Source organism: Bdellovibrio sp. (assembly GCF_036384735.1).
Taxonomy (GTDB): domain Bacteria; phylum Bdellovibrionota; class Bdellovibrionia; order Bdellovibrionales; family Bdellovibrionaceae; genus Bdellovibrio.
In genome coordinates this window covers 1-56,410 of sequence record NZ_DASVLT010000035.1, presented here as the reverse complement: position 1 = coordinate 56,410, position 56,410 = coordinate 1, and the positions used below count along the sequence as shown (strand labels likewise).

The following is a 56,410-nucleotide window of genomic DNA, read 5'->3' as shown; positions in this document are numbered from 1 at the left end:
GGAGCACCTCCTGAGGAAGTAAAACACTAAAATGATCAGAGCACTTCTGATTGTTTTAGTGCTAGCTCTCGGCGCCTGTTCTTCTCAGGAAGAGGGCGATTATAAGCAAGCACAGAAAAACATTTCACAGGGTCACTTCAAAGTGGCCCTGTCTTTTTTGGATCGAGTGGTAAAACGTGATGCCCCAACAGAGTATCCATTAGAGGCCGCTCGTGAAGCTGCTCGCATATCTTTTTTTGAATTGAAGGACTATCCGAAGGCAATTGAATACCAACACTTCATCGTTCTGCATTCGCCAATTGAAAAGGAACGTGTTGAGGCGCAACAACAAATTGCCTCTATCTTTTTTAACAACCTACAAAATTATCATGCGGCCATTCGTGAATACAGTAAGCTTCAGCAAATGCCTCATACAGATGCCGAAGATGCTCAGTACAAAATCAACGTGGCGCGCGCGCATTATTACCTAAACAACTTCTTCCAAGCAGAATCAGAGATCGATAATCTTCTGCGCTTGAAGGCTGACGACAATATTCGTTTCAGTGCTTTGATGTTGAAGGGCAATATCTTGGTTGGAAAAAAAGAGTTCACCAAGGCCATTGATATTTTTAAAATGCTGATTCAGAGCTACCCACAAAAATCGATTCAAGAAAATGTGGGCCTCACCCTCGCCGTTTGTTATGAGGAAAATAATAATTTCAAAGAAGCCATCAAGGTTCTTGAAGATTATCGCGGCAAATACAATCCTCCTGAGTATATTGAACTTCGTATCAAGCGTTTACAAGAGCGTCTTCGCAATGCCCCTGGCGCCCGCGGATTGAGGAAGTGATGAGAAAGTATATAATTTTTGCATCGATCGGCTTTGAACTTGTCGGTTTGATTCTTGGATGTTTTTTTCTGGACGAATTCTTGGATGCGAAATACCAAACCAAGGGCCTCTTTTTTGTGGGCTTGAGTGTTTTGAGTTTAATCGGCTGGCTGGTTCGTGTGATCTGGCTTCTGAAACGCTTCCAAGATGAAGACGAAAAGAACCCTCCTAACGACGACAAGGTATAGTGAAAGTAACTCTGCTATCCCAACTGGCACTGACGCTGCTGGGATTCTCTCTCTTCTGGTTAAATAATGCGCCCCATCAAGCCCTTTCTTTTGCGGCTGGAAGCTTAACTATCTTAGTTAGCCTCGCCCTTTTGGGTTGGGGTTGGAGCCTTATCTTTGAGAAGAAATTGATTGCCTTAGCAGTTGCGATCATTGTATTTAAGTACGCGATATTAGGCATCATTATCTTCACAATCGTAAAACTACCTTGGTTTAATCCTTTGTGGTTCGCGATGGGTGTTGCGAGTTTCGTAATATCCGCGATCACTTACGCGATTTTTGAAGCTCTAAAAGAAGGAAAGCAAAATGGCGGCAGAACATCATCCGTTTAACTGGACACAACTTATTCCAGCAGTGGGCACTGAGTATTATCATGTGGCTACTTTGGCTATCGTGACAGTTGCAACTGTATTCATCGGCTTGGCTGCTCGTGCAGCTTTGGGTAAAGGTGAAGTTGCAGTTTTGCCAGCGGATAAATTCTCTCTTCGCGGTATCATGGAAATGTTAACAGAGATGATGTCGGGTTTGGCTGAGATGGTTATCGGCGAACATGGCAAACACTATGTTCCTTTCTTCACTTCAGTATTCTTCTTCATCGTGTTCAATAACTTGGTTGGTATGATTCCGGGAATGACTCCTGCGACTGAAAACATCAACACGACATTCGGTTTCGGTATCTTGATGTTCTTGTTCTATAACTTCCAAGGTGTGAAAGAAAACGGTATCGTTGCTTACCTTAAACACTTCATGGGCCCAGTGATCTTCTTGGCTCCGTTGATGTTCGTGATCGAAATCGTATCTCACTTGGTTCGTCCATTCTCATTAGGTCTTCGTCTTGCGAACGTCATGATGGGTGACCACACGGTACTGTCTGTGTTTTTGGATCTAGTACCAATCGGCGTACCAATTCCATTCTATATGATGGGATTGTTCGTTTGTTTTGTTCAGGCTTTTGTATTTACTTTGCTTTCAATGGTCTACGTGGCATTCGCGATTGCACACGATCACTAAGAAGCAAAAATTCATCATCATGTTAAGGAGAAATCACATGAAAAAAATGTTCGTAGTATTGGCTGCTATGTTGGTATCTGTATCTGCATTCGCTCAAGAAGCTGCTGCTCCAGTTGCTGCTGCTGGTTCTGATAAAGGTTTGATCGCTATCGCTGCTGCGTTGGCAATCGCTTTGTCTGTATTCGGTGGCGCTTTGGCACAAGGTAAAACTGCTGCTACAGCTCTTGATGGTATCGCTCGTAACCCAGCGGCTTCTGGTAAACTTTTGATCCCAATGATCTTGGGTCTAGCTCTTATCGAGTCATTGGTTATCTACGCGTTGATCATCGCTTTGAAACTTTCGTAGGTCTACACTTCGACTCCGTCGAAGTAGATTGCTTCGCGGCCTAGGCAGCGAACGAAAATCAAAATATGATTTTGAAAAAGGCTGGGTTCATCCCGGCCTTTTTTATTTAAAGGTACGCCGTACCTTTTTGCGATGCTGGTTGTTAAATCCGCGGGCTTGTTTTTAGAATGAGTTGCGGAGGTATTATTATGAGCAGGCATCCTCATATCGTTAATGCTAAAGATCTTGAGACCATTCACAATCAACATAACCAGAAGGTTGAAAGTAAGCGCAAGCGTCTATCCGCAGCCGCTGGCGGAAAAGAAATTGGTTGCAGCCTTTATGAAATTCCTCCAGACAAACAAGCATTCCCACATCATGCGCACTTCGGAAATGAAGAAGCATTTTATATTATTTCAGGTCGTGGCGAGTGTCGTATTGGTGATTCAAAATACGAAGTAGGAGCTGGTGATTACGTGGCATGCCCAGCCGGTGAAGAGAACGCTCACTCCTTAAAGAATATTGGTGCGGAGCCCTTGGTCTATTTGGGCATTTCAACTTCCAACTCTACTGACATCATGATTTATCCAGATTCGAAGAAGATTGCTATCGCTGCGGGTGCCAATATGCAACAGGGTTTGAAAACGGCAAAATATTATAAAGTTATGAAGGATCAACCCAGCGTTGAATATTACTTAGACGAAGAGTGAATATATAGATTTATCTATTGAGCTTGTCCCAAGGGTAAGTTCGAGCATGCTCCTTGCCGGATCTTTTACTTCTTCTGATAGTGGATCTGTGTGAATGGGATTTGATTGATAGATTCAATCTTTGTCGAAACGTCATGTCCTTTTAAGATATCGCCCATTATGTCTGCGAATTGATTCTTCTGCTGTTGACTGACCTCATCTTCTGTCATTAGTTCATAGGCGGGGTTGTGACCGGATTTTCCAAATAATAAGAACTGGGCAAAACCAACAGATGAATTATTATAATGTTCGATCGCGTCTTTATAATAAACCCGAGGATCGAATCTTCCTTGTAGGTAAGTAGTTGGAACTTTCACAGGATACTTCGAAGCAATGTAGATGTCCGAATCCTTAGCTGGACGATCACACTTGTTCGAGTCTTTAGCTGTGACTAGTCCGTTATTGGTGACGTAAATCAAAGTATCTGAAATAGGGTCTTTACCTGTTAGTTCTTTGCAAAAGAGAATATCGTGCATGTGCGTGTCAACCATTCCCATCTTTAGGATTAGCAGATCATCAATTTCGTTGTATGAGTTTGAATCAGAGTCGTCGGAGTATTGTCTCTGCATTTGTCCAAATGACCTATTCAAATCGTAAAGTTCGAAATTCTCAGAAGCCCCGACCTTCTTTAAAAAATTTTCCAAGGCATAGAATCCATAGTTCGATAAGTTTTCGATTAGAGCTGAATTTAAAGGAGAGGGATCATTCTTGGTTGCCTTGGATATTTCGAAAAGACGTTTTCTTTGCATTTCATTGAGATGAGACCATAAATAGGCGGCGGCGTCTTTCGTTATACTCGAAGGATAATGAACCCCGTCATAGACTACTCCTTCAAGGATTAGAGCCGTGGTTGTTTTGGGGAAGAGGCTTGCGTAAATTGTGGAAGGAACAGTTCCATAGGAAACACCGTAGACAGACACAGAATTAAGAGCGTAGTGCTTTCTCAACTCGTCCATATCTTTCGCCGTATTGGCAGAACTATAAAAATCAGGCGAATTATATAGAGCTTCTGTCAATGGTTGAGAACAACCAAGACCTCGTTGATCAAATTGAAGAAGATTAAATTTCCCGTTGGTTATTTTCTCCAAGAAATATTCTAGAGGATACCCTTCGAAGTGGCTTGCCTGGCCTGGGCCGCCTGCTACAAAAATTACTGTAGGCAATGCTGGATTGAATGGCCTAGAAAAGTAAGAATAGATAGGTGTTGTCCCGAGTTCTAAATGATTGTAGTCGACAGGCACATTAACAAATTCACCACTCTCGCGTTTGACGAGGTTCGACTCGCGACAAGATTTGCCGCCATCGTAAGCAATAACTAAAGAGTAAGCCGACGGATAATTTTCGGCATGAGCAAAAATCGGCAGCATTCCTAGTGTAAAAGAATTAGTCACAATGCCTGAAATGGTCATCATTGCGATCAAAATTTTGTTTAACGAAACCCTAATTTTCACTCACCACCACCAGGAAGATTAAATCCCCTGATTGCAATAGGTAAGCCGAGTAAAAAAAGGCCGAAGATTCTTCCTCGGCCTTCTACTGAATATAAATAGCGAAGCGCATCGCAAAAAGGTACGGCGTACCTTATAGGTATTTGTTTACTACGGCTTCTACGCGGTCTTGGATCGCCTTCATGCCTGCGGCCGTTGTTGCTTCATAACGAACAACCAATACTGGCTGTGTGTTTGAAGAGCGGCACAAGGCCCAACCGTCTGCGAAGCTTAAGCGGATACCGTCAGTCAAATCAACTTTGTAGTCTGCGCCTGGGCCGCCTTTGAAGGCCTCTTTCATTTTTTCTACGATCAACACTTTTTTCTCTTCAGTTGTGTCGATGCGGATTTCTGGAGTGTTGAATGCTGGTGGCAAACCTTCCAGTAATTGCTGGATATTCTTACCAGATTTTTTCAAAATTTCTACCAAACGAAGACCTGCGTATGGAGCGTCGTCGTAACCATAATTGCGGTCTGCGAAGAAGATGTGACCGGACATTTCCCCGCCGAATGGTGCCTTTTCAACTTTGATTTTTTCTTTCACCAAAGAGTGACCTGTTTTCCACATGATCGGTTGGCCACCGTGTTTGGCAATATCATGGTACATGCGATCAGAGCATTTCACATCGCCGATGATCTTCGCACCTTTTTGTTCCGTTAAAATTGCACGAGAGATGATTGTCATCAACTCGTCTCCGTAAATCATCTTACCAGTATGATCCACAACGCCGATACGGTCCGCATCGCCATCGAAACCGATACCGCAAATCGCGCCCTCTTTTTTAACTTGAGCAGCAAGATCCACCAAATTTTCTTCGACTGTTGGATCTGGATGATGATTTGGGAATCTGCCATCTGGTTCTTCGAACATGATAGTTGGTTTTTGGTTACAAGCTTCGTAAAGGCCACGAACAACCGAACCACCAGCACCGTTACCGCAATCCAAAACGATTTTTACACCGCTCAAATCACCGAACTCTTTTTTGTAGCGTTCGTAGTACATTGGTTTGATGTCGATGTGTTCTTCAGAACCGTGACCGTTGATGTATTCGTTCTTCTCGATGATCTCGCGAAGCTTTTGAATTTCTGCACCGAAGATTGTTGATTTACCGACAGAGATTTTGAAACCGTTGAATTCTGGTGGATTGTGGGAACCCGTTACTTGAATCGCGCCATCAACGCCCTTCAATTCAAATGTAGAGAAATAACAGACAGGAGTTGTCACAAGACCCAAGTGAATTACTTTAGCACCAGACTCCATGAAGCCTTTTGCCAAGTTTTTTACGATCGCTGGACTGCTCACGCGAGCATCGTGACCGATAGTGACCGTTGGATTTGAGATGTTTTTATTTTGCTTCATGTAGACAACATAAGCGCGCGCCAAAAGATATGCGAAGTGGTCGTCGAACTGACCATTGTAAACGCCGCGGATGTCGTATTCTCTGAAAATCACCGGTTGATACATAAGTTACCTTCTTCCTGAATTAGATCTAGGTATTCGGAATGATTAGAATTAATATTAACTCTTAGTGCTGTCGAGCTAATTTTATAGCCCAGCGAATGGCATCGGTCATTGAGTTGGCGTTTGCTGTATTTTTTCCAAAAATATCCTTCGCAGTGCCGTGATCGACGCTTGTGCGTACGAACGGTATCCCCAAGGAAATATGCACTCCACTATCCTGTCCGTGGATCATTTTAAACGGGATTAAACCTTGGTCATGATAGAGCGCCACATACACTGAATATTTCTTCCAGTTCACCGGAAAAAATGCGGCGTCAGGAACAAGAGGTCCCTCGATGGGAATTCCGTGCTCTTTGGCGAAAGATCTCAAGTTTGGAAAGATCAGCAACTCTTCTTGGCCGATCAAACCGTCTTCACCCGCATGAGGGTTGAGTCCCAAAACGGCGATTGGTTTTTTCCTATCGGCTATTGCCAAATTTTCACGAAGTTGATTGGCGTGCAATACAGCCTCAGCAACGGCCGAAAAACTTAAATGTTTAGAAACTTTCGAAACCGGCAAATGTCCCGTTGCCAAAACGACATTGAATTTGTCGCCGGCAAAGCCCATGTGCACATGTTTTGTTTTAGAAATGCGTTTTAAAATATCTGTGTGACCTAGATCTTTGAAACCGGCTTCTTTAATAGAGGTTTTTGATAGCGGAGCCGTAGCCATAGCGTGGACTTGTTTTTTGAAGCAAGCCTTAGCGGTGACTTCAACCCACTCTGCCGGAGAATTTTCCGAAGCGATGTCGACAAGATAAGGACCTTCAACTTTAAGCCCCTCTTCCAAAGAATCCACAACAATGCGTGTGAATTTTTGATCGAGCATTTTTAAATATTTCGCTGATGCATTTTCTGAGCGCCACAAAAAGAATTGGACTCCTTTTTGTGGGCCGAGTTTATGAAGGGCTTTAGCCGTGACCTCAAAGCCAATGCCGTCGATGTCACCTGTAGTGAGAACGACTTTAAGATTACTCATTGATTCTTACGAAGGACTCTTCTCGTTTATTTTGTAACCACAATTTTAACTGACGCTTGAAGCTTGCTTCAAGAAGCTGACCTTTGATGCGCTCTTTTGCTTTTTCAAATTTAGGATCAGTCGTAAGTTTCTTGCCAGTCAGTTTAACAATATGAAATCCTAAACGAGACTTCACGATTCCTGTCGTTTCGCCGACCTTCAATCCAGAAATGGCTTCTTCAATTTCTGGTAAGAATTCGCCAGATTTGAAAGTGCCGAGAGCTCCGCCCGATGTGAAGTTGGGATCTTCGCTGTATTGTTCAGCTAATGTTTCAAAACTTTCGCCATTACGAAGCTTTGCCAAAACTGCTTCAGCACGTTTGTAGGCGGCTTCCGGAGATCCTTTTTTTGGATTGAAGAAAATGTGCGCGACACTGAATTCATCAATTGAAGGACGGCTGTTTGGATTTGCTTTTAAGTATTCATTCAAAGCGTCGTCATCAGAAATGCGTAGTTTTGAAATGATCTCTTGGTCCATCAAAGATTGTTTTTCAATTTTGCTCTTCAAGAACACTTTGTATTCTTGAGATGAGATGCCTTGATTTTTCAAAATACTTTCTAGCTCTGCCTCGCTGACATTATTTCTTTTTGCCATATCCTTGAATTCAGATTCAACGCGGTCGTTTGTTACACTTAGGTTCAAACGCTTGATCTCGGATTCGATCAATTTTTCGTTAATAAGATATTCAAGTTGAGCTTTGCGATCACCCTTCAAACTGTCTACAGATTTGCCGTCAAGCAAAGCATCGTCGACCATGCCGGGCTTGGTCATGCGCTTTTGAAGTGTTTTAAGATCTGACTCCAGAACGATTTCTGAATTCACAATAGCCAAAGTCTTTTCGACGACTTCGGCTTTTACAGGGGCAGACATCATAAGGGCAAAGAATAAACTAATCATTCGTTCCTCGAGTATCGACAGAGATAGAATTCATCAAATCATAGTCCTTTAGGACTTTACTACTTCTGAGCTGCGCATCAAGCCATGCGACATATTCTGCCTGCTCGCGTTGCGCCTTTAAAGTGCGAACGATTTGCGGCTTTACCTCATCCAAAGTGGCTGTTGAGGCTGGAGCTTTCTTCTCAACGCGGATCAAATGGACGCCGAAAGGGCTTTTAACTGTCTGCACGCCATTGCTTGCTGTGAAAAGGCGATCGAAGTAGTCCACGGTCCCCTTTTCAATCCAACCAACCACTCCGCCATTCTTAGCTTCTGGAGTGATCGAGAATTTTTTCGCCATATCGGCAAAGTCTTTGGTCTTTAAATCGTTTCTAATAGCATCTGCTTTCGCTTCATTATCAACGACGATTTGGCGGATGTAGATGCGTTCTTTGCGTTTGTACTGATCTTTATGGTCTTCATAATAGCGTTTCACTTCTTCATCAGAAGGATTTTTAACTTTCTCGTTAATCTTCTTAAACACTTCGCGCTCGATCAATACGTAACGAAGTTCTTCGCGCCATTCTGAAAATGACAAATTTTCTTGCGCCAGGGATCTGCGAAAAGAAAGATCATCGGGATAGTTGGCTCGCAACTTATCCACTTCTTTATCCAGAGTGCTTTCGCTAACAACGATGCTTTGGGCGCGAGCCCAATCAAGAGTTAAACTTTTCACTAGGAAATCACGCAGAATTTCCTCTTTCACACGATGAATATTGCTTGGATCTTTTGCTGCCAAAGCGTCGAAGTTGCGAAGCTTGCGGGCCAAGAGATTCGCAAATTCTTTCGTAGTCAAAACGTGGTCATTCACCTGCTCGACAGGCTTTTTGGAAAGACGCTGGTAGCTGGAAGGACAACCCGCTAAAGAAAGGCTTAATAAAATAAAAAGCCCCGTTGTAGCGGGGCTCTTAAGAAATTTCATTTTAAATAATTCCTTTTCGCCAAGGCGAAACAAAATGACTGCTATTTTAATGCACTTTTATTTTCTTTGATCGTGTAAGTCTTTTTCAACTTTTCGAAGTACTCATTGAAAAGTTGCTTTCTCTTTTCATCGAATACAGCGGCTCTGATCTGGCGCTTATTCGCGTTTTCAAAGCTTCTACGACCTGTCAATTTTACGATGTGAAAGCCAAACTGAGTTTCGATGAGCCCCTTGATTTCACCGACTTTCATGCTTTGGATCGCTTCGTAATAGTTAGGAACAAGAGTTACACGAGATTGCCAGCCGATGTCACCACCAACTTGCTTAGAAAGAGCATCGTCAGAGTATAGTTTAACAAGCTCTTCGAAGGGTCTTTTTGATTTCTTAACTTCTTCAAAGATCTCTGTTGCTCGCTTTTTTGCTTCAGCGATTTGAGCAGGAGTTGCGCCCGGCTTATATTCGATCAGGATATGGCTAGAACGAAGCTCTGGATTTTTTTTGTACCACGCTTGCATTTCAGCGTCGGAAACTTGGATTTTTTGAACCTTTTGGCCGATATCTTTTTCAAGCAATGCTTTGTACATAACTTGATTGAATTGATCCTGAACGATTGGATCTTTTTCTAGACCGCGCTTTCTAGCTTCTTGAACACCCACTTCATAACGAATCAAATCTTCGAGGAAAATATCTTTTGGTGGAGGATTGATCGTTTGAGATTTAACTTCGTTGTACTTTTTATTGAAGTCTTCAAGTGTGATTGCCTTGCTGCCCACTTGAGCCACCACTTCAGTGGATTTTTGTGCAAATGCTGTCGCCGAGATGAGCATCAAGATGCTGATAACAAATTTCATCTTTAAAAGTCCCTTTAAAAAGTTGAATCGAACTATGAAAAAAGGCTAGCACTAGGCATCATTTCCCGCAATGAAATTAAGAGCTTGCTGTCTTGCATGGTGCAAAAGCGTCTCTAACTCTAGAGCAAGGTCTGGGTTTCTTGGATCGACGTCTTTCTTAATTTCTTCCATCGGTCCGACCCAATAAATGATCACTCGTGCGAAAGGCTTTGGAAGAAAAGTTTTGTTCCAAGATTTCGGAAAGTAAAGAGCACGATCACAGTACACACCGACAGCGTAAATCGGGCCGTGAATCATGCGTGAAAGTTCGAAGACTCCGGGCTTCACTTTGTGTAACGGACCTTTGGGACCATCTACCGCAAAGCTGCAATTTCCCCCGTCTTTTAGTAAACGCAAAAGTCCTTTGAGCGCCTGAACACCACCGCGAGTAGATGATCCACGGCTTGTTTTTGCGCCCATCCATTTTAAAACTTTGGCCATAAGCTCACCGTCTTTGGATTGCGATGCAATCGTAGCGATGCTGTATCGTTTGACGATCGAAACAAGCGCTAATTCATCGCCATGCCAATGCGCGAGCACGACAGGCTTTTTATTTTTTAAATTGAGCTTCATGGACTCAGGTTCAATGATCCGAACCCTCCACGTCCATGAGAGGATTCGGTAAAATACGAAAACGATGATAGGAAGAAAATATCTTCTGAACACGATTAGTGGTGAAGAGCTTTCTTGAACTCTTCAGTCAACTTAGGGACGATTTCCAAAGCATCACCTACGATACCGTAAGTTGCTTTTTGGAATATCGGAGCGTTCGCATCGTTGTTAATTGCAACGATAACTTTAGAACCGCTCATACCCGCCAAGTGTTGAATCGCGCCAGAGATACCAACAGCGATGTACAAAGAAGGAGCTACTGTTTTACCAGTTTGACCGACTTGCATACCATGTCCAACCCAGCCAGCATCAACAACCGCACGAGAGGCGCCTACAGTTGCACCAAGAACGTCAGCCAAATCATTCAAGATCTTGAAGTTCGCAGCTTCTTTCAAGCCACGACCGCCAGAAACGATGATATTTGCTTCAGTCAAATCCAACTTTTCAGAAGTGCCTTTTACGATCTCTTTGATCAAAGTTTTAAGATCAACAGTCGCAGCCGCGTGTTCTGTCACAGTCGCTGTTTTCGATGTGTCAGCAGCTTCAACCGGAAGTTGATTCGCACGCATCAAAACGATCTTAATTGGACTGTTTTCAAAATTTACGGTCGCAAATGCTTTGCCAGAGTACATTGGTTTCACAGCAGTTACGTTGTCCCCAGAGATCGTCAATTGAGTGCAATCAGAAGCAACACCTGTATTCAAGCGAGCTGCAACACGCGGGAACAAATCTTTCCCAGTTGAAGAAGCCGAAGCAAGAATGATCGATGGTTGAACTTTGTTAACGATAGCAACCAAGTTTGCTGCATAAGATTCAGGGTTGTAAGCATCCAAAGAGGAGTCCTTAACAACATGAACTTCGCTCGCACCATTGTTGCCGATAGCAGCAGTCACATCACCCGCGTGAGAACCGAAAGACACAGCAACAACAGTGTTGCCAGACTTCGCAGCTGCCTGCAGAAGCTCGATAGAGCTGCGCTTAAGTTTTCCGTTTGCTTGTTCAGTAAAAACTAAAACTTTTCCCATGTTCGCTTGCTCCTTACAGAACCTTCGCTTCGTCGCGAAGAAGTTTAACCAACTCAGAAGCCTGAGCAGAAGAATCGCCAGAGATCATTTTCACCGCTGGTTTTTCTGCAGGAAGAGTCATGCCAGAATATTTAACTTTGATGTCAGTTGCAGGAATGTTTAAAGAAGCAAATTCGATCTCTTTGATCGTTTTCTTTTTTGCTTTCATGATGCCTGGCAAGCTTGCGTAACGAGGCATATTCAAACCTTTGTTCGCTGCCACCACAGCCGGAGCCATCATTTGAACAACTTCTTTCGCGCCACCTTCGATGTCGCGTTCAACATTTACATTTTCGCCTGCTAGAGCGAATTTAGAAACGACAGTCGTGTGAGGAACGTTTAAGAATTCTGCAAGCATTTGGCTTACTGAAGATGAATTATCATCGATTGCCAATTTGCCAGAGAAAACTACTTTCGCGCCACCTTCTGCTTTGATCACCTCAGCAAGAGCTTTTGCTGTTGAGAAGTTATCCAGGTTTTCGGCATTTACTACGATGGCTTCATCAGCACCCATCGCCAAGGATGTGCGAAGAGATTCAACAACACGAGCCTTTGGTCCAACACTAACAACCCAAACTTGAGAACCTGCATTTGCATCGCGAGTTTTGATAGCCTCTTCGACTGCATATTCGTCATACGGGTTCATAACCCACTTAATACCCGCCGTGTCGATACCAGATTGGTCGGGAGAGATCTTAATCTTTGTTTCGGTGTCAGGCACCTGCTTGATGCACACAAAAATCTTCATATTTTTACCCCGTTTTTTAGAGGTTTTGTTCTATCGCAAGTCTAGGAAACGCAAAACTAAATTCCATATTTAACGTATCGCGAAACATGATGAGCGTCATAGACACTTTCCACCCCGAGGAGTACTTTGATAAAAACTTATTGAGAATATAAAAGATCTTAAACAAGGGGTTCTACACCATGTCTGGATTTCTCGGTTCAACCGTCGGGAAAAAATACTTAATGGGAATCACCGGTTTGATTTGGGCGGGCTTCGTGCTTGTTCACATGGCCGGTAATCTTCTAATCTTCGTTAGCAATGATGCATACAATGCTTACGGACACGCTATCACTAGCGGCAACATCGTTTACGTTGCAGAGGTGATTCTGGTGCTTGCGCTTATTGCGCATGTCTCACTAGCAATCAATTTGACTGTAAACAACCGTGAAGCCAAAGCACAGAAATATGCAGTGGCTGCAAAAGGCAAAAAGCGTGTGACTCTTGCCTCTCGCACGATGGCGATTCAAGGCTCTTTGATTCTTGTTTTCATTATACTTCACTTGATCACTTTCAAATATGGAACTGTGTACACAACAAATGTTCACGGAACTGAAATGCGTGATCTAGCAAAACTGATGGTCGAAGTCTTCGCTCAACCTGGTTACGTTGTGTGGTACGTAATCTGCTTAATCCTTCTTGGCTTCCACCTGAAACACGGCGTGGGTTCTTCATTCCAATCACTTGGCTTGATGGAAGGCACATATCGTGAAACTTGGAGAAAGCTAAGCATTGCCTACGGAATTATCGTAGCGCTTGGTTTCATCGCTCAACCTCTTTACATTTTCTTCGGACGCTAAGGAGACGACGATTATGGCTAACAAACTCGATAGTAAACTTCCAAGTGGCCCTATTGAATCCGCTTGGACAAAAACAAAATTTGAATACAAACTTGTCAATCCTGCGAACAAAAGAAAACACTCAATCATCGTCGTAGGTACTGGTCTTGCTGGTGCATCTGCTGCTGCTTCTTTGGGTGAGCTTGGCTATAAAGTAAAAGCATTCTGCGTGCATGAATCTCCTCGCCGCGCTCACTCTGTGGCGGCTCAGGGTGGTATCAATGCTGCAAAAAATTATCAAAATGATGGTGACTCTACTTACCGTCTTTTCTATGACACAGTTAAGGGCGGCGACTTCCGCGCTCGTGAAGCGAACGTTTATCGTTTAGCTGAAGTGTCTGCAAACATCATCGACCAAATGGTTGCTCAAGGTGTTCCATTCGCTCGTGAATACGGCGGTACATTGGCAAACCGTTCATTCGGTGGCGCGCAAGTGTCTCGTACTTTCTATGCTCGCGGCCAAACAGGTCAGCAGCTTCTTCTAGGTGCTTACTCTGAAATGATGAGACAGGTCGATGCTGGTAACGTGGAACTTCGTTCACGTCGTGAGATGCTTGACCTAGTTATTGTTGACGGTAAAGCCCGCGGTATCATCGTTCGCAACTTGCTGACTGGCGAGATCGAATCACACGAAGCAGATGCAGTTGTTATCGCTTCCGGTGGTTACTCGAATGTGTTCTTCCTTTCTACAAACGCGATGAACTGCGCGGTCACAGCGGCTTGGAAGGCTCACAAACGTGGCGCTTACTTCGCAAATCCTTGCTACACGCAAATCCATCCAACGTGCATCCCTGTTCACGGCGAGAACCAATCAAAATTAACTTTGATGTCTGAGTCTCTTCGCAACGATGGTCGCGTCTGGGTTCCAAAAGCAGTTGGTGATAAACGTCACCCTAATGACATTCCAGAAAACGAACGCGATTACTATCTTGAACGCGTGTACCCTTCATTTGGTAACCTGGCTCCTCGTGACGTGGCTTCACGTCAAGCGAAGTACCGTTGTGATGAAGGCCGTGGTGTCAACGAGACTGGAAAAGCCGTTTACTTGGATTTTGCCGATGCTATTAAACGCTTGGGTGAAGATAAAATTTCTGAACGTTACGGCAACTTGTTTGAAATGTACGATAAGATCACAGGTCAAAATCCTTACAAACAACCGATGATGATCTACCCTGCTCCTCACTACACAATGGGTGGCTTGTGGGTTGACTACAACTTGGAGTCTACAATTCCTGGTTTGTTCGTCGCGGGTGAAGCAAACTTCTCGGATCACGGTGCGAATCGTCTTGGCGCTTCGGCACTGATGCAAGGCCTGGCTGATGGTTACTTCGTACTTCCATACACATTGGGTAACTACCTGGGCGGAACGAAGCTTGAGAAAGTTTCTACAACTCACGACGCTTTCAAATCTGCTGAAGACGGCGTGAAAAAAGAAATCTCTCACTTGATGGGTATCAAAGGAAATCGCACAGTTGATAGTATCCACAAAGAGTTGGGTCATATCATGTGGGAATACTGTGGTATGGGACGCAATGAAGCTGGCTTGAAAAAAGCTCTTCAAGAAATTCCTAAGCTTAAAGAAGAATTCTGGCACAACGTGCGCATTCCTGGCGATGCGAATTACTTGAATGTAGAACTTGAAAAAGCCGGACGTGTTGCCGACTTCCTAGAGCTGGGCGAGTTGATGTGCCGTGATGCTCTAGAGCGTAATGAGTCTTGTGGTGGTCACTTCCGTGAGGAATACCAAGTGGATGGAGAAGCAAAGCGTGATGATACTAACTTCTGTCACGTAGCTGCTTGGGAATACACTGGCGATAACAAACCAGAAGTTCGTCATAAAGAAGAATTGCATTTCGACAACGTACACTTGGCAACTCGTAGCTATAAATAAGAGGCATAAAATGGCTGATAAACATATCAATTTGACTTTGAAAGTTTGGAGACAAAAAGGACCTAAGGACTCTGGTTCTTTGGTTGAGTACCAAGCAAAGAATGTTTCAACTGATGCTTCTTTCTTGGAAATGCTAGATGCTGTTAACGAAGAGCTTGTTTCTAAAGGTGACGAACCGATCGCATTCGATCACGACTGCCGTGAAGGTATTTGTGGCGCGTGCGGATTTGTGATCGACGGCGAAGCTCATGGCCCAATGAAATCAACGACAGTTTGCCAACTTCACATGAGAAACTTCAATGATGGTGCGACTCTAACGATCGAGCCATTCCGTGCGCAAGCTTTCCCAGTGATTAAAGATTTAATGGTGAACAGATCTGCATTCGATCGCATTATTTCGGCAGGTGGTTATATCTCTGCAAACGTAGGTAACGCTGTTGATGCCAATGCGAACTTGGTTCCTAAGGCTGACGCCGATGAAGCAATGTCCTCTGCGACTTGCATCGGCTGCGGAGCTTGCGTGGCTGCCTGTAAGAATGCTTCGGCGGCCTTGTTCACTTCCGCAAAAATCTCTCACATGGCTTTGCTTCCTCAAGGTCAGGTTGAAAGAAAAGACCGTGCCCTTCGCATGGTAGCTCAGATGGATGCGGAAGGTTTCGGATCTTGCACGACAACAGGTGCCTGCGAAGCCGCTTGTCCGAAAGAAATCCAACTGACAAACATCTCGCGCATGAACCGCGAATTCTTCACAGCTTCAGCAACAAAACGTCCAAAGCACAAAGACGGCGGCGCCGGCTAAAAAGGTACGGCGTACCTTTTTGCGATGCCGTGCATTTAAAACAAAAAAGGGAGTCATTTGACTCCCTATTTTTATTTCTGATCTACGAATGAAAAGTTGATTCCCTTTTGTTGCATTAAGTAGCGGAAGTAATTAATCGACTCGATATAAACGTCAGCCATATCTTGAGTGGCGCGATCTTCACTCATAAACAGCTTCTTTTCTAGCTGAATTCCACGAAGTCCGCTGCACATGCTAGCTGCGCCATACATTGCATTGACCCAACCACCGACAAGGAAATCTGATTCTATTTTTGTGAGCTGAGCTTGGCGACCTCGCTTTAGCAAGTTAGTAAGATTCGTCGAGATATCTTGCATCTGAGACTGACAAGTATCTGAAAGCTTTGTTAGGTCAGGATCATGTACTGGTGTGTGATCAAGATTATAGTCGCTACAAAGACCGGCTTGTCCTTCTTGAACAGTCATTTGCTTCGCAGAGGCTCTGTTCTTCTCAGAGGCATCCTTCATTTCTAATAAGCGCGCCGGAACAACTGAAGAATTCGAATTTAAAAACCCATTATTCCAAACGTCTTGAAATTGAGAAGAAATATCAGTCATAGGGTTTTGGCAAAAAGCTGCTGTCGCGTTTTTAATTCTTGCAGGCAACGAACCAGCAACTTTGAAGTTGCTTGCACTGAATGCTTCATCGCCGAAAACTTTATTCAAAGTCTGTGGCAATTCGTTTTCGTCAGCATGCGGAGTAAAGACTGCGCGATTTAAATCGCGAACCTTTTCTTCAAGCAAGGGCTTTTCCAAATTACCGTGATGATCGCGAGCCCACGCAAGAATAAATTCGTGAGCAATAAGACCCGCGCGATTATTTCCATTTGTACCAGCCATCCAGTTTACATCGATACGCAGTTCGGTATCAGATTGGCAAGCCGCGATGACTTGTTGATCAGTGGAAACCATACTTTGATTGCGACAAGCCTCGGATGAAATGGGTTTGCTTTCCAAATAAATTTTCTTACCCTTGATCGCACCTTTAATCATTTCGCCGAATGCACCTGAGTCGATACTACCTACTGCAGGAATTTGTTGGTTTAAAAGAGCGATCACTTGTTTTGCCTTTGGTTCTAGCGTCAGAAGTTCATCAACAGTTACTGGCAAAGAACCTTGGTTTTCATAGAAATCAAAAAGAGTTGCGCCAACCGCATTTCCACCACCATCACTTACGCCACCCATTTTCAGAGCGTTAATTTTGGATGGCGTTTTAATTGGCGCCTTTGCGGAATAAATTGAAAGTTCTGGTGTCAAACTATCGGGATTAGAACGTTTTTTGTCAGCCAAAAGCTGGTTAACTCGGGCTTTGAAATCGTTGTCACCTTGACTCAAATTGAGACGACCTGATGTCTGAGCAAAACCATTTAGGGATAAAACAGTTACTGCGGCGGCAGCCAAAATTTTTGTTCCAAATTGAGACAGCTTCATAAAGCCTCCGTTAACTAGTAAAGCAAAGTTAGGACCATCTGTTTCTAATTTTATAAATCCGAGATCAGCGAGTTTACGTAAGCAGCTGTTTCGCGAATCGCAGCGTTTGCTTTTTGGACCTCAACCAAGCTTTGCGCTGGAGATTTGCAAGAATCGATCGCAGCCGTAGCGGCTTTTGTATAGACTTGCAATTTGTCGAATTTCGCCTGAGCTTCAGCAGAATTAAATTCCGGCGCACCTTCAAGAGCTGCTTGTGAAACTTGAATTGAAGTTCCCAGCATCAATAAATTCGCCGCCAAAGATGACCTCACTGAAAGGCAATTCGAAGAAGCGATTTCATTTTTCTGACGAAGTTGAAAGAAGCGCAGTGAACGGTAAGATTCCGCATTCTCGGTTACAATCCCAACTAGCTGAGCTGTCGATTCAGCTGTTTGATTTAAAACAACTTTGAAAGAGTAAAGATAACCTCTGGTCGTCGCAGAAGGTGTTTGTGCGTTTGAAATTGAAGCGAAAGATAAAACACCTATTAGAGTGGAAAAGATCAATTTTTTCATTTGAATGCTCCTTTAAAAATTTGCGATAAATTACTTAGTCAAAGATTCGAACAAGGTCTCTGCCTCTTCAGCTACAGCGGTTGTGCGTCTTTCAATTTCAGCATTTGAAATAAGACCGATTTTTCCTCGGAAAGATCTTTGAATGCGAATTTCTTCAAGACCAACGCATGTATTGATTGTGGATTGAACCATGGCTTTGGTTTGAGTTTTGAAAAACTCAACCTCTTCGCTTGTGAAGCTTTCAGGATTTTTCAGTAGCGCATTGACGTTAGCGCTAGCCTCAGCTGCAGAGTGAATCAGGTTCACACATTGAGAAGAAAGTTGAGCGTGAGCAAAAGAGCTTGCGAACAATACTACAGAAACCAAAAGTGCTTTTTTCATTTGAAACCTCCAAGGTTTGTTAATTTCAGCGTGAATCGCTATGGATGAGGTTTTAACGCAGTCACTAACGCGCTGCCATATGAATTAACTTTATTTTTCACAATAAACTAAAGAAAAACTTAATAAATGACGATAAGATATCGATATCTATGGATAAGTCAGTTTTTGAATTTTCCCATTATAGGCCCTATTTTCGCCATCGTTTAGAGGCGGCAGGGGCCCGTGGTAGCAAGGCGCAGATCGCTGAATCCATGGGTGTGCAGGCCACATATGTATCGCAAGTTCTGCAGGAAAAAGCACACCTCAGCCTTGAGCAAGCAGAGGCCGCGAATATTTTCTTAAAACACACCACGCAAGAGTCGCACTTCTTTTTAATGCTTGTGCAGAAAGATCGCGCGGGAACAAAATCACTGCGTGAGTATTTTCAAAAACAACTGGATGATGTTTTAAATGCGCGCATGGTGCTAACAGAACGCTTGGGAAAATCTCAACAGCTGGAAGAAAAAGATCGCAGCTGGTATTACGCTAGTTGGACTCCCTCGGCGATTCATATTGCAACGACCATCCCTACCTTACGCACAGTCGAAAAAATTTCTGCGGCACTGAATCTTACGAATGAAAAAGTAATCGAAACGCTCGAGCATCTAGAATCGGTCGGCCTTGTTAGAAAAGAAGGTTTGGAATTTCATCCGGGCCTGCAACAAATTCGTTTAGGAAAAGATTCACATCATATATTGAAACATCACACGAACTGGCGCTTGCAAGCGATGCAAAGTTTAGATCGGGAAAAGATCAACGAGCTTCATTACTCTGGCGTGGTTAGTTTATCTGCATCTGATGTGGTGAAGATTAAAGATCAGCTGCTTGAATCGATTAAAAATAATATCTCTATTATTAAAGACTCTAAGGAAGAAGAGCTGTTCTGTATGACCATCGACTTCTTCGATCTCAAAAGATAATTATTATCCGCGAAATATTAAAACGACCATGGACCCTGTATGAAAAGCGTCTGTCGTTTTTTATAATCAACCGGGTTAATAACGCAGCGTAGACCCAAAAAAACGACAGGCACCCTTTAACCGTTAAGCTGTGCGGCTTGGGTCTGTCTTAATGAGAGACATCTGGGTAATTCACTTCTTTTGATTTTCTTCTAAAGCTCGACCATCAAACTTCCGAAACTAGACCAAGGATTGGCTATGAAGAAGATTGATCAATTAATGCAAGATTTGGGATTTAACAAAGATGCTCCTGACAGCGTGAAGGAAGCATTTATCAAACATCTTATTAAAGCTTCGACGGGAGTGAACGTTACGACTCCTTCCGAAAAAAGAGAGATCGAAGCAAACCCCCAGCGAATTGTGCAGTTTAAAACGCCTCAGCAGTTGAGTTTTGCTTTCGAGGAAGATGAGACTCCTAGACCTAAGACGGGCAAAAAAGCAGTCTCGTAACCTATTGTTATCATTTGTTAATACTTATTTTACCCGACCAAGGTCTAGTTTTGCCTAGACCTTAAGCTAGATAACAAGTTTTTTTCCCACTCAATTAAAAAATAGTTAGCTCTTCACCTCGCCATTGGTACCATTTTGGAACTAGACAAGAGAACGAGGAAAAAATTTCCCCGTAGTCTGAGACCGAATGAATCACCCAATGAAGGAGGGGATTTTATGAGAGGGCTTATCGGAAGAGCCTCTAAAGTAGCGGCGCTTTGCCTTACTTTGGTAGCATTCAACGCATTCGCAGGACAGCCGGAAGCAGTTCCAGGCGAGTACATCGTAAAACTTAAAGATAACTACGCAGTTTCTTCTGTAAACGTTATGCGCCAAGAACTTGGTTCATTCGTTAAATCAACAATCCCTGGTCAAAACATTGTTGTTATTAAAAGACCAGTGTTCGAATTGACTGATTCAGTTGTAAAAACTTTGTCGCAAAATCCAATGGTCGATATCGTTGAACCAAACTTCATCTATCGTATCAATAAAGTTCCAAACGATCCAATGTTCGGTCAGCTGTGGGGCATGCAAAACACAGGACAAAAAGATTCAGAGGCTAAAGTTGGTGTTGCTGGTGTAGACATCGGCGCGACTCAAGCATGGGACATCGAAACTGGTTCTAAAGATGTGATCGTGGCTGTTGTCGATACTGGTATCAACTACAACCATCCAGATCTTAAAGACAACGTTTGGACAAACACTGCAGAGCTTAACGGTAAAGCAGGCGTGGACGACGACAACAACGGTATCATTGATGATATCTACGGCGCGAGCTTCGTTGATGCGGCGAAACCAACTGGTAACAACTTGGACGATCATGGTCACGGTTCTCACTGCTCTGGCACTATCGGTGCTCGTGGTGATGATGGCAAAGGTATCGTTGGTGTGAACTGGAATGTTCGTATCATGGGCGTTAAGTTCTTGGGCGCTGATGGTTCTGGTTCTTTGGAAGGAGCTTTGGCAGCGATCGACTACGCGACTAAAATGGGCGCGAAAGTTATTTCAAACTCTTGGGGTGGCGGCGGTTACTCTGAAACTTTGAAACAAGCGATTCAACGTTCTAACGATGCTGGCGCGATCTTCGTAGCAGCAGCGGGTAACGAATCAAACAACAACGACACAAACCCAACTTATCCTGCAAGCTATGATGTGCCAAACGTACTTTCAGTAGCGGCCATCGATAACAGAGGTCAAATCGCTTCTTTCTCGAACTACGGTGCGAAGACAGTTCACGTAGCAGCTCCTGGTGTGAACATCTACTCTTCAATCACGGGCTCTAACTATGATTCTTGGTCCGGTACTTCAATGGCGACTCCACACGTATCTGGTATGGCAGCGTTGTTGTTGGCTCACGAGCCAAACATCACTGGTTTGCAAATCAAAGAACGCATCATCGCGACTTCACGTCCTCTAGCGGGTATCCGTGGAAAAGTAAGAGCGGGTTTTGTAAACGCATACGCAATGTTGACGAATACTCAACCGCAACCAGATCCAGCTGATCCAGCTAACTGGGCAACTGTTGATATCAATGTTCAATCAGCTCACCCTTATGCTCCGAAGGCGAATGAAACATACGAAGTTCGCGTTCCAGGTGCGAAGCAAGTGTCTGTATACTTCCAAACATTCGATACTGAAAGAGACTACGATAAAATCTCTTTCTACGATTCAACTGGCAAACTTGTTGGCACAATGAGCGGCAAAAATGACGATTCATTCAGCCCCGTAGTTGACGGCGAATACGTTAAGATGGTTTTCACGTCTGATGATTCAGTTCAACGCAATGGTTTCACTGCGGTGAAAGCGGCTTATAGATAGATTTAAAAATTAAGTGATAGAAAAATCATCGTGGATACTTTTGATGATTCTCTAAAGCGGAAAAGCCACCGACAAGGTGGCTTTTCTTTTTATGATTTAACTAGAAAGTTACTTTTTTATATTTCAAAGAAAGCACTTTTGCTTCTGTCTTCCCGTCTTTGATAGAAAGTTGAACATAAGCACTGACAGCAACACCTGGATCGTCAGATTTCGGTATAGCAGAATCCAAACGAACAACGTTGACGTATCCGTACTTCTCCAGGAAAGAAGTCTCTAGGCTAATGTTAATGGCGCCCTCAGAAAGCTTCTTCCATTGCTCTTTCGTCAATTTTTCACGAATTGCATTCATGATTTTTTCCTGTGCATCCGGAAGCTCTGCAGAGACTGTTGTTTCTTTACCCTCACGGTTAAGAATAACGATTTTAGTAAGTTGATTGCTCCATTTATTATTTTCGATCACGGCAATCGCTTCACGGTCAAACCCACCCTTGTTGTCGATCTCTATGTTCGACAAAGCGATGTTAAAATGATTTCCGATGTGATAGTCGCCCAAGCGATAATCCACTTCCGAATCGGGATTGTTTCCAGTCAGATCTAAAAGAATCCTGTCTTGCTCGATATCCACAAGATAATTATGCACGACAGCCGTATTGATGAATTCATCAACTTTCTTATCGTCCTTTTCAATCGCTTCAAAATCGGTTTTCTGACCGGGAACTCCCCAGGCCACAGCGTAGCCATTTTCTACAGCATTGCGATTGATGCGGAAATCACGAGTGCCAGCGAAAGCGCCGATTGAAAATAGGAATACGAGATTGGCTAGCATGAAGCGTTTCATGAGATCTCCTTTTTTAAACTCAATAGTCAATTAGCAACCGTAGTGCCAGTGACACTCGGGATCTTGTGTGGATCAGCATAAAATAAAGAGGGAAGCAGAATTACGAAAGATTTAGGAATCTAAAATCGCCACTTTTGGTCGGACGATGTTCAAAAACTCGGCGTCTCATTTTGAGATTTGTTTTTTCCCAGGTCCCGCTGTCACTGCCTGCGCGAGATAGCATAATAAATTCTATGCAAAGGAGTGCTTTATGGAACCCGAATTACAGCGGCAGCGTCCTGAACGAAATCAGCAACGTCCATCTTCACCTCCTTCAAAAGCGGAAATCCGCCAAAAGGAATTTCGCAAGATCTCAGAGAAAGGAATTCGAACTCAAACAGCGCGGAAAAATTATGCGCAAGAAGTGTGTGTGGTTCTTGGCTTTACATTCTTTGTGGTGGGTCTTCTTGGATTTGTGATGCCGTATTTTCTAAACATGCATCTTAGCTACATGCTGAATGTAATCCATTTCGTCACAGGCCTTGCGGCTTTGTGGTTTGGCTTTCAGGGATTGCAAACGGCGAAAAGATTTAACTATATTGCGGGAGCGATCTATCTGGTTCTTGGACTTCTGGGATACGTAGCCGGCGTCCATGGAGCGGCCTCTGTTGCAAACCCGGTTGAAGACGATTTTCTGTGGGTCGCAATTCCTCGTGTGCTTGAGTTAGGCAGCGTGGATCACGTTGTAAATATTGTAGCGGGCCTGATCTTTATTATGGCAGCGTGGTTAAGTGTGCCGCGAAAAGTGAGAGTCGAGGAATTTTAAATTTTGAAGTTCTTCACGTCGTTGAAGAACTTCTCCATTTTCAGATTTGTATAGTCTGGAAAATCCAACTGTGTGCAGTGAGATCCATAAGGTACGACGACGAATTCCGAGTGCTTAATTTTCTCTTTGAAGTGATGTTGGAATTTTGCCGGTGTTACGAAATCTTTTTCACCAGAAATAATCAATACGGGTGCTTCGACGTTTTCCAGAACATCCTCACCGTCATATTTCATCAACTCCTCAAACAAAGTCAGAAACACCTCAAGGTTCATGCGTGCAACACCCCGACAGTAAACCTCGATGTCCTTGAAATTTGTGACCCGCAAATTGAAACCACCAGCCAAAGCCGCAAGATACATCGACATCGGGTTGTCGACAGCCAATTTCCACAACGTTTTCCACAGCTCAGGCTGGCTCTCGTATTGTGATTTTACGAAATAGAAAAATGGTTCGATGACATCAAGACCAAACATGCCCTTGATGGGATTCTTCGCAAAACCATTGATGAAGACCATCGACATGATGACCTCAGGCTTTGTTTCGTAAAGATGCAACAAGATCGGAGCACCAAAGCTGTGACCAGCAAAATGTGCTTTTTTAATTTTCAAATGCGCAAGCAGGCCCGTGATGTCCTTACATAAAGAATCCATATTCAGATTTTTCATGTTGGCTACGGGATTACTTTTTTGATGACCTCGAAGATCGAAGGCAATGACTTTGTAATTCTTCGAAAAATATTCGATCTGAAAATGCCAATGATTGATGGGGCAAGCAATGCCGTAAATCAGCACGAGCGGCTCGCCTTCGCCATGCACTTCGTAATAGATCGGAGTGCCATCGAAGCTTTCAAAGCTGCCTGTTGAGATCGGTGTTGTTTCCATCAATGCCTTTGCTACAAGTATGAGACTTTAATGAGGCTTGAACCGAAAGAAATCAAGTCTCCATCTTTAAGCATTTCGGAATCTACGGATTTATTATTAAGCGCAACACGGCCGGGGGCTTTAATTTTTATCTGCACCATGCCTGGGCCCGGAAGCAGCTCGAAGGCTTCTTTGGGTGCGTCCTCATCTAAAAGCTCGATGTCCAAGCTGTCGGAACCCGCTTTCCTAGGACCGTAACCTAAAATAATTTCCTGATCGGTTTGTATTCCCTGAACGAAACTTAAACGCAGTGCTGGCGAAAAGGACTCGGGTTTATAAGTGGCCCTGCCGTCATCGATGATCACATTTGGAAGCTTATCCCCCAAAATGCTGCGCCAGGTTACAAATATTTCGAAGTTAACGGCTTGCTCTTCCTCGACATCGATCACTTTAAACTGAGTGCGACCAACCTCGAAGATAACCCCTGGTAATAACGTCACTTTCTTTACACGGCGACCGCTAATATGGATGCCATTCGAAGACTCTAAATCCACTAAAACCAACTGTCCCTTTGAATTTAAAGCAATTTCAGCATGAGTTCCTGAAACTTTAGGGTCTTTGATGATGATGTCAGCCTTAGAGCGACCCAGAGTCATCCCTGAGTTCACTTGGATACGTGATCCTGCGTTAGCGCCTTCAACAATCTCAATAAATGTAGCCATTTAGAAATGATAGGACCGGATTCTGGGGTATTCAATTGCCTATTACTTGTGCTTGGGCTTTGGCCGTGCTAAACCCTACTTTCCTCTGCGAAAGCGGGGAAAATTTAAGCAAATTTATAAAAAGTCATCCTTGCTCCCGCTCCTGTATGGTGGGGGCTTTAACCGAAAGGATAATACAATGACAAAACAACCGTACGAAGTTGTTGTGCTTATGCACCCAGATGCAACTCTCGAAGATCAAAAAGAGCTTTTCAAAAAGAACAAAGCCACTATCGAAGGCTACAAAGGTTCTGTGAATTCTCTTGAGACTTGGGGAAAAAGAAACTTGGCGACTCCAATCGGCAAGTTGAAAAAAGCTATCTACTTCCACTCTACGTTTGAAGCAGATACTCAAGCTATCGCTGAGATCGAAAGAACTATGCGTATCAACGATAAAGTTCTTCGTTTCATGCACACTCGCTTAGATGAGCGCGTTTCATTGGCTAAATTCATGGAAGGCTTCAAAAAAGGTCTTGCTGAATCTGCAGCTCGTGAAAAAGAGCGTGAAGCTAAGATCCAAGCCCGTAAAGCTGCGTTCGCTGCCGCTAAAGCAGACCGCGCTGAGCGTGGTGAGTAGTTTTTAAAGGCGTAAGCCCATGATGAAGAAGACAGCCTCTCCACAAAAATTCATCACAATTTCATCTCTCTCGATTTTGTTGTCGATGTTGACTGTGATCTTTGGTGCCCCTCTTCTTCGTGTGCTGCGCAAGGCTTACGGTCCATGGGCCTTTTGGGTTCTTGGACTATTGGTGACAGGGGCCGCGTGGCTCCTCAACGCTCAACCTCTTGCTCTATTCATTGGCTCCGTTTGGATGACTTTAGGCGCATACAATGAACTAGAACAAAAAGGTCTTGGGTGGTGGCTCTCAGGACTCGTGAGTGTGTTTTTAGGAACCGGTGCTGCAAGCATCAGTATCTTTGGCGCATTAAGAGTGAACGGGATTAACACGCAAGCTGAAGTTCAGAAGCTAGTAGAAGATTTCGCGGATAAGGTTCAACAAATGAATCCGGCTGTGAAACTCGATGCCTCGATTCTGTTGCAGCAATTCCCATCAGCCATCGTCATTATGTTAGTAATGGCTTTAGGTGTGGGACTTATTTTTGAGAGAAGGGTTTTTTCGTGGCTCAATTTGCCCCGCGAGAAAATTGCCTCTCAGCTCAAGTTGTTGGAATATCGTGTTCCTGATTATTTTATTTGGATTGCGATGACTGCCTTCCTTCTAACAATGGTGAGTTTTGGCGGAAAGGCCACAACTATCCTCGCAGTAAATGTATTGAACGTTTCACTCGTTCTTTATTTCTTCCAGGGGCTAGCGGTGTTGGAGGTATTTCTGAGTTCGATGCGTGCGGGAACGTTCACACGAATTCTGACGTACATAATCTTGATCGGTCAGCTACTGCTTATTTTGAGCATTGTTGGCTTGATTGATTACTGGGTTGATTTCAGGGGACGCATTCGCAGAATGAAGATCCCGGGAAACAGCCAAGGTTAACTTACTTCAGGCAACTGAGGTAGATATGGAGATCACATGAAAGTTATTCTTCAAAAAGACGTAAAAGATGTAGGTCGCGTAGGCGAACTAGTTAACGTATCAGAAGGTTTCGCGAGAAACTTCTTGTTCCCACGTAAGCTTGCAGCTGAAGCTACTGAAAAACGCGTAAAAGAATACGAGCACTTGAAACGTGTTGCTGAAACTAAGAAGAAAAAAGCTTTGGCAGAACGCCAAGAACTTCTTAACAAAATCAACAACACAACTGTTCACTTCAAATTGGCGGCTGGTACTGATTCTGACAAATTGTTCGGAACGGTTACAACTTCTGATATCTCTAAAGAGCTTCAGAAGATGGGTCATTCTGTTGACCGTCGCGACATCCACTTGGAAGAGCCAATCAAAGTATTGGGTCAACACAAAGCGGTTGTTCGTTACAGCGAAGGTTTGGAAGCTAAAATCCAAATCTCTGTTGAGCGCGCGTAGTTCATAGCAGTTTGTTGAATGAATTTTCAGCAAGCTGAAGAAGCAAAACTTCGAGAGGTCCTCATGAATAATGAGGACCTTTTTAATTTTGTTAGGAAACCTTTTTTCGATTGCCCCTGCTCTTTTTTAAGTGTTTAAGTTTTGATCCCGGGGGATCGAATGAAAATTAACAGCGCATCTATTTTGTTGGCAGGAATGACCTGCATCTTGGCGCTTACCGCGTGCACCCCTTCTCGCACGAATCAATTTGAGTCTCAAAAACAAGAAACGAACATTTTAGGCGGAACTATTGTTGATCCTCAGGATACGATTGCGCGCTCGACTGTGGCGATCTTGATTACTGTAGCGGATGGAGATCAGAATTATCAGTTTCTTTGCACAGGAACTTTAATCCGCAACAACATGGTCCTTACGGCGGCTCACTGTGCGGTTCCTTCTACAGCCACTCGTTCGGTTCATTCGTACATCATTTTTGGTAGCGACGTTTCCAATGTTAATAATCGCGAGATTCGCTCGGTGACGAATCAAGTGCCTCATCCACGTTTTGCAGATAGTGCTCCTCAAGGCGCCGATGCAAATGATTTGGCGGTGATGAAATTCGCGGGAACTTTGCCGGATAATTATCGCATGGCTCGTGTTCTTCCGAATGAATCGCTCATGAAGAAAGACATGATGTTAACCATTGCAGGATACGGCGTGAATGATCTTTCGAAGGGCACGACAGATAGCAAACTTCACAAGGTGGATTTGCCTTACGGTCAAGATTACGGATCCACAGAGATTATTCTAGATCAAACGGGCGGGCGCGGTGCGTGTCACGGTGATTCGGGTGGACCTGTATTTGTGAACTATCGTGGCGCCACCTTCTTGTGGGCTGTGACGAGCCGCGGGCTTGGAGCACAAGACGATTGCAGCACTCGCGGCGTGTATACGAAAGTAAATGCGCAGATCGATTTCATTAGCTGCGCGATCAATCAGCTTTCGGATAACTCTAATTAAGCTGACGCAGAATCTTTATCTGCCTCGATCATTTCCAGGAAAACTTGATTTAGATAAGCAGCCATAACTTCGCGAAGCTCATCGATAGTTAGCTCTTCGGGATTGAAACCGTTTTCTGTAACCAAAGTTTGTAGCTCTTTGCTTACAGGGGTTTCTGGTAGTCCTGTCGCTTCAACAACAGTCTTAAAAAGTCCTGAGTTCATAGGCCCGCCTCCATGCGTGTCTATTTCTACCAAGTCACGTCGGGGACAAATCCATCGCCCCCTATTATCTGACCCCTTCACTCAATCAAGAGGTTAAACTGAACTCAACTTTAAAGAACCGAATTGGGCCAAGGTCCAGGAGATATAATTAAAACGGGTTTCAGCGCTTATGGCTGAATCCTCGACCCCAGTTGCGGGCCTTGGGTAAGCACCAATACAGGAATGGAAGCAGCAATCTGCGCGGCAAGGCTCGGCGGATATAATAGAAAAGTTTTGCGTCGAAGGTGGCCGGAATCCACAACGGAACATTTTCTTTTTCGATCACGTCGACGATGATCTTTGCGATTTTCTCTGGCGTCGTCATTGACATGTTCATCATCCTGGAAATGAATGGAGTCATGTTCTGATAAAAATCTTTGTAAGGCCCACTCCAGTTGCGAGTCGGATCGGACTGATCTGTATGATAGACGTTCATAAATGAATTCGAATGCACAAATCCCGGTTGCACCATACATACTTGCACACCGAAAGGTCGCATCTCGTACCACAAAGATTCACAAGCCCCTTCAAGAGCAAACTTTGAAGCCGAATATGAAGACATTGTCGGCATTGCAAGCATTCCTGCAACTGAAGAGACGTTGATGATTTTTCCTCTTCCTGTCATGCGCATATGGGGTAGCACCAAGCGGATTAAGCCGATGGGGCCTAGATAATTGGTTTCGATTTGCAGAAGCTCGTCTTTCGAGGTCATGTGTTCGACGACGGCGCGATAGGAAATACCAGCATTATTGACTAGAACGTCGATTCCGCCCCACAGCTTTCCAATTTCCAAAATCAAACGCTTGCGATCTTCGTCAGAGGTCACATCGAGTTCACGCACTACGAAGCGATCGTTTTCTTGGAATTGTGCACGCACTTTATCGAGACTCTTCTTTCTGGCAGTCGCGACGACACGATATTCGGTATGTTTATACAGCAGATCTGCAAGGGCTAAGCCAATTCCGGAAGAACAACCTGTCACAAGAACCACAGGTTTAAAGTGCTGATTTGCTTTTGAATGATGACGACGCGAAAAAGGCCACATAAGTGGCCTTTATTATTCTAGGATGTTGCACCTGGAGCAAAGTTTTTCATTTTGCCACCCGGCATTGGAGGTGGAGCTTGCGGCGGAGGCATTACATTCACTGGGCCACCACCTTGTTCAGCCTCGGCGTCGCGGAACCTATTGTATTTCGCGTCGAATCTAAGCTTCACAGTACCGGTCGCACCGTTACGTTGTTTACCTACGATAACTTCCGCGTGGCCCGCTTTTTCTGGATCGTCCTTGTCGTAGTAGTCGTCACGATAAAGCATCATGATAACGTCGGCATCTTGCTCGATTGATCCAGACTCACGCAGGTCAGAAAGCATTGGACGACGGTCCGCACGGCCCTCCACGCCACGATTCAACTGTGCGAGTGCGATGATTGGGATCTGCAACTCCTTGGCAATGGCCTTAAGGTTTTTGGAGATTTCCGCAACCTCTTGCTCACGCGAAGAGAATTTTTGTTTCATACTCATCAACTGCAAGTAGTCGATCATGATGCAATCAAGACCATGCTCTGCCTTCAAACGACGTGCACGAGAGCGAATCTCGAAAGGTGACATACCAGGAGTATCATCGATAAAAATAGAAGCTTCAGACAACGCGGAAGCTGCATTGATCAACTTCGGCCATGCAGAGTCTTGGATTTTACCATTTCTGATTTCACCCATGCTGACTTTGGATTCCGCAGACAACATACGCATCATCATCGACTCTTTACCCATCTCGAGAGAGAAGTACGCGATGGTTTTCTTTTCGCGCAAAGCAATATGCTGAGCCACGTTCAGAGAGAATGCTGTCTTACCCATGGAAGGACGAGCGGCAATGATCGTCATCTCGCCGGGATGTAGACCCGAAGTCATTTTATCAAGTTCAGTGAAGCCCGTCGCAAGGCCTGTAACGTCAGCTTTGCGTTTATAAAGCTCTTCGATTTTTTGAATCGACGCTTTAACGATTTCCATAGAGCCTACAAGACCCGTTTGGGCCTTGTTTTCGCCAAGCTTAAAGATTTCACTTTCGGCCTGGTCGATGAATGATTCAACATCTGGAAAATCCTGATCGTAGGCACGTTCGATCAACTTGCTGTTCGTCAAAATCATCTTGCGAAGAAGAGCTTTTTCACGAACGATTTTTGCGTGCGACGCGATGTTTGCAGAAGAAATAGTCTTATCAAGAAGGCTGATCAAGTACTCGGGGCCGCCCACCATTTCCATAGTGCCTTCGGCCTGAAGAACGTTTGTCACAGTGATGATATCAATGGGTTGAGTCTTACTGTGTAGTTCCTTAATGGCAGCATAGATCTTTTGATGACCGGGCTTATAGAAATCCTCGGCGAACAATAGGTCACCGATTTGATCTAAAGCTTCACGATCAAGCATCAGGCCGCCCAGAATGGACTGCTCTGCTTCTAGATTTTGTGGCGGAATTCGCGTGCTCATCAGAACCCCTCTCGAGACACGAAATTAACAAAAACAAATATTGTGGGCCTCAAGCGTGATGGTGGTTCGAGGATGGCCCACTGATGTCGGTTTAAAGCGAACTTATTAAACTTAACTACTTCGCTGCTCGTCGGAGCCGTATCGAGATACGGCTTCTTCTCGCGCCTCGCATTTAAGCTTACTAAGTCCGCTTCTGCGCAGATGATGTACTAGTTTAGTTTTTTGACACGAATCTTGTAGTTGTCAATTTTCTTCTTAAGAGTGTTGCGATTGATGCCAAGCATTTGCGCAGTTTTAACCTGGTTGCCGTTGTAGGCGCGCAAAGCTAGCTCTAGAAGAGGCTTTTCGACTTGTTCAATAACGACGTTATAAAGTCCGTTCAATTCCACTTGTGCTTCTTTTTGTTGAGCAAATAGAACTTCGAGTTTGCTCTTTACGAGCTTCTCAAGGCTCACAGACTGAAGGTTGGCGACAAAAAGATTATCAGAACTGTTTAGGTTCGGCGTCATGGAACTCCCAAAATGTCAGCTTAGGTAAGTAGGAGGAAAGCTTCATCAGCGTTAATGAACTGAGAACTATACTCCGCGTGTTTCTGCAGACCAAATATACTTATGCAGCTGCAATTGCAACCGTGCAGATGATTTTTTCTGCAAAATTTTTTCTGCCAACCAGCGTTCAGATACTTGGCCATATGATGGGCTGTATAAAACCACAAATTTTTCGAACAAATTGTGTTGACGACAGAAATTTTCAGACCAGTCGAAGTCTTCCTCAGAACAAATCACAAACTTGTATTCCGTGCTGGCAGTGGAAAAGCCGATGTTCTCCATTAAAAAAGAATTTGCGGCTCCGCTGTCTGGAGTTTTCACATCCAAAATAATTTTTACGCGTGGATCTACCTGTTTCACACTTTTTGATCCGCTGGTTTCCAAAGAAACTTTGTAGCCGCGATCGCAAAGTGTCGTCATTAATGTGTGAACTTCTTTTTGCAATAACGGTTCACCACCTGTAACGCAAACATACGGAGCTTGATAGGAATCAACTTCTTTTAAGATATTTTCCAGCGATTGATTTTCACCTTCATAATAAGAATATTTTGTATCGCAATAAGTGCAGCGCAAATTACATGCGGTTGTGCGCACGAAAACCGTAGGGTTTCCTACATAGCTCGTTTCACCTTGGATACTATAAAAAATCTCATTTATCTTTAACATGACTGGCTCTTTGTCGTAATGGACGACAGCATTTTCTCTCGAAAGAACTGGCGTCGGAGGGCTTTTTTCATCCACTGCCAGTCCTAAGTCAAGGATGCGCTTCAACTCCATGACTAACTCTTCGGAATCTCGTAAATTTTTTAAATGAACCAATTCCTTAAAAAGTTTCGTCAGGACGTCATTGCAATCGGCTTTTTGGGCCTAGGACTTTTCCTCGCCTTAGCCCTTATCAGCTATAGCCCCCGCGACCCCTCTCTCAATTCAATTGGACAGGGATTAAAGGCTACAAATTACTGCGGAATCGTGGGTAGCTTCCTTGCTGACATGCTTTATCAGTTCCTTGGTTTGGCGGCCTGGGTTTTGGTGGGAAGCCTGGTTAAAATGGCTTACGCGAGCTTTAAGGGCGATTCATTGAATCTTAAGAACATTCGTTTTGTGTGGGCCCTTTTGCTAATCATCAATGTCGCAGCCCTGCTTTCGATTTATTTGCCCAATACGAAGCTTTTTCAGAACCAAATTTATTTAGGCGGCCTTTTAGGCTTAGGGGTTTCCCAAGCCCTGATGCGCGCCTTTGCTTCGGTCGGCGTGCAAGTGATCTTGTGGTCGTTCATGGCGGTTCTGGTGGTTTTCTATTCAGAAAAAACTTTGCAGGAATTGGTAGAGTACCCACAAGACATGCTCGCATCTTGGAAGAAAAACAAGACGTCTAACAAGATCGGCGCATTCTTTTCGGGCATGTTCGTGACAGAAAAAGTCAAAAAAGCTCCGAAGAGAAAAGAAGAAAAAGAAAAGAAAGCAGCGGCATCCGAGAAAGCTCCTGCTCACGTATTCCCTCTTTCCGATAAAAAATTCGTAGGTAAGGATGAAGAGGGAGACGAAGACGAAGAAGATGATTTGGATGAAGCATTAGCGGCAGACGCTGATGATGATGAAGAAGCTGAAGAACAGGATGACGAAGTTCCTGCTGTGAAGCTTGCGCAAAAGCGCAAAGTTGTAATGAAAGCGAAGCCCCCACGTCGTATTGAAAACTGGGAAATGCCGAAGCTCTCGTTGCTTGAAGACCCCCCAGTTTCTCGCATCAAAATCGACAAGGCCGAGATTCAAAGAAAAGCCGATGCGTTGGTTGAGAAACTTAAAAACTTTTCGATTGAAGGAACGATTCAAGACGCGAAACCAGGTCCACTGGTTACGATGTATGAATTTAAACCAAACGCGGACGTTAAGATTTCCAAAATTTCCGAACTTGAAGACGACTTGTCACTCGCATTGTCTTCAGAATCTGTGCGTGTTGTCGGTCACATTCCTGGTACAGATGTTGTGGGTATCGAGACTGCCAACTTGAAGCGTGAAACTGTTTACTACAAGGACTTGATTGCCGAAGACACTTTCTGGAGTGATGAACTTGCCCTTCCAATGGCTGTAGGACGCACCGTAGATGGTGAACCAAAGGTCGTGGATCTTCGCAAGATGCCTCACTTGTTGATCGCAGGTACGACGGGTTCTGGTAAATCCGTATTCGTGGGTTCGATTATTTCCGGCTTGCTGTTCAGACACTCGCCGAAGTCTTTGCGATTGGTTTTGATCGATCCGAAAATGGTCGACTTAGCTCCGTTTGCAACGGTTCCTCACTTAGCCTTACCGCATATCACAGAGCCTAAGAAAGCTGCGACAGCTTTGAAGTGGGCCGTGCGAGAGATGGAAAAACGATATAAATCTTTGTCGAAATTTGGCGTCGGCAAAATTGAGATGTTCAACGAAAAAACCGGTGCAATGTCTAAAGCCGACATCGAAGAACACGAAAAAATTAATCAAGAGTTGGAAGAGGGAAAAGCCAAGCTTGATCAGTACTACTATCAACCGCTTCCATATATCGTCATCGTGGTGGACGAGCTTGCCGATTTAATGATTGTGGAAAAACAAAACATTGAAGAGCCCATTCAACGTTTGACGCAAAAAGCTCGCGCCTGCGGAATCCATTTGATTCTTGCCACACAGTCTCCGCGTAAAGATGTTGTGACTGGTTTGATTAAGACAAATATTCCGGGTCGTGTTGCTTTAAAAGTGGCGTCGAAAATGGACTCTCGTATCATTATCGATGATTCGGGTGCAGAACGTCTTCTTCCAAATGGTGACATGCTTTTCCAAGCTCCGGGTATCGGCAAACCCACGCGACATCATGGTCCTTACATGAAAGACACAGAGATCGCGAATGTTGTTAAGCATTGGGCGGATCAGGCAGAACCAGAGTACGATCCACTTGCAATGAAAGCCCTCGAAGGCTTTGCTGGTGGAGACGCTGAAGGCGGTGCTGGTGGTGACGGGGACTCCTATGGCGAGGAGGAATACGATGAACGCTATGATGAAATTTTAGCGTGGGCATCGGCGCAGAAAGAAGTTTCGGCCTCTTTGATTCAACGAAAATTCCGTTTAGGTTATCCACGCGCCGCGCGCATGATTGAAGTCTTTGAAAAAGAAGGCGTTGTTGGCCCAGCGAACGGAAGTAAACCAAGACAAGTGTTAATCTCGAGCTACCGAGAAACTTGAAGTACTCCGGTGCGGGATGGGAATATGACATATTGACCCTCCTTGAGGCTGTGTTCTGATTTAAGAACACAAAAAACCATTCAAGGAGGATTTATGTTTAAAGGTCTATTAGCAGTTCTCGGGTTGGCGTTCGCAGTTCATGCTCAAGCGGCACCTTCAATCCCCGATGCCCTTATTCACGCGCAAGCTCAGATGATTCAGGATGTTCATGCGACAGCATTGGACTGGAAAGTCGGCGATTCTGCTTCTTACAATCTGAATATCGGTGGTTTCATTAAAGGAACAATGGTGATGTCGGTGTCTTCAATCGGTGCTGACGGTATTTGGATGGAACAAGACGCGGATCTTGGTTTCGCGGGCAAACAACAAATCCAAACTTTGATCGACCCCAACACAGGTGCGATCAAAAAGGTTATCGCGAATGGTCAGGAACAACAGGTTCCTAAACAGGACCTCGAGGTCATCGATACAAAGGAAGAAAAGATTACTGTTCCAGCAGGAACATTTGATAGCATTCACGTAACTGCTCATGATAAAGCATCCAGTCAGAGCGGTAACATTGAAGTATGGTTGAACCCACAACAAGTTCCAGTGGGTGGAACTTTGAAACAACAAGCTCCGACTCAATATGGAACTATGGAAATTGACTTAACGTCATTTAAGAAGAACTAAATGAAAATATTGTCTCTTGGAGCCGCCGTTTTAGCGGTGGCTCTTTCCCTGCCGCAAACTTCCTTCTCTCAAAACAAGTCTGAAACTTATAAAGACATCATTGAAAAAGCTTACAACCTCAGTCTGCAAAAAGATCGACAACAAGCTTTGAATATTCTGATCACAGCTTTACAAAAAGAGAATCGACCGCAGGCGGTTGCAGAACTTCGTAAAGCCGTAAATGATGTTGCGACTGTTTTCATTAGTGATAAGGCTCAACAAACCTATGAAGCAGGAATCTCTTTGAGAAAAACAGATCCAGTGCAGGCTATGGGAAAACTAAACGAAGCCGTGCGCATTGAAGCCGATAACTTATCAATTATCGTAGAGCTTGCCCGCGTTATGATTGCGAAGGGAGATTGTTCCGGAGCACTTGATCTTTTGAGCAAACAGGCAAAGCTTTTGCCCTATAATGAAGAGCTAAAACTCAGTTCAGCTCAAGCTCTTCTCTGCCAGTCTTCTTGGGTCGAGTATGGGAAACTTTATGACTCTACTGAGGTGAAAAAGTCACCTTTGCAGAAATTCTGGCTTGCTCTGGAAGTAGAGCGCTATTTCAAAATTAAGAATTTTACGAAATCGCAAGAAATCCTGAGCATAGTAAAGAAAACAGATGGAAAATATCCGGAAGTTTCATATTGGGGCTGGAAACTGGCCAATACCGCTAAAAAGACGGACCCCGAGGACGCACAGAAATACGTGATGACCTGCAAAAACATTTCAGCCAATCAGTACAGACAGTATATGATAGACCCCATGCTTTGCCGTCATTTGACAGAAGTAGAAGCAGATCTTAAGGGGTTAAATGGAACTGCCGAATAAAATCACTCTTGTTCTACTCGCGAGTTTATTGCCATTAGGTTGTGGGGTGAAGGGTTTGCCTTTGCCTCCACTTACTCCGCCTCCAATTGGTCGCGGCGAACCGACGTATTCAGAAGCGACTCAAAAATCTTCTAAAAAGAAATCTGTAAAGCCCGACATTGATGACGACACAAATGCTCCGTCTGAAGAAATTGAGGAGGGCTTGTGAGTTCATTTCCAACTGTGAAAATCACAAAAATGTCTGGTGCGGGGAATACCTTCGCTCTGCTAGACGCGCGTGATTCTTCGGTATGGAAAAATCTTGAAAAGAATGTGCATAAGTCCCGATCTGAGTTCGCGCAAATCATCTGCGACAAAGTTTTGGGCGTGTGCACCGATGGATTTCTTTTAATTGAAAAAGGTTCTGAAGGTTTTGATTTTAATTGGGACTTTTACAATAACGATGGGTCCTCAGCCGAGATGTGCGGAAACGCCGCCCGCTGTGCTGCCCGCTTCTGCCACGAAAACTTCGCCAAAGATTTAAAAACGATTCGTTTTAAAACCGGCGCGGGTCTTGTGACGGCAGAGATAAAAGCTGATGGTCGCATTTGTGTGCGTATGCCTGCGGCGAAAATCATCAAAGAAAAGATCGAATTAAAAACAAATGCCAGCTCGGAAGAGTTCACCTTGGTGAACACAGGTGTTCCGCACCTAGTTCAAAAAATTCACAACTTCAAAGACGCGGGCGATCTGAAAGAAATGGCCCGCGAATGTCGTCATCATGCAGATTTAAAGCCTGCCGGCGCCAATGTGACCTTCTATTCTTTGACTGAAGAAAATAAAATTCTTGCCGTGACATTCGAGCGCGGCGTTGAAGACTACACGCTTGCATGCGGTACGGGTGCTGTTGCGGCAGCGATGGTTTTTGCAAAAGAAAGTGGAAATAAAACTGTGGATGTTCACATGCCTGGTGGATCCATGGAAATTCAATTTATCCCAGGCGATTTTCATCCCCTTATGACTGGGGAGGCTTTGGTTGTTGGCGAGATTCAATACAACCTCGAGGTGATTCGATGAAAAATTTTAAAGGAACATTCACTGCGCTTTTGACCCCATTTAAAAAGGGCAAGATTGATTTTGATTCTGTAGACCGCATGGTGAAGCACCAATTGCAAAACGGTGTGGACGGTTTTGTCATCAACGGAACAACAGCTGAAAGTCCAACACTAACGGAATCTGAAAGAGTCGAACTTTTCAAACATGTTCGTAAAGTTGTTGGCAATGATGTGATGCTGATCATGGGTACGGGTTCTAACGATACTGCAAAAACGATTGAAGAATCAAAAAAAGCTGAAAGTCTTGGTGCTGATGGAATTCTTGTTGTGGTTCCTTACTATAACAAGCCTCCGCAGCGCGGATTGTTTGCGCACTTTAAAGCGGTAGCGACTTCAGTGAAAATCCCAACACTTCTTTACAATGTACCGGGGCGTACGATCACTTCTTTGACGACAGAGACGATTCGTGATCTAGCAAAAGTTCCAGGCGTTGTGGGAATCAAAGAAGCCACTGGCAAAACTGATTTTGCGGAAGAGATCATCAAAGCCTGTGGTAGAGACTTCGTGATGCTTTCGGGTGATGATGGAACTTATGTGGAATTTTTGGGTGTTGGCGGACATGGTGTGATCTCTGTGGCAAGTCATGTGATTCCAAAGCAAATGGCGCAGTGGAAGAAATGGGTCGAAGAAGGTCAACTTGAAAAGGCTCGTCAAGATATCGCAAAATATAATGACCTTATTAATTTGCTTTTCGTTGAAGCGAATCCAATTCCGGTGAAAAAAGCTGTGCAGTTGATGGGGTTGATTGATTCTGCGGAAATGCGTCTGCCACTGGTTGAGCTTGGCGAAATTGATTCAGAGAAACTGAAAAATGAAATGCGCAAAGTTGGAGTGATCGCGTGAAAAAATTGAAAGTAGGCGTTGTAGGCGCTGGAGGCCGCATGGGTAAAGAAATCATCGCGGTCATAGAGCAAAATCCTGCCTGCGACGCTTTCTACCCACTCTTGCGCAACGATAAGATCGATGCGAAGCGCGCTGCACAAGTGGACGTTTGGATTGATTTTACGTCTCCAGATGCTTTGTCTGACGTTTTAAAAATGGCTGCAAAAAATAAAACCGCTGTTGTTTGTGGAACGACGGGATTTTCATCAAAGGAAAAGGCGTTGCTACAAAAATACAGTAAGCAAATTCCTTTGTTGTGGTCTTCGAACATGAGTTTGGGTGTTGCTGTTTTGAATGAAGCACTTAAAGCGTTGTCTGCGATTTCTCATTTTGACTTCCAAGTTGAAGAAATTCACCACAACAGAAAGAAAGATAAACCATCTGGAACGGCGATCACGATTCAGGAAAATTTGGAAAAGGCGGTCGGTAAGAAACTACCAGAAGCTTTAGCTATTCGCGGTGGCGGAGTGTTTGGCGTCCACAAAATTTTCGCTATGAGCGACGAAGAGGTTCTGACTTTTGAACACAGCGCTTTGAATAGAACTGTTTTCGCTAAAGGAGCCGTGCAAGCTGCACAATGGCTTTCTAAGCAAAAGCCAGGGCTTTACAATATCCGTGACGTTTTGTTCGGAAAAAATGCATGACTCAACCACACAATGCCTTGATCTATGTCGCGTTGGATTTAGTCGGTGGCGAAGCGAAAGCAAAGATGCTATTGGGAAAAATCCATGAATGTGGCGAGGTCATAGCGATTTCTTCAGTTTACAAGCGCTATATGACGGAAGCCCGTGTGGATTTGAATGCACGCATGGAATTCGTTATTCGTTTTGAAACCGTCATGAGCGTGGATCAGTGTTTGCACATGGTTCTTTCTTTGTGCGAGCAGGGTTCACAAGGTTTAGCGAAGAAAGATCACGCAGAGCTGACTTTGCTTGCATATGACAACGTGATTTTAATGTCTCCTCGTCTGACACTTCCTTATCCTGAGCTTCACACGGATCCGCTCATCATTCGCTGTGCCGCAGAAGCATGGGGCCAATACGAACATCCTATCTTCCAAAAGACGTTGAGTGAAATTTCGCGCACGGCGCAGCCCGCCCGCATGGCAGAGTTTTATATTCAGGGTAAAAGCCTGGTTGATTTTTAGTAATAGGCCCAATAATGTTACATTCGTAATAGCAAATCACTTTTGATCGGGAGTCCCCATGAAGTTTTTCATTGATACCGCTAACCTTGAAGAAATTAGACAAGCTAACCTCCGTGGTTGGGTTGACGGTGTAACGACGAATCCTTCTTTGATCGCAAAGGAAGGCGGCAATTTCCACGACATCATTCGTACAATCTGCAAAGAGATCCCAGGACCTGTTTCCGCTGAAGTTATCAGCCTTCAACACGAAGAAATGGTTCGTGAAGGTCTAGAGCTTGCGAAGATCGCTAACAACGTCGTCGTGAAAATCCCAATGTGCGAAGACGGCATGATCGCTGTAAAAAAATTAACTGCTGAAGGCATCAAGACGAACGTCACATTGGTATTCTCTCCACTCCAAGCTTTGTTGGCAGCTAAGGCTGGCGCAACAATGGTATCCCCTTTCGTAGGTCGCTTGGATGACATCGGGGTCAATGGTATGGACATGGTTAATCAGGTTATTCAAATCTATGACCAGTACGGTTTCGAGACTGAAGTCTTGGTGGCCAGTGTAAGAAGCCCTATGCACCTGGTTGCTGCGGCTGAAATGGGGGCAGACATTGCGACTATCCCGTTCAAAGTTATGCAACAAATGACTCATCATCCGTTAACTGACAAAGGCATTAAGCAGTTCATGGATGACTGGAACAAAGGTCAAAAGAAATAATGAAATCTCTTATAGCCTTTCTTATCGTAGGATTTGCAGTACTAACGTCGGGTTGTACAACAACTGGAGTCGTCCTTCATGAGACTCCGTTGAATATTAGCGAGACGCGCAAATCAATTGTGTCAGTTATCGGTGAACCACGCTCTGTGAGCGAAAATGGTCGCGAGATGCTGTCTTTCTATTACGATAAAAAAGGCAACGAGATTGCCAAAGGAAACATGGATATGGCCAAGGAACGTTATTATACACATATAACGATCCTGGGGGACCGTCGTCCTTATGACATTCAAGTCGAGGTGCTTATCCAAGATCGCGATTCAGAGGGCGGTTTTGACACCACCGACCGCGACGATGACAAAGCCGCTGTGCTAGCGGAAAAGATCAGAAAAGCACTTAACCAAAGTCGTGACAGCCGTAACATCATTGACGACTTCAGATCCTTCTAAGACGATTAAAGAGTAGTCAGGATGGCTATTCTCTAAAGAGGTGAACGTTGCAAGGAGCGCAACTCAAACGGTTGATACCGTTAGCAGTCGCAGTGGGGATGATTGCGTGGTCAAGCAAGCTTGACGGCGTGAAGTTCATTCCTATTTACGAAGCTCTTACAATTAAAGCCCAAAAAAATTCTCCGGCGTATGTCGCCTTCGAAGAACTAATTGAAGCAAGAAAACCCGCCTCTGAATTCGAGGCGATCGCGAAAAAGAAATCCATTCAATTAGGTGAAGATAAAAGCTCTGCCCCACTTTTTTCGCAAAAAGTGGTCTTGGCTGAAATGGTTTTGAAGAAAACACCGGAACCGATTCCCGCCACAAACGCCGAAGCGGCAGCCGGGCGTTTGATGGCAAGCGAAAGCTCCACTGATACCCAGTGGATTGAACAGCTTCCAAAAAAAGAGCAGGCACGTTTAAGAGAAGCGCAAGAAAGATCTGAAGTCTTGGATCAATCTTGGAGTGAACCTTCGTTCTCTGAAAAGGCCAAAGAGGTTTTAGAAAAATCTGGTGTTCTTGTGGGAACGACAATCAGAACCCCGGCTTCTTCCACGACAGGATCTAAAGTGTATGTGGCTGCAACAGATAGTTCTGGTCACACCCGTACAGAACCTTCTCGTCCTCAAGTTGTAATTCCAGGTCAGTCCCCTATTTCAGGCGATGGTGTTTCGCGAATTTTAAGTGAGAAAACTCTTTTAGATGAGACGTCTTCCGTTCAAGGTCTTCGCCGCATTGTGGGGCCGATCGAAATTACTGGTGGTCTTGCAATTACAAACGAACATCATATTGAAATTCGCCGCAATGATGAAGGAATCCTCAAAGAATTAGGCAGAGTAGATCTGGTGCAAGGCACTTATAATATTGATGTGGAAGAAACCTCTGGATCTGTTGTAGCCCGCCTTGTTGATAAAGATGGCAAAATTTTAGGTGAGGGAAGCTTCCGTTTAAACCGCGTGGCTTCTAATAATAGTAATTATTTACAAGGCCCTAAACTTCGTGTCGAGCCACATCCAGATTTTTCAGGAACGGTGGCAAGCATTTATGATTCAAAAGCGAATACGTCTGCGCCGAAAGACACGCGTGTTACTTTCGTCAAAGGCGTAAGTGACGTAGCCGTAAAAAAAGACGGCCTCGTGTCGATGGATAATGTGACAAAGGGTTCATCGACGGTCATGAGAGCTGCTGCGCCGAAGTATTTGCAAACGTCGCAAATTATCGTTTCTGGTCAAGAATTCAAAGCGTCTTTGTATCCGACGTCGATGATTGCGGCCCTCCAAGATATTGTGGCACAACAACGTGCTCAATCCTTTGACGGAGCGCCTTCTATTATTTGGGGTCGCGTGGCTTTGGATGGAAAACCGCTTTCAGGCATTGATGTCTCTGATGAAACAGATCCAAGCTTGCAGCCAATCTACTTTAATTCGTTCATGATCCCAGATCCAAATTTAAAGACCACGGGAGAAAACGGATTGTTTGCGTTTGTGAGCGTGGCCGAAGGTTTCCACTCGTTGTTGGCGACTCGTTCTGACGCAATTCTTGGATATAGCAATGTGGTCGTAGAAGAAAATGCTGTTGCTCAAGGTGATATCGACGGCACAATCAAAATTGAATCTGTTCCTTTGAAGGTTTTTGATGCTTTCACCGGCGAACCGCAGACGGCTGCAATCACAATGCAAAGCCTGCCTGATGAAGTGAACGTCGAAAATGGAATGAAGACTTTGTCACTTCCTCATTTGAATCGTGTCGGCTTGATGCGCGTTCATCCAGAGGGATCTGATTATGTGGCTGCTCGCTATGTCTATAACGATAGCGAAGAATTTATTCACGTTCCGCTAATCAAATTCACTTGGTTGAGTGCTATTAAAAATTACCTAAGACTTGATGACTCGCCTTCTGGAGCAATAGTCGTTGGCTTTGTTCCTGACGAGGACTTCGAGGTTTACATTGCTGGTTACGATAACTTTAATCCTCGCAATATCGTTTACGTAGATATGCAGGGTCGTATTTTACAAAACCGCAAAGGCATGGGCGGCGGCGGCTTCATTTTATACAATGTGCCTGAAGATACTCATGAAATTGTTGTTATTGGAAGCAAATCACAAAAAATTTATTCTCGCGTGATTCCAGTAGATGCGAATTCATTATCGGTTCTTACATTCCGCGAATAGCTCAAGCTTCAGCGAAGTCACTCACTTTTTTCTTAAAGAAATTTCCGCGATCTTCGAAAGATTTAAACTCGTCTAGGCTTGTTCCACCAGGACTTAACAAAACGGTATCCAATGGCTTTGCATTTTCGAAAATATAAGCAAGGGCCTCGCCTAACTTTGCGTAAGATTTCCCGGCAAGCTGTGACTTTTTTTGTGCGATCTCTCGGCATTCACCGAAAAAAATAAATTCTGTGGATCGCAGCGAGCCTAAAGCGTTTAGCTGCTCCCAGGGAAGATTTTTATCTCGACCGCCAAGTAAAAGAAAAAGTTTTCCACCTTCTGATAACGTATCAAAAGCCGCCGTTGCGGCAATCAAAACACTATCCATCGCAGTTGCTTTGCTATCATTGATGAAGCGAATGCCCTTTGTGGCACCAAGATTTTCCAGGCGGTGCGCGAGGCCTTGGAAGTTCTTCATGCCTTCGATCGCAGACATAGGCCAGCCGGCATCAATTGCTAATGCCGAAGCTAGCGCTAAGTTGTCTTGATTGTGTTGGCCTATCAAAAGTGCTTTTTCTAAATGAAGCGACGAAAGCTCGGAATCATTTTTTGAAATTACGCGAACTCGCTCTGAGGATTTTGTTTTAGCATATTCAACAAGATCGCCTCCTTCAGAGTTCAAAAGCATTCTCTTTTTAGTAATCGACAAAATTTTCCACTTTGTATCATAGTAGTGTTGGAGATTGTCATAACGCTCAAGATGATTCGAAGTCAAATAGGTGATCGCGGAATAAGCTAAGGAAAGACCCTCACAGTTTTCCAGTTGATAACTAGAAAGCTCTAACACAACCCATTCAGCGGCCTTGCGCTTTCCTTCCGCGATATCTGCGGCGTATTCCGCAAAAGGAGTTCCTAGATTTCCCCCGACAAATGAGTTTGGCGAAAATGCGGCTAGACCCGCACCTAATAAAGAGACCGTTGTACTTTTTCCTACTGATCCCGTAACACCGATTAGCTTTTCCGTAGTCAAAAAGGCACAAGATAAAGAGATCTCGCTGGTGATCTTAACGCCACTTGCTTTAGCGGTTTGAATCCAAGTAGAAGCCAAAGGAACCCCTGGAGACACCACTAATGTTCCAGGATGAATCTCAGACATGAGTTTATTCGGATCGCCAAAATCCGCATTTGTCAATTTGCCATCGAAAGTTCTGATTTCCGAAGCAGGAACCCCGCCTGCGATGAGCAGACGTCTAGCGGCCTCGCCACTTTTTCCCATTCCGATGATTGCGATTGGTGTCTTGAGGTTCTTGATAAATTCTTTCATCTCGAGGATCATATTAGTCGGAGGAAGATTTGCCCACTTCTTTTTTTACTCATCCACAGACAGATTTTAGATCGGCGCAGTATACTGCTATCATTAGTGATTTGCATTTATCTGAAGCAGAGCCGGTCAATAAACGCTTCCCGTTGTGGAAGAAGTTTAAAACTCGGCAATTTTTCTTTGATGATGTTTTTGAAACCTTTCTTAAACACATCGAAGAAAAAGCACAAGGTGCAACGGTAGAGTTGGTTTTAAATGGAGACATTTTTGATTTCGACTCTGTCATGGCTTTGCCTGATGAGCCCACATTTCATGTAAATTGGTTGGAACGCCATCGCGGACTATTTCCTCGCCCTGAGCGCTCACGCTTCAAAATCGAAAAGATTCTGAAAGATCATGAAGAATTCATGCGCGCCCTGCGTGGGTTTATCATGCGAGGAAATCGCGCGGTGTTTGTCATTGGTAATCACGATTTGGAACTTCATTTTCCCAGTGTACAGCAAGAAATCATTCGCAGCATGCAATTGCCTGACGATAAAAAAGAACTAGTTCGCTTTGTCGAATGGTTTTATATCAGCAATCAAGACACTCTTATAGAGCACGGCAATCAATACGATCCGTATTGCATGTGTGAAGATCCAATCAATCCGTATGTACGCGGTTATAATTATATTTCTTTGAAGTTACCTTTTGGAAATCTGGCATGTCGCTATATTTCTAACGGCATGGGATTTTTCAATCCACACGTTGATACGAACTACATCATGACTTTGTCTGAGTATGTGAAGTTCTTCCTTAAATACATGTGGAAGGCGCAACCGGGTTTGATCCTTACCTGGTTCTGGGGGTCGATGGCAACTCTGGTGCATGCTTTCGTAGATCGTTTGGCTGCGCCGATTCGTAATCCCTTGCGCATTGAAGATCGTGTTTCGATCATTGCTGATAAAGCCAACGCGGAAGAGCGGATGGTGCGCGAAATGAAAGAACTTTTCGTTGCGCCCGCAGCCAGCCAGCCGATGTTGTTAACTCGAGAGCTGTGGTTAGACCGCGCCTTTATTGTCTTCATCGCCTTCTTTCTAATTTTTGAACTCATGACTTTCGTGCGTTCAGTATATGAATTGTCGTTTTATTGGGCTTTCATCCCATTGTTTTTGCTTTTGCCGTTCTTTTTGTTCTATAGCAAGTCAGTCACCTCGTTGGTTTCAAGTTATAAAGAGCCCGACGATAGGATTTTGGCGATGGCTAGTGCCATAACAAAGGTCAAACGCATTGTATATGGACACACCCACCACACTCGCCATGAAATCATCGGTTCAGTTGAACATTTGAACAGCGGATGTTGGTCGCCCGCGTTTCTTGATGTGGAGTGTACAAAGCCCATTGATCAAAAAACTTTTGTGTGGATTTCGCCTAGCGATACGCCGACTCGTCAGGCAGAACTGATGCGGTTTCTCGACGGAAAATCAGAGGTAATCAACCCCATGGCGCGTGGATAATTAGTGCGCCGCAAAAATGATTTTTCTTTGTCAATTCCAGGACCCTATGCAAACCTTTTACTGTTTCAATTTTAACAAGGATGGAGAGGTTCAATCATGGCAGAAGTACTTGTAGTAACAAGCAAAGTAAAAAAACTCATCAAAGAAAAAGGTGGCATGAACACTTCAGCTGAAACTATTGACGTTCTCAGCAAAGCTATCGAGCAACTTTGCCTTAAAGGTATCGACAGCGCTAAAGCTGATGGCCGTAAAACAGTTATGGCTCGTGATATCGTTATCGATCATCTATAAGATTCTCGATACATTTTGTATTGCACTTGAAGCCCACAGAAGGATCTGTGGGTTTTTTATTTTCGATATTAGATCTCTTCGAAATATTTCCTGAAAAACCATTCCCTAAATTTTACCGACCTTCGACTTGGATTTCTGCTTGTGGCAGGAGGTTCTTTTTTAAGTCGTCATCCTTTCGCAGGACAGAGAATGTCCTTAAACATGTTTCAATAATCAGCACGTGATTGGGTATGCGAATAATCAGTGAAATCAGGAGGAGTTCATTCGGTATGGGTAAGCATTTTATAGGATTGGTCATTTCGACCGTTATGTTTTTATTTTCGAGCGCGGCATTTTCGGCGGGTGCTCCAAGCACAACACATCGTTGGTTTTTTTCTGCAGGGCTGGGAGCTTCTTCAGGAACATTAGCGGGCAGCGATCTTGGTTTGTCTTCACGTAGCATGATTGTTTACGGTGCGAACACAGATCTTGGTTTGCAATTTGGCGGCTTCAGATTTGGCGCTGGTGCCGATTACAATTTGTGGAAGCAGCTTAAAAGCCCTTCTGACTTAGATGGTACAAATGCACAGGGAACTGAATTTTCTTGGGGACCAATGCTAGGGTATAACTTTGGCAAATTCCTTCTTCTTGGTCGTTACTATACGTCCTCAACATACAGTCTTGAGAAGGCAGACTCTTCCGGTAACAAAGTTTCATTTTCAAAACCAAAATCGTCTTTCTCGATTGAATGCCGCATTCCTTTCGGAAGCGGAACTCCTTATGTCGGACTTGAATACAAAAGCATGCAGTACAGCAGCGTTGATTCAGGTGGAACGGTCACAAGCATTCCGTCAGGTTCCGAGTTGAAAACATCCTCTTTCGGCGCATCCATCGGGATGGGTTTTTAAAATTAAGATCTGGAGAATTACGTCATGAATAAAAAATTGATGATTAAGGCATTCTTTATTTTTAGTGGTTTAGTCTTAGCAAGTTGTGGGCAAAGTTCGGGAAATGCTCCAAGCATTTCAAGCCAGACCGGCGGCGGAGGTAGTGGCGGAAGCGGAGGCGGCGGATCCACGGCCTGCAACCCGTGCAAGATATTCGGAACGGCAGTTCAATATTCGGGTGATATTCTTGCTGTAGGAAGCGCCGATAATTACTGCGCTAGTGACGCGAACAAACCAAGTGGCACTTCTACTTACAAAGTATTGTACATCGATCCTGGATATCGTGATTTATCGACGAATTGGATTCTTCATACGAATACGGCTTATGTGCGCCCGGATGGAACAGCAATTGGTACGACGGATTCTTCTGGCAAGCTTCCGAACCCTTTGACAAATTCAATCACAGGACAGACGAGCACTTATTATTGGACGGGAATTAGTGCTTCTTGGACAGGGTCCACTTCGAACTGCGCCGATTTCACAGATGGCTCAAACGGATCGGTTGGAATCGTGGGACGTGGGGATTTTCTGACAATTGCGGCGGTCTCTGCGACTGGCAAAACTTGCGATAATAGCTACTCTCTCTATTGCGTAGAGCAATAACCTTGATGTGACCAGCGCGAGTGGTTGATGGCAAGGTCCTCCTGCTATTGGCCATTCGCGTATTTTATTTGAAAGGTCAAAAATTCCTGCCTATCTATATATTCAGTAAGTATTGAATTATGGAGTCCTGTGAGTATCGCTATTGCTCTGATCTTTTGTAATGTTGCCACCGTTGTCTTGACCATCCTAACGATGATTTATTCAATCCGTTTATGGCAACTGCGATCGGTACGATGGTTGTTGGTTCTGTCGGTCACTTTTCTTATAGGCTCGCTTTGCACCGTTAGCGTTTACATCGTCCCAAACTTCGAAACAAAAATCACCTTCTTCGAGCTCAGAATTTTGGGCATGGCCTTCTTTACACCGAGCTGGCTGTATTTTATTAGCTCTGTTTGTGATCGCTGGAAGTGGCTGCATAATAGATGGGTCATCACATTATTCCTGCTTCCCAGTGCTCTAAACTTCTTGTTAATGCTATTTCCGTTTACTCGAGAATTGCTATTCTTTGATTATCAGCCGTACATATTTCACGACATTTCAGTTTTGAGATATAAGTTCGGACCTTTCTATAAACCTCTTTATAACTGGTCGATGCTTCTCATGTTGAGTTCTTATATCATCAGCGCCATAACAATCGCGCGTGAGGGTGGCTATCGTCGTCGTCAGGTTTTAGTTCTGAATATTGGTCTCGCAGCGGCCTTGCTATCATTTTTTTTCGCAACGACTGAAGAGCTCGGCTGGTTGATGGGTAGCAGCGTATCCATTCTTTTTACACAAATTGGAATCATGTATGCAGTGGTCCGCTATCGCCTTCTGAGTCTCGTGCCACTTGCGATGGTGCGAATTTTTCGAGAGCTTCCAGACCCGGTATTTGTTATTGATGACCGAAATCGTGTTCTGGGCGCCAGCGACAAAGCCATTCAGGTTTTCGATATCCCAAAAAATTATCTAGGATATTCTATTAAAGACCTGCTGCCCGATTTGCAATTAGCTGCGGGAGAAGTGGTCTTTACCGGCAAAAATAGCAGAAAACACTATTTCCATTTGGCTATAGAAAGTTTGGATAAAGAAAATGAAAGCTCTCCGGGAAAAGTGATCTTTTTCCGCGATATAGCCGAACAAAAAAATATAGAGCTTCGCCTTAATGAAGGCCTTGAGTTTCGAGCGCGACTGTTGGCTTTGCTGGCTCACGATTTAACAGGGTTCGTTGAAAACCAGTCAGTGATGTCTTTAGCATTACAAAAAAATGCTTCCGCAGAGAACCGTCAGCAATTAGAGCTTTTGGCAAAGTCAGCAATGGCCTCTCAAGAGTTGGTCAACAACATGATGGCGTGGGTAAAAAGTCAGACCGTCCATTTCCAGCCGATGAAAAGATCTTTCGAATGGAATATGCTAATTAAGGAAATCCTTGAGCAGATGCAAAGTCGCTTAGCGGTAAAGGAATTGGATGTGGTTTATACGTCAAACGCAAATCCACTTTTTGCCGATGGCGATTCTGAAATGTTGGCTGCGGTATTTAGGAATATTCTTTCAAATGCCATTCGCGCGACTCCTCCGGGAAAAAAGATTTATGTCAGTCTTGAATCAAATGCGACGGGTGTTGAAATCCGAATTAAAGACGAAGGTTGCGGCATTGAGTCCGAAGAGTTAGCAAGAATCTGTGAGGCCTCGCAAAATTTTTTATTGTCTGGGGTACAGAAGACTCACGGATCCGGAATAGGCCTTATGGTGGCAAGACATTTTATTTCTCTGCATTTGGGACGTTTTGACATGAGCTCAGGACTAGGTGTAGGAACCGAGGTTTTTGTTTCCATTCCCTTTTAGATACCAAGCCATCATTTCGGAAGAGTTTCTTGCACCGCTTTTATTCATAATGCGTGCCCGATATGTTTTGATTGTAGTGATCGAGCAGTTCAATTTTTTTGCGATTTCATCACTTGTAAGGCCTTGGGCCATAAGCTCTAGAACTTCATATTCTCTGCGGGTTGGAGCTTGGTCCGCAGATATTTGTAAGAGGCCGCTCACTGAGGGATCAAGATAAGTTTTATCCTGGTGGATCATTAGAAAATGTAAAGCCTCACCCAGATTTTGTCCTGTACTGGTTTTTCTTAAGATACCATTTACTTTTAACTGATAAACCTGACGTAAGATATGCGATTCGTTAGTTCCAGTTAGAACGATAATGTATGGCTGACTCGGGCCAGTGCGAATCTGCTTGATAACTTCCAGGCCTGAAATATCGGGAAGACCTAGATCGACAATAATCAGATCGGCGGCCTCCTGATGAATATAATCTAAAGCTTTTTTTCCAGTAGAAGCGATACGGATCTGCAAATTTTTTTGCATATGTTCACGTAAAAGCATTTCAATGCCAAGTGCACTGACGTAATGGTCGTCACAAATAATAATATTTGAGAAATCAATCATTGAGGCCACAGCATTTCCTGATCATTAAGAGTCCCTAACAAGTAGAACCCCAGTTGGAAAGATGGTCAAGACCAGGAACAAAATTTAAATAACCTTATTTGATAAGATCTTGAAGCTCATCCCACGAGATGATTTTGACTCCCAGGCTTTGTGCTTTTTCAACTTTAGATCCCGGATCATCACCAACAACCAGATAACTTAGTTTTGAAGAAACAGAACTTAAGATCTTCCCGCCATTCTTTTCGATAAAGTCTTTCGCATCATCGCGCTTTACCGGCAAAGTTCCCGTTATCAGAAAGCTCAATCCGGACAAGGCCCCTTCTGTCGAGCGGACTGGGTTTGAGATATTCACCCCGAGCTTAATCATATCATGAACTTCTTTGACCAAGCGCTTGTTTGAAGTCCACTCAATAATAGATTTGGCAACCTTGGGCCCAATTTCCGGAACTTGCAAAAGTTCTTCTTCAGAAGCGTTCAGGAAGTTCTCAATATTCACAAAATGATCTGCCAACAGCTTGCCAGTTTGCTCGCCCACAAAGCGAATGCCTAAAGCAAAAATAAAACGAGCAAGTGGCGGATTTTTACTTTTCTCGATACTGCCAATGATGTTTTCCGCTGATTTTTCGCCTTGGCGTTCCAAGGAAAGGATTTGTTCTTTCGTCAGGCGATAGAAATCAGAAAATTTTGTCAGCATTTCTGCGTCAACCAAGGTTTCAATCAAGCGGTCACCGACTTTGTCGATATTCATCGCACGACGTGCGACGAAATGCTTTAGGGCCTCTTTCACTTGAGCGATACAAAGCGGATTCGTACAACGAGTGACAACCTCGCCTTCAAGTTTTTCGACCGGTGACTTACAAACCGGACATTTATCAGGAATTAAAAATGGCTTGCTGTTCTTCGGTCGCTTTTCCAAAACCACGGAGACAACTTCTGGAATGACATCCCCGGCTCGCTGAATCACGACTGTGTCACCGATGCGCACATCCTTGCGATCGATTTCGTCTTGATTGTGAAGAGTCGCATTCGTGACTGTGACGCCACCAACTTTGACTGGCTCCATGATTGCAACTGGTGTCAGCGCGCCTGTGCGGCCCACTTGGACTGCAATATTTTCGATGACTGTTGTTGCCTGCTCAGGTTTGAACTTAGCTGCCGTGGCCCAACGAGGGCTTCTGGCGACAAGACCCAAGTCATCTTGCAGGCGCAAGGAGTTCACTTTAATCACAACGCCATCAATATCGAACGGCAAAAGAGGACGAATTTTTTCAATCTTATGATAGTAATCCACCACGCTTTGCGGACCCGTACAAACTTCTGCAAGAAAGCCCGCATTTTGCATTTTCACAGACTCTTCAGATGGAAAAGCCTCTTTCAAAGCAGTTCTAAATCCTTGATCTGAAAAATATTCTTCGATGCCTTCTTGCTTATCGAAAGAAATCCCCTCGGTAGCGCCCAGGGCGTAGGCAAAGAATTTTAGTGGACGAGACGCCGTCACTTTTGGATCAAGTTGTCGCATGGATCCCGCCGCTGCATTTCGAGGATTGGCAAAGGTCTGCTGACCGTTATCTTGTTGGACTTCATTGAGCTTAGCGAAATCTTTTTTGAACATTAAGGCTTCGCCGCGAATCTCGATCAACTCAGGTGCTTTTCTGTTTGCAAGACGTAAGGGAATTGTTCCGATAGTCTTCACATTTTGTGTAACGTCCTCACCCACCGTGCCGTCACCACGTGTTAGCGCGCGAACTAAGTCGCCGTTTTCATAGATAAGTTCGAGAGAAAGACCATCAAACTTTAATTCACAGAAATACTCGATGTCCGTTTCGGTCTTAAGGAACTTTTTTACGCGTTCGTCGAAATCAAAAATGTCCTCAGGAGAATAGCTATTGGCTAAGGAAAGCATGGGGACGCGATGGGGAGCTTTCTCGAAGGCTTCTAAGGTTGCGCCGCCTACACGTTGAGAAGGCGAATCCGTGAGATCCAGACCCTTTTCGCTCTGTTCGATCTTCAAAAGCTCTGAGAACAACTGATCATATTCGTAATCTGTAATCGTTGGCTTATCGAGTACGTGATAGTTGTAATCGTGTTCAGAAATAATCTTCTTCAGCTCTTCATGACGTTTCTTAGACATAGGTCGAACTCTAACATAAGCGGCTTTGGGGAATCACGAGGAGAATGCTGGCGCCTCTAGTCAATAGAGACCAGAAATTTAGCAGATGGTGACTGACAATGAGTTTTTGATTATCTTCTAAGCTTCAATCCCCTGGAAGGAGATTGCCCGTGATTGACAAGAAAACTATCGAGCACATCGCGAAACTTGCAAGACTGCATATCACCGAAGTCGAAGCCGCTGAATACAGCGCTCAATTGGAAAAAGTTCTACATAATTTCGAGCAGATCACGAATATCAATACGGATGGAATTGAGCCTCTTATTACGCCAACAGAAATCGAAATTTACTGGCGCGAAGATGAAGTACAACAAGATTTTACAGCGGAGGAGATGATCGCCAATGCACCTTCTCGTGCGGGAAATCTTTTTAAAGTACCACCGGTTGTGTAGGCAGGGATTATGGATTTAACATTTGCCTCGTTTGGTGAAATCACTGAAGCTGTAAAATCGAAGAAAATAAGCGCAAAGGAAATTGCCAGTCATTTTCAAACGCGCATTCAAACTCTGGATTCAAAATTAAACTCATTCACCTCAATAAATAAAAATGCATTGAAAGACGCAGAGGCTATCGACGCGCGCATTTCTAAAGGAGAAAACGTTGGTGCTCTTGCCGGTGTTCCCTTCGGCATTAAAGAAATGCTTTGCACGAAAGGCATGACAACAACTGCTGGATCGAAAATGCTGAGCAACTTTGTACCGCCTTATGATGCCACCGTGGTGGCTCGCCTGAAACAAGCTGGCGTCGTTATAATGGGAAAGCTAAATCAAGATGAATTCGCCATGGGCTCTTCAAACGAAACTTCATTTCATGGTGTCGTAAAAAACCCATGGGATTTGGAAAGAGTGCCGGGCGGATCCTCCGGAGGGTCGGCTGCTGCTCAAGCAGCTCGTTTGGTTGCAGGCACCATCGGCACAGACACGGGGGGATCGATTCGTCAGCCAGCAAGTTTCACCGGAATCGTCGGTGTAAAGCCGACTTACGGTCGAGTTAGTCGTTATGGAATCATTGCCTTTGCCTCTTCGTTGGATCAGGCAGGCCCAATGGTAAGCACTGTTAAAGATGCCGCCTTAACGATGGAAGTGATTTGTGGACACGATTCAATGGATTCAACGACATCACAAAAATCAGTTCCTACATGGAGCAAGAATATTTCTGCAAACATCAAAGGCATGAAGATCGGAATCATCAAAGAGTACATGAAGGGCGGTCTTGATGCCGATACCCAAAAAACTTTTGATGAATCATTAGAGACTTTAAAAAAATTAGGAGCAGAGATTGTCGAGGTCTCAGTTTCGATGACTGAGTTCGCAGTGCCGATCTATTATCTTGTAGCGGCATCAGAGGCCTCTTCAAATTTAGCTCGCTATGATGGCGTTCGCTACGGATATCGCGCAGACTTCAAAAATCTTTCTGCGGTAGGTGTCGAAGAGTTCTATGGCAAAACTCGTGGAGAAGGTTTCGGCAAAGAAGTAAAGCGTAGAATCATGCTTGGTACTTATTGTCTTTCAAGTGGTTACTACGATGCATATTACAATAAAGCAGGCCAGGTTCGTCGATTATTGACGAACCAATATCTGGATGCCTTCAAGCAATGTGACGTGATTCTAAGTCCGGTGACAACTTCCCCTGCATTTAAGCTGGGCGAGCTTATTAATGATCCGCTAACGATGTATTTGAATGATATTTTTACGACATCAACAAACTTGGCAGGTTTACCTGGAATGAGCGTGCCCTTTGGGCTGTCGCAATCAGGATTGCCAATCGGCGTGCAACTGACAGCAGGTCACTTTGAAGAACAGAAGATGTTGAATGTTGCGGCGGCTCTTGAAGACGCATCTCCGGTGAAAGGAAAACGTCCTCATGTCATCTAGAGGTTATGAAGCCGTCATTGGTATTGAAATTCACGTTCAGCTCAGCACAAAGAGCAAAATGTTTTGTGCTGATTCTACAGCGTTTAATGGTGGTGATAATGAAAATGTATCGCCGGTTAGCGCGGGAATGCCGGGTACCTTGCCAGTCGTAAATAAAGTCGCAGTCGAATATGCAATTAAAACAGGCTTGGCGCTTGGTTGTAACATTAGAAAAAAATCCATTTTTGCGCGTAAGAATTATTTCTATCCGGATATGCCGAAAGGCTATCAGATTTCGCAATATGATCAGCCCATTTGTGAAGGTGGCCGTGTTTCATTCAAAGTAGACGGAAAGGAAAAAGTTGTCGGTATCACGCGTGCGCATCTTGAAGAAGATGCAGGAAAGTCAAACCATCACGGCGAATACACGTTGATCAACCTAAACCGAGCGGGCATTCCGCTGCTTGAGGTGGTCAGCGAACCAGATATTCGCACGCCCGCAGAGGCCGCCGAATATGGCAGAACCATTCGTCAGATCGTTCGTTATCTTGACGTATGTGATGGAAATCTTGAAGAAGGCTCTTTGCGTTGCGACTGCAACGTCTCTGTTCGTAAGGAGGGCGCTGAAAAATTCGGGACCAAAGTTGAAATCAAAAATATCAACTCGTTCCGTTTCGTTGAAAAGGCCATTGAATACGAGATCGAACGCCAAATCGATGCGGTCGAGCGCGGTGAAAAAATTATTCAAGAAACTCGCTTGTGGGACCCAGATAAAAATCGCACATTTTCGATGCGCACAAAGGAAGATGCGCAAGACTATCGCTACTTCCCGGATCCCGATTTGTTGCCGCTCTTGGTAAGCGACAAGATGATCGAAGATATTCGCAGAGTCATGCCAGAGCTTCCCTTGGTTCGCGCAAAACGCTTCCAGGACGAACATGGTTTGCCAGAATACGATGCATCAGTTCTGACAAATGAAAAACAAATTGCGGATTATTATGAAGAAGTGGCGAAGGAATCTAAAAACTTCAAGGCCTCTTCAAACTGGATCATGACGGAACTTATTCGTGAGTTAAACACCGCGAATAAGGAAATCACGGATTCGCCGATCAAGGCACAACAACTAGGAAGACTGGTCTCTTTAATTGATAACGGTACGATCTCGGGGAAAATCGCAAAGACGGTTTTCCAAGAAATGTGGCAATCAGGAAAAGATGCCGAAGTGATTATTAAAGAAAAGGGTCTTGTGCAAATCACTGATCCGGCAGCGATTGAAAAAATCGTTGATGAAGTTTTGGCTGCAAATGCGCAAAACGTTGAAGATCACAAATCTGGTAAAAAGAAAAATCTTCTTGGTTTTTTTGTGGGGGCTGTGATGAAGGCCTCAAAGGGACAGGCAAATCCTGATCTTGTGAATAAAATTTTGCTGGAGAAATTAAAATAAATGAAAGTCGCAGCTCTTGATCTTGGTACAAATACATTTCTTTGTCTGATTGCGGAAGGTGATCGCAACGGTATCACGAAAGTTCACAAGGACCTCGTAGAAGTTGTTCGCCTTGGTCAAGGCGTCGATAAAACCGGCGAGCTTCATCCAGAAGCTTTAGCCCGTGCTAGAAAATGCCTGACAGAATTTAAAAAAGAAATTGATCGGCATCATGTAGATAAAATTCTTGCGATGGCAACGTCGGCGGCTCGTGACGCACGTAATGGACAAGAGCTGTTTGATATCGGTAAAGAACTGGGCATTCCCATCGAAGTCATTCCCGGCGAGGACGAAGCCCGCATCAGTTATCAAGGTGCGACAGGTGGCGTGATTGATCCGACAAAGACAAATTTAGTTTTAGATGTTGGCGGTGGATCTACAGAACTCATAGTAGGTCATGGCGATAAAATTCTATTCGGCGAAAGTCTAAACATTGGCGGAGTTCGTTTGACCGAAAGATTTGTTACTCAGCAACCCATCGCTGAACAAGAACAGCAGAAACTTCGTCATTATATAGACGGGGAATTAAAGAAAGTTCTTTCAGAAATCCAAAAGAACAAGCCAGATCAAATTATTGCGGTAGCTGGAACACCGACGGCGATCGCAGCGGCGGAAATTGGTGGCTTCGACGAAAAGAAGGTCGATAAATACGTTCTTACAAAAGAGCATTTGAAATTTTGGGTCACTGAGTTTTCCCAAACTTCGGTCGAGGAAAAGCGAAGCAAGTACCATCTTGGTGGTCGAGCCGATATTATTTTTGCGGGAGCTTCAATTTTGTTAGCCGTAGTTGAAGCTCTTAATATGAATGGCCTCTTGGTATCCACTAAAGGAGTGAGATATGGTGTCGCTCTTGAGATGTTACGTTCTGGCTCTCGTTCTTAGCTTTTCTGCCACGACGTTTGCCGCAACTCAATTCGCAAAAAAGAAGATTACTTTGGGCTCCAAGACCTTTGTCGTGGAAATCGCTGATAATCAGGAAAAGCAAGAACGTGGTTTGATGTTCCGTGATCATCTTGGCGATGACGAAGGAATGCTCTTCGTTTTCAAAAACGAAGAGACCCGTTTTTTCTGGATGAAAAATACGATGATTGATTTATCGATTGGGTTTTTTGACAAAAACGGAACTTTGGTCGATGTCCAAGAGATGAAAACAGGTAAGAATGTAGCTGATTCAGACCTCCCTTCATACGCGAGTTCCCAACCCGCAAAATATGCGCTAGAGATGGCCAAAGGATGGTTTGACAAAAACAAAGTGAAGATCGGCAGCAAATTAAAAATACACCCCTAAGTCCAGTGAACTTAGAAATATTTGCCAGCCTTCTATCTTGGCTTTAGATTGTTAATAACGCTTTACCGAAACAGTATGTTTCGTAGCATCACTCAAGGACGAAGAAATGATGAAAAAACTCGTTGTTTTACTAGCGTGTTTCGGATTGACCGCTCACTTAACTGCCTGCAGCCTTTTTAGCAGCGACAATAAATCAGATGCA

General features: G+C 44.2%; 62 protein-coding genes (1 of these 62 cut by a window edge). 39 read left to right on the top strand and 23 right to left on the bottom strand.

The genetic code is table 11. From position 1 onward, the window contains the following. The 7 genes from gyrA to VF412_RS09735 form a co-directional block, all read left to right on the top strand. Positions 1-30 carry the 3' end of a DNA gyrase subunit A gene (gene gyrA / locus VF412_RS09765; RefSeq protein ID WP_331339050.1) on the top strand. Its footprint begins 2,472 nt before the window's first position, so 30 of the gene's 2,502 nt are visible here — the last part of the coding sequence; its start codon lies beyond the left edge, outside the window; the stop codon is at positions 28-30. Position 31: 1 nt separating this feature from the next. Then, the gene (locus tag VF412_RS09760; RefSeq protein WP_331339049.1) at positions 32-829 is read left to right on the top strand and encodes a tetratricopeptide repeat protein; all 798 of its coding nucleotides are present in this window, start codon (positions 32-34) and stop codon (positions 827-829) included. Next, entirely contained in the window at positions 829-1,056 is a 228-nt protein-coding gene (locus VF412_RS09755) for an AtpZ/AtpI family protein (RefSeq protein WP_331339048.1), read from the top strand. The genes VF412_RS09760 and VF412_RS09755 overlap by 1 nt, the downstream gene beginning before the upstream one ends. Next, entirely contained in the window at positions 1,056-1,427 is a 372-nt protein-coding gene (locus VF412_RS09750; RefSeq protein WP_331339047.1) for a hypothetical protein, read from the top strand. Before VF412_RS09755 ends, VF412_RS09750 begins: the two co-directional genes overlap by 1 nt. After that, positions 1,402-2,106 carry a F0F1 ATP synthase subunit A gene (gene atpB / locus VF412_RS09745; protein ID WP_331339046.1) on the top strand — a complete coding sequence of 235 codons (705 nt, stop codon included), beginning with the start codon at positions 1,402-1,404 and terminating at the stop codon, positions 2,104-2,106. Before VF412_RS09750 ends, atpB begins: the two co-directional genes overlap by 26 nt. A 37-nt stretch (positions 2,107-2,143) precedes the next feature. Continuing rightward, positions 2,144-2,452 carry an ATP synthase F0 subunit C gene (locus VF412_RS09740; protein ID WP_331339045.1) on the top strand — a complete coding sequence of 103 codons (309 nt, stop codon included), beginning with the start codon at positions 2,144-2,146 and terminating at the stop codon, positions 2,450-2,452. A gap of 188 nt (positions 2,453-2,640) precedes the next feature. Further along, positions 2,641-3,141 (top strand): cupin domain-containing protein, encoded by a 501-nt coding sequence (locus VF412_RS09735; RefSeq protein ID WP_331339044.1) that lies wholly within the window; start codon positions 2,641-2,643, stop codon positions 3,139-3,141. 65 nt (positions 3,142-3,206) lie between these two features. Here the strand turns inward: VF412_RS09735 and VF412_RS09730 are convergent, their stop codons facing one another. From VF412_RS09730 to VF412_RS09690, 9 genes are all read right to left on the bottom strand, one after another. After that, positions 3,207-4,592, bottom strand: a complete 1,386-nt coding sequence (locus VF412_RS09730) for an alpha/beta hydrolase (RefSeq protein WP_331339043.1) — start codon at positions 4,590-4,592, stop codon at positions 3,207-3,209. A 169-nt stretch (positions 4,593-4,761) separates the two neighbouring features. After that, positions 4,762-6,132: a phosphomannomutase/phosphoglucomutase gene (locus VF412_RS09725; RefSeq protein ID WP_331339042.1), complete on the bottom strand. Its 1,371-nt coding sequence runs from the start codon at positions 6,130-6,132 to the stop codon at positions 4,762-4,764. Positions 6,133-6,193: 61 nt separating this feature from the next. Continuing rightward, entirely contained in the window at positions 6,194-7,147 is a 954-nt protein-coding gene (locus VF412_RS09720) for a 4-hydroxythreonine-4-phosphate dehydrogenase PdxA (RefSeq protein ID WP_331339041.1), read from the bottom strand. Next, complete coding sequence (locus VF412_RS09715) at positions 7,140-8,084, bottom strand: peptidylprolyl isomerase (protein ID WP_331339040.1); 945 nt, start codon at positions 8,082-8,084, stop codon at positions 7,140-7,142. Before VF412_RS09715 ends, VF412_RS09720 begins: the two co-directional genes overlap by 8 nt. Further along, a complete protein-coding gene (locus VF412_RS09710) occupies positions 8,077-9,045 on the bottom strand; it encodes a peptidylprolyl isomerase (protein ID WP_331339039.1) in 969 nt (322 codons plus the stop codon). Before VF412_RS09710 ends, VF412_RS09715 begins: the two co-directional genes overlap by 8 nt. Before the next feature lie 41 nt (positions 9,046-9,086). Further along, the gene (locus VF412_RS09705) at positions 9,087-9,896 is read right to left on the bottom strand and encodes a peptidylprolyl isomerase (RefSeq protein ID WP_331339038.1); all 810 of its coding nucleotides are present in this window, start codon (positions 9,894-9,896) and stop codon (positions 9,087-9,089) included. Between the two features lie 51 nt (positions 9,897-9,947). Further along, positions 9,948-10,508, bottom strand: a complete 561-nt coding sequence (locus VF412_RS09700) for a lysophospholipid acyltransferase family protein (protein WP_331339037.1) — start codon at positions 10,506-10,508, stop codon at positions 9,948-9,950. Between the two features lie 95 nt (positions 10,509-10,603). After that, on the bottom strand, positions 10,604-11,572 hold the full coding sequence (locus VF412_RS09695) for an electron transfer flavoprotein subunit alpha/FixB family protein (RefSeq protein ID WP_331339036.1): 969 nt from the start codon (positions 11,570-11,572) through the stop codon (positions 10,604-10,606). Between the two features lie 13 nt (positions 11,573-11,585). Next, on the bottom strand, positions 11,586-12,359 hold the full coding sequence (locus VF412_RS09690) for an electron transfer flavoprotein subunit beta/FixA family protein (protein ID WP_331339035.1): 774 nt from the start codon (positions 12,357-12,359) through the stop codon (positions 11,586-11,588). Positions 12,360-12,538: 179 nt separating this feature from the next. Between VF412_RS09690 and VF412_RS09685 the strand changes: the two genes are divergently transcribed. Genes VF412_RS09685 through VF412_RS09675 form a run of 3 tightly spaced genes read left to right on the top strand, consistent with a single transcriptional unit; the run spans position 12,539 to position 15,924 of the window. Then, positions 12,539-13,195, top strand: coding sequence for a succinate dehydrogenase cytochrome b subunit (locus VF412_RS09685; RefSeq protein WP_331339034.1), 657 nt, complete (start codon positions 12,539-12,541; stop codon positions 13,193-13,195). 13 nt (positions 13,196-13,208) lie between these two features. Then, entirely contained in the window at positions 13,209-15,125 is a 1,917-nt protein-coding gene (locus tag VF412_RS09680) for a fumarate reductase/succinate dehydrogenase flavoprotein subunit (protein WP_331339033.1), read from the top strand. A gap of 10 nt (positions 15,126-15,135) precedes the next feature. Then, positions 15,136-15,924 (top strand): succinate dehydrogenase/fumarate reductase iron-sulfur subunit, encoded by a 789-nt coding sequence (locus tag VF412_RS09675; RefSeq protein WP_331339032.1) that lies wholly within the window; start codon positions 15,136-15,138, stop codon positions 15,922-15,924. A gap of 71 nt (positions 15,925-15,995) precedes the next feature. Here the strand turns inward: VF412_RS09675 and VF412_RS09670 are convergent, their stop codons facing one another. Genes VF412_RS09670 through VF412_RS09660 form a run of 3 tightly spaced genes read right to left on the bottom strand, consistent with a single transcriptional unit; the run spans position 15,996 to position 18,328 of the window. Beyond that, positions 15,996-17,393 (bottom strand): hypothetical protein, encoded by a 1,398-nt coding sequence (locus VF412_RS09670; protein WP_331339031.1) that lies wholly within the window; start codon positions 17,391-17,393, stop codon positions 15,996-15,998. A 50-nt stretch (positions 17,394-17,443) separates the two neighbouring features. Then, positions 17,444-17,947 carry a hypothetical protein gene (locus VF412_RS09665; RefSeq protein WP_331339030.1) on the bottom strand — a complete coding sequence of 168 codons (504 nt, stop codon included), beginning with the start codon at positions 17,945-17,947 and terminating at the stop codon, positions 17,444-17,446. Positions 17,948-17,977: 30 nt separating this feature from the next. Further along, positions 17,978-18,328: a hypothetical protein gene (locus VF412_RS09660; RefSeq protein WP_331339029.1), complete on the bottom strand. Its 351-nt coding sequence runs from the start codon at positions 18,326-18,328 to the stop codon at positions 17,978-17,980. Positions 18,329-18,477: 149 nt separating this feature from the next. On the opposite strand from VF412_RS09660, the gene VF412_RS09655 reads away from it, so the two are divergent. From VF412_RS09655 to VF412_RS09645, 3 genes are all read left to right on the top strand, one after another. Continuing rightward, positions 18,478-19,287, top strand: a complete 810-nt coding sequence (locus VF412_RS09655; protein WP_331339028.1) for a TIGR02147 family protein — start codon at positions 18,478-18,480, stop codon at positions 19,285-19,287. 237 nt (positions 19,288-19,524) lie between these two features. Continuing rightward, the gene (locus VF412_RS09650) at positions 19,525-19,776 is read left to right on the top strand and encodes a hypothetical protein (protein ID WP_331339027.1); all 252 of its coding nucleotides are present in this window, start codon (positions 19,525-19,527) and stop codon (positions 19,774-19,776) included. A gap of 216 nt (positions 19,777-19,992) precedes the next feature. Next, entirely contained in the window at positions 19,993-21,633 is a 1,641-nt protein-coding gene (locus tag VF412_RS09645; RefSeq protein WP_331339026.1) for a S8 family serine peptidase, read from the top strand. A gap of 100 nt (positions 21,634-21,733) precedes the next feature. Here VF412_RS09645 and VF412_RS09640 read toward each other — a convergent pair whose 3' ends face one another. Further along, complete coding sequence (locus VF412_RS09640; protein ID WP_331339025.1) at positions 21,734-22,471, bottom strand: hypothetical protein; 738 nt, start codon at positions 22,469-22,471, stop codon at positions 21,734-21,736. A gap of 250 nt (positions 22,472-22,721) precedes the next feature. On the opposite strand from VF412_RS09640, the gene VF412_RS09635 reads away from it, so the two are divergent. Then, entirely contained in the window at positions 22,722-23,276 is a 555-nt protein-coding gene (locus VF412_RS09635; protein ID WP_331339024.1) for a hypothetical protein, read from the top strand. Here VF412_RS09635 and VF412_RS09630 read toward each other — a convergent pair. Together VF412_RS09630 and VF412_RS09625 are read right to left on the bottom strand one after the other, a co-directional pair. Then, the gene (locus tag VF412_RS09630; RefSeq protein ID WP_331339023.1) at positions 23,273-24,157 is read right to left on the bottom strand and encodes an alpha/beta hydrolase; all 885 of its coding nucleotides are present in this window, start codon (positions 24,155-24,157) and stop codon (positions 23,273-23,275) included. The genes VF412_RS09635 and VF412_RS09630 overlap by 4 nt on opposite strands. Before the next feature lie 11 nt (positions 24,158-24,168). After that, a complete protein-coding gene (locus VF412_RS09625) occupies positions 24,169-24,858 on the bottom strand; it encodes an FHA domain-containing protein (protein WP_331339022.1) in 690 nt (229 codons plus the stop codon). Positions 24,859-25,036: 178 nt separating this feature from the next. Between VF412_RS09625 and rpsF the strand changes: the two genes are divergently transcribed. The 4 genes from rpsF (at position 25,037) to VF412_RS09605 (ending at position 27,872) form a co-directional block, all read left to right on the top strand. After that, positions 25,037-25,474, top strand: a complete 438-nt coding sequence (gene rpsF / locus VF412_RS09620; RefSeq protein WP_331339021.1) for a 30S ribosomal protein S6 — start codon at positions 25,037-25,039, stop codon at positions 25,472-25,474. 19 nt (positions 25,475-25,493) lie between these two features. Then, a complete protein-coding gene (locus tag VF412_RS09615) occupies positions 25,494-26,390 on the top strand; it encodes a DUF2232 domain-containing protein (RefSeq protein ID WP_331339020.1) in 897 nt (298 codons plus the stop codon). Positions 26,391-26,426: 36 nt separating this feature from the next. Beyond that, complete coding sequence (rplI, locus tag VF412_RS09610) at positions 26,427-26,873, top strand: 50S ribosomal protein L9 (RefSeq protein ID WP_331339019.1); 447 nt, start codon at positions 26,427-26,429, stop codon at positions 26,871-26,873. A 159-nt stretch (positions 26,874-27,032) separates the two neighbouring features. Then, entirely contained in the window at positions 27,033-27,872 is an 840-nt protein-coding gene (locus tag VF412_RS09605; RefSeq protein ID WP_331339018.1) for a serine protease, read from the top strand. Here VF412_RS09605 and VF412_RS09600 read toward each other — a convergent pair. From VF412_RS09600 to VF412_RS09580, 5 genes are all read right to left on the bottom strand, one after another. Next, positions 27,869-28,075 carry a hypothetical protein gene (locus VF412_RS09600; protein ID WP_331339017.1) on the bottom strand — a complete coding sequence of 69 codons (207 nt, stop codon included), beginning with the start codon at positions 28,073-28,075 and terminating at the stop codon, positions 27,869-27,871. The genes VF412_RS09605 and VF412_RS09600 overlap by 4 nt on opposite strands. Before the next feature lie 160 nt (positions 28,076-28,235). Then, complete coding sequence (locus VF412_RS09595) at positions 28,236-29,159, bottom strand: SDR family oxidoreductase (RefSeq protein WP_331339016.1); 924 nt, start codon at positions 29,157-29,159, stop codon at positions 28,236-28,238. A gap of 17 nt (positions 29,160-29,176) precedes the next feature. After that, entirely contained in the window at positions 29,177-30,598 is a 1,422-nt protein-coding gene (gene dnaB, locus VF412_RS09590) for a replicative DNA helicase (RefSeq protein WP_331339015.1), read from the bottom strand. A 209-nt stretch (positions 30,599-30,807) separates the two neighbouring features. Then, the gene (locus VF412_RS09585) at positions 30,808-31,107 is read right to left on the bottom strand and encodes a helix-turn-helix domain-containing protein (protein ID WP_061834327.1); all 300 of its coding nucleotides are present in this window, start codon (positions 31,105-31,107) and stop codon (positions 30,808-30,810) included. 66 nt (positions 31,108-31,173) lie between these two features. Then, a complete protein-coding gene (locus VF412_RS09580) occupies positions 31,174-31,812 on the bottom strand; it encodes a radical SAM protein (RefSeq protein ID WP_349259004.1) in 639 nt (212 codons plus the stop codon). A 144-nt stretch (positions 31,813-31,956) separates the two neighbouring features. On the opposite strand from VF412_RS09580, the gene VF412_RS09575 reads away from it, so the two are divergent. The 11 genes from VF412_RS09575 to VF412_RS09525 all read left to right on the top strand — a co-directional run bounded on the left by VF412_RS09575 (position 31,957) and on the right by VF412_RS09525 (position 42,371). Then, a complete protein-coding gene (locus tag VF412_RS09575) occupies positions 31,957-34,356 on the top strand; it encodes a DNA translocase FtsK (RefSeq protein WP_331339013.1) in 2,400 nt (799 codons plus the stop codon). A 93-nt stretch (positions 34,357-34,449) separates the two neighbouring features. Then, positions 34,450-35,028, top strand: a complete 579-nt coding sequence (locus VF412_RS09570) for a hypothetical protein (protein ID WP_331339012.1) — start codon at positions 34,450-34,452, stop codon at positions 35,026-35,028. Then, positions 35,029-35,886 carry a hypothetical protein gene (locus tag VF412_RS09565; protein WP_331339011.1) on the top strand — a complete coding sequence of 286 codons (858 nt, stop codon included), beginning with the start codon at positions 35,029-35,031 and terminating at the stop codon, positions 35,884-35,886. Next, a complete protein-coding gene (locus tag VF412_RS09560) occupies positions 35,870-36,094 on the top strand; it encodes a hypothetical protein (protein WP_331339010.1) in 225 nt (74 codons plus the stop codon). The genes VF412_RS09565 and VF412_RS09560 overlap by 17 nt, the downstream gene beginning before the upstream one ends. Continuing rightward, entirely contained in the window at positions 36,091-36,942 is an 852-nt protein-coding gene (gene dapF, locus VF412_RS09555) for a diaminopimelate epimerase (protein ID WP_331339009.1), read from the top strand. Before VF412_RS09560 ends, dapF begins: the two co-directional genes overlap by 4 nt. Continuing rightward, the gene (gene dapA, locus VF412_RS09550; RefSeq protein WP_331339008.1) at positions 36,939-37,823 is read left to right on the top strand and encodes a 4-hydroxy-tetrahydrodipicolinate synthase; all 885 of its coding nucleotides are present in this window, start codon (positions 36,939-36,941) and stop codon (positions 37,821-37,823) included. The genes dapF and dapA overlap by 4 nt, the downstream gene beginning before the upstream one ends. After that, positions 37,820-38,506: a 4-hydroxy-tetrahydrodipicolinate reductase gene (gene dapB, locus VF412_RS09545; protein WP_331339007.1), complete on the top strand. Its 687-nt coding sequence runs from the start codon at positions 37,820-37,822 to the stop codon at positions 38,504-38,506. Before dapA ends, dapB begins: the two co-directional genes overlap by 4 nt. Beyond that, positions 38,503-39,009 carry a hypothetical protein gene (locus tag VF412_RS09540; protein WP_331339006.1) on the top strand — a complete coding sequence of 169 codons (507 nt, stop codon included), beginning with the start codon at positions 38,503-38,505 and terminating at the stop codon, positions 39,007-39,009. The genes dapB and VF412_RS09540 overlap by 4 nt, the downstream gene beginning before the upstream one ends. A gap of 58 nt (positions 39,010-39,067) precedes the next feature. Further along, a complete protein-coding gene (fsa, locus tag VF412_RS09535) occupies positions 39,068-39,715 on the top strand; it encodes a fructose-6-phosphate aldolase (RefSeq protein WP_331339005.1) in 648 nt (215 codons plus the stop codon). Further along, a complete protein-coding gene (locus VF412_RS09530) occupies positions 39,715-40,161 on the top strand; it encodes a hypothetical protein (protein ID WP_331339004.1) in 447 nt (148 codons plus the stop codon). The genes fsa and VF412_RS09530 overlap by 1 nt, the downstream gene beginning before the upstream one ends. Before the next feature lie 71 nt (positions 40,162-40,232). Further along, positions 40,233-42,371, top strand: coding sequence for a hypothetical protein (locus tag VF412_RS09525; RefSeq protein ID WP_331339003.1), 2,139 nt, complete (start codon positions 40,233-40,235; stop codon positions 42,369-42,371). 1 nt (position 42,372) lies between these two features. On the opposite strand, the gene murD is transcribed toward VF412_RS09525, so the two are convergent. Next, positions 42,373-43,674 (bottom strand): UDP-N-acetylmuramoyl-L-alanine--D-glutamate ligase, encoded by a 1,302-nt coding sequence (gene murD, locus VF412_RS09520; RefSeq protein ID WP_331339002.1) that lies wholly within the window; start codon positions 43,672-43,674, stop codon positions 42,373-42,375. 29 nt (positions 43,675-43,703) lie between these two features. On the opposite strand from murD, the gene VF412_RS09515 reads away from it, so the two are divergent. The 5 genes from VF412_RS09515 to VF412_RS09495 all read left to right on the top strand — a co-directional run bounded on the left by VF412_RS09515 (position 43,704) and on the right by VF412_RS09495 (position 48,811). Further along, positions 43,704-45,167: a metallophosphoesterase gene (locus VF412_RS09515; protein ID WP_331339001.1), complete on the top strand. Its 1,464-nt coding sequence runs from the start codon at positions 43,704-43,706 to the stop codon at positions 45,165-45,167. A 96-nt stretch (positions 45,168-45,263) separates the two neighbouring features. Next, on the top strand, positions 45,264-45,458 hold the full coding sequence (locus VF412_RS09510; protein ID WP_331339000.1) for a hypothetical protein: 195 nt from the start codon (positions 45,264-45,266) through the stop codon (positions 45,456-45,458). Positions 45,459-45,727: 269 nt separating this feature from the next. Further along, positions 45,728-46,345 (top strand): hypothetical protein, encoded by a 618-nt coding sequence (locus VF412_RS09505; RefSeq protein ID WP_331338999.1) that lies wholly within the window; start codon positions 45,728-45,730, stop codon positions 46,343-46,345. Positions 46,346-46,369: 24 nt separating this feature from the next. Next, entirely contained in the window at positions 46,370-46,987 is a 618-nt protein-coding gene (locus VF412_RS09500; RefSeq protein ID WP_331338998.1) for a DUF1554 domain-containing protein, read from the top strand. Between the two features lie 129 nt (positions 46,988-47,116). Continuing rightward, positions 47,117-48,811, top strand: coding sequence for a histidine kinase N-terminal 7TM domain-containing protein (locus VF412_RS09495; protein WP_331338997.1), 1,695 nt, complete (start codon positions 47,117-47,119; stop codon positions 48,809-48,811). Here VF412_RS09495 and VF412_RS09490 read toward each other — a convergent pair. Both VF412_RS09490 and ligA read right to left on the bottom strand, forming a co-directional pair. After that, complete coding sequence (locus VF412_RS09490) at positions 48,770-49,414, bottom strand: response regulator transcription factor (protein WP_331339274.1); 645 nt, start codon at positions 49,412-49,414, stop codon at positions 48,770-48,772. The two genes, VF412_RS09495 and VF412_RS09490, sit on opposite strands and share 42 nt — an antisense overlap. 94 nt (positions 49,415-49,508) lie before the next feature. Next, positions 49,509-51,545: an NAD-dependent DNA ligase LigA gene (gene ligA / locus VF412_RS09485; protein WP_331338996.1), complete on the bottom strand. Its 2,037-nt coding sequence runs from the start codon at positions 51,543-51,545 to the stop codon at positions 49,509-49,511. 149 nt (positions 51,546-51,694) lie between these two features. Between ligA and gatC the strand changes: the two genes are divergently transcribed. The 5 genes from gatC to VF412_RS09460 are packed head-to-tail and all read left to right on the top strand — an operon-like array spanning position 51,695 to position 56,208. Continuing rightward, on the top strand, positions 51,695-51,976 hold the full coding sequence (gene gatC, locus VF412_RS09480) for an Asp-tRNA(Asn)/Glu-tRNA(Gln) amidotransferase subunit GatC (protein ID WP_331338995.1): 282 nt from the start codon (positions 51,695-51,697) through the stop codon (positions 51,974-51,976). 9 nt (positions 51,977-51,985) lie between these two features. Further along, positions 51,986-53,458 (top strand): Asp-tRNA(Asn)/Glu-tRNA(Gln) amidotransferase subunit GatA, encoded by a 1,473-nt coding sequence (gene gatA, locus VF412_RS09475; RefSeq protein WP_331338994.1) that lies wholly within the window; start codon positions 51,986-51,988, stop codon positions 53,456-53,458. After that, positions 53,448-54,881, top strand: a complete 1,434-nt coding sequence (gatB, locus tag VF412_RS09470) for an Asp-tRNA(Asn)/Glu-tRNA(Gln) amidotransferase subunit GatB (protein ID WP_331338993.1) — start codon at positions 53,448-53,450, stop codon at positions 54,879-54,881. Before gatA ends, gatB begins: the two co-directional genes overlap by 11 nt. Beyond that, on the top strand, positions 54,882-55,802 hold the full coding sequence (locus tag VF412_RS09465) for a Ppx/GppA phosphatase family protein (RefSeq protein ID WP_331338992.1): 921 nt from the start codon (positions 54,882-54,884) through the stop codon (positions 55,800-55,802). It begins immediately after the preceding gene. Further along, on the top strand, positions 55,759-56,208 hold the full coding sequence (locus VF412_RS09460) for a DUF192 domain-containing protein (RefSeq protein WP_331338991.1): 450 nt from the start codon (positions 55,759-55,761) through the stop codon (positions 56,206-56,208). Before VF412_RS09465 ends, VF412_RS09460 begins: the two co-directional genes overlap by 44 nt. The last annotated feature ends 202 nt before the right edge of the window (positions 56,209-56,410 follow it).

Coding starts and splice junctions, on each gene's coding strand:
- VF412_RS09650 (WP_331339027.1), top strand. CDS start 19,525: ATGAAGAAGATTGATCAATTAATGCAAGATTTGGGATTTAACAAAGAT.
- VF412_RS09730 (WP_331339043.1), bottom strand. CDS start 4,592: ATGATGACCATTTCAGGCATTGTGACTAATTCTTTTACACTAGGAATG.
- VF412_RS09580 (WP_349259004.1), bottom strand. CDS start 31,812: ATGTTAAAGATAAATGAGATTTTTTATAGTATCCAAGGTGAAACGAGC.
- VF412_RS09695 (WP_331339036.1), bottom strand. CDS start 11,572: ATGGGAAAAGTTTTAGTTTTTACTGAACAAGCAAACGGAAAACTTAAG.
- VF412_RS09560 (WP_331339010.1), top strand. CDS start 35,870: ATGGAACTGCCGAATAAAATCACTCTTGTTCTACTCGCGAGTTTATTG.
- VF412_RS09715 (WP_331339040.1), bottom strand. CDS start 8,084: ATGATTAGTTTATTCTTTGCCCTTATGATGTCTGCCCCTGTAAAAGCC.
- VF412_RS09625 (WP_331339022.1), bottom strand. CDS start 24,858: ATGGCTACATTTATTGAGATTGTTGAAGGCGCTAACGCAGGATCACGT.
- VF412_RS09530 (WP_331339004.1), top strand. CDS start 39,715: ATGAAATCTCTTATAGCCTTTCTTATCGTAGGATTTGCAGTACTAACG.
- VF412_RS09460 (WP_331338991.1), top strand. CDS start 55,759: ATGGTGTCGCTCTTGAGATGTTACGTTCTGGCTCTCGTTCTTAGCTTT.
- VF412_RS09725 (WP_331339042.1), bottom strand. CDS start 6,132: ATGTATCAACCGGTGATTTTCAGAGAATACGACATCCGCGGCGTTTAC.
- VF412_RS09645 (WP_331339026.1), top strand. CDS start 19,993: ATGAGAGGGCTTATCGGAAGAGCCTCTAAAGTAGCGGCGCTTTGCCTT.
- VF412_RS09630 (WP_331339023.1), bottom strand. CDS start 24,157: ATGGAAACAACACCGATCTCAACAGGCAGCTTTGAAAGCTTCGATGGC.
- VF412_RS09570 (WP_331339012.1), top strand. CDS start 34,450: ATGTTTAAAGGTCTATTAGCAGTTCTCGGGTTGGCGTTCGCAGTTCAT.
- VF412_RS09685 (WP_331339034.1), top strand. CDS start 12,539: ATGTCTGGATTTCTCGGTTCAACCGTCGGGAAAAAATACTTAATGGGA.
- VF412_RS09760 (WP_331339049.1), top strand. CDS start 32: ATGATCAGAGCACTTCTGATTGTTTTAGTGCTAGCTCTCGGCGCCTGT.
- VF412_RS09670 (WP_331339031.1), bottom strand. CDS start 17,393: ATGAAGCTGTCTCAATTTGGAACAAAAATTTTGGCTGCCGCCGCAGTA.
- VF412_RS09585 (WP_061834327.1), bottom strand. CDS start 31,107: ATGACGCCGAACCTAAACAGTTCTGATAATCTTTTTGTCGCCAACCTT.
- VF412_RS09655 (WP_331339028.1), top strand. CDS start 18,478: ATGGATAAGTCAGTTTTTGAATTTTCCCATTATAGGCCCTATTTTCGC.
- VF412_RS09540 (WP_331339006.1), top strand. CDS start 38,503: ATGACTCAACCACACAATGCCTTGATCTATGTCGCGTTGGATTTAGTC.
- atpB (WP_331339046.1), top strand. CDS start 1,402: ATGGCGGCAGAACATCATCCGTTTAACTGGACACAACTTATTCCAGCA.
- VF412_RS09640 (WP_331339025.1), bottom strand. CDS start 22,471: ATGAAACGCTTCATGCTAGCCAATCTCGTATTCCTATTTTCAATCGGC.
- VF412_RS09605 (WP_331339018.1), top strand. CDS start 27,033: ATGAAAATTAACAGCGCATCTATTTTGTTGGCAGGAATGACCTGCATC.
- VF412_RS09615 (WP_331339020.1), top strand. CDS start 25,494: ATGATGAAGAAGACAGCCTCTCCACAAAAATTCATCACAATTTCATCT.
- rpsF (WP_331339021.1), top strand. CDS start 25,037: ATGACAAAACAACCGTACGAAGTTGTTGTGCTTATGCACCCAGATGCA.
- gatB (WP_331338993.1), top strand. CDS start 53,448: ATGTCATCTAGAGGTTATGAAGCCGTCATTGGTATTGAAATTCACGTT.
- VF412_RS09720 (WP_331339041.1), bottom strand. CDS start 7,147: ATGAGTAATCTTAAAGTCGTTCTCACTACAGGTGACATCGACGGCATT.
- VF412_RS09680 (WP_331339033.1), top strand. CDS start 13,209: ATGGCTAACAAACTCGATAGTAAACTTCCAAGTGGCCCTATTGAATCC.
- VF412_RS09690 (WP_331339035.1), bottom strand. CDS start 12,359: ATGAAGATTTTTGTGTGCATCAAGCAGGTGCCTGACACCGAAACAAAG.
- VF412_RS09710 (WP_331339039.1), bottom strand. CDS start 9,045: ATGAAATTTCTTAAGAGCCCCGCTACAACGGGGCTTTTTATTTTATTA.
- VF412_RS09600 (WP_331339017.1), bottom strand. CDS start 28,075: ATGAACTCAGGACTTTTTAAGACTGTTGTTGAAGCGACAGGACTACCA.
- VF412_RS09675 (WP_331339032.1), top strand. CDS start 15,136: ATGGCTGATAAACATATCAATTTGACTTTGAAAGTTTGGAGACAAAAA.
- VF412_RS09665 (WP_331339030.1), bottom strand. CDS start 17,947: ATGAAAAAATTGATCTTTTCCACTCTAATAGGTGTTTTATCTTTCGCT.
- VF412_RS09740 (WP_331339045.1), top strand. CDS start 2,144: ATGAAAAAAATGTTCGTAGTATTGGCTGCTATGTTGGTATCTGTATCT.
- VF412_RS09700 (WP_331339037.1), bottom strand. CDS start 10,508: ATGAAGCTCAATTTAAAAAATAAAAAGCCTGTCGTGCTCGCGCATTGG.
- ligA (WP_331338996.1), bottom strand. CDS start 51,545: ATGTCTAAGAAACGTCATGAAGAGCTGAAGAAGATTATTTCTGAACAC.
- VF412_RS09465 (WP_331338992.1), top strand. CDS start 54,882: ATGAAAGTCGCAGCTCTTGATCTTGGTACAAATACATTTCTTTGTCTG.
- VF412_RS09490 (WP_331339274.1), bottom strand. CDS start 49,414: ATGATTGATTTCTCAAATATTATTATTTGTGACGACCATTACGTCAGT.
- dapA (WP_331339008.1), top strand. CDS start 36,939: ATGAAAAATTTTAAAGGAACATTCACTGCGCTTTTGACCCCATTTAAA.
- VF412_RS09565 (WP_331339011.1), top strand. CDS start 35,029: ATGAAAATATTGTCTCTTGGAGCCGCCGTTTTAGCGGTGGCTCTTTCC.
- VF412_RS09660 (WP_331339029.1), bottom strand. CDS start 18,328: ATGAAAAAAGCACTTTTGGTTTCTGTAGTATTGTTCGCAAGCTCTTTT.
- VF412_RS09755 (WP_331339048.1), top strand. CDS start 829: ATGAGAAAGTATATAATTTTTGCATCGATCGGCTTTGAACTTGTCGGT.
- VF412_RS09505 (WP_331338999.1), top strand. CDS start 45,728: ATGGGTAAGCATTTTATAGGATTGGTCATTTCGACCGTTATGTTTTTA.
- VF412_RS09635 (WP_331339024.1), top strand. CDS start 22,722: ATGGAACCCGAATTACAGCGGCAGCGTCCTGAACGAAATCAGCAACGT.
- fsa (WP_331339005.1), top strand. CDS start 39,068: ATGAAGTTTTTCATTGATACCGCTAACCTTGAAGAAATTAGACAAGCT.
- VF412_RS09735 (WP_331339044.1), top strand. CDS start 2,641: ATGAGCAGGCATCCTCATATCGTTAATGCTAAAGATCTTGAGACCATT.
- VF412_RS09510 (WP_331339000.1), top strand. CDS start 45,264: ATGGCAGAAGTACTTGTAGTAACAAGCAAAGTAAAAAAACTCATCAAA.
- gatA (WP_331338994.1), top strand. CDS start 51,986: ATGGATTTAACATTTGCCTCGTTTGGTGAAATCACTGAAGCTGTAAAA.
- VF412_RS09575 (WP_331339013.1), top strand. CDS start 31,957: ATGAACCAATTCCTTAAAAAGTTTCGTCAGGACGTCATTGCAATCGGC.
- rplI (WP_331339019.1), top strand. CDS start 26,427: ATGAAAGTTATTCTTCAAAAAGACGTAAAAGATGTAGGTCGCGTAGGC.
- murD (WP_331339002.1), bottom strand. CDS start 43,674: ATGAAAGAATTTATCAAGAACCTCAAGACACCAATCGCAATCATCGGA.
- VF412_RS09705 (WP_331339038.1), bottom strand. CDS start 9,896: ATGAAATTTGTTATCAGCATCTTGATGCTCATCTCGGCGACAGCATTT.
- VF412_RS09595 (WP_331339016.1), bottom strand. CDS start 29,159: ATGTGGCCTTTTTCGCGTCGTCATCATTCAAAAGCAAATCAGCACTTT.
- dnaB (WP_331339015.1), bottom strand. CDS start 30,598: ATGAGCACGCGAATTCCGCCACAAAATCTAGAAGCAGAGCAGTCCATT.
- VF412_RS09500 (WP_331338998.1), top strand. CDS start 46,370: ATGAATAAAAAATTGATGATTAAGGCATTCTTTATTTTTAGTGGTTTA.